The 56,126-nt window shown below is 67.1% G+C and carries 53 protein-coding genes and 1 tRNA gene (1 of these 54 running past the window's edge); 30 read left to right on the plus strand and 24 right to left on the minus strand.

What is annotated here, in order from left to right; all coding sequences use genetic code 11:
• Positions 1 to 272: 272 nt before the first annotated feature.
• Positions 273 to 2,276 carry a dolichyl-phosphate-mannose--protein mannosyltransferase gene (locus W5W_RS0111680; protein ID WP_029574290.1) on the minus strand — a complete coding sequence of 668 codons (2,004 nt, stop codon included), beginning with the start codon at positions 2,274 to 2,276 and terminating at the stop codon, positions 273 to 275.
• Between the two features lie 35 nt (positions 2,277 to 2,311).
• Between W5W_RS0111680 and rsmI the strand changes: the two genes are divergently transcribed.
• Positions 2,312 to 3,232, plus strand: a complete 921-nt coding sequence (gene rsmI, locus W5W_RS0111685; protein ID WP_008731237.1) for a 16S rRNA (cytidine(1402)-2'-O)-methyltransferase — start codon at positions 2,312 to 2,314, stop codon at positions 3,230 to 3,232.
• A 105-nt stretch (positions 3,233 to 3,337) separates the two neighbouring features.
• Positions 3,338 to 3,961 carry an isochorismatase family protein gene (locus W5W_RS0111690; protein ID WP_008731247.1) on the plus strand — a complete coding sequence of 208 codons (624 nt, stop codon included), beginning with the start codon at positions 3,338 to 3,340 and terminating at the stop codon, positions 3,959 to 3,961.
• Positions 3,962 to 3,985: 24 nt separating this feature from the next.
• Here W5W_RS0111690 and W5W_RS16730 read toward each other — a convergent pair whose 3' ends face one another.
• Both W5W_RS16730 and W5W_RS0111700 read right to left on the minus strand, forming a co-directional pair.
• Positions 3,986 to 4,216, minus strand: a complete 231-nt coding sequence (locus tag W5W_RS16730; protein ID WP_238533337.1) for a hypothetical protein — start codon at positions 4,214 to 4,216, stop codon at positions 3,986 to 3,988.
• A gap of 611 nt (positions 4,217 to 4,827) precedes the next feature.
• Entirely contained in the window at positions 4,828 to 5,409 is a 582-nt protein-coding gene (locus W5W_RS0111700; RefSeq protein ID WP_017195517.1) for a hypothetical protein, read from the minus strand.
• A 287-nt stretch (positions 5,410 to 5,696) separates the two neighbouring features.
• Between W5W_RS0111700 and metG the strand changes: the two genes are divergently transcribed.
• From metG to W5W_RS15795, 7 genes are all read left to right on the plus strand, one after another.
• Positions 5,697 to 7,538 (plus strand): methionine--tRNA ligase, encoded by a 1,842-nt coding sequence (gene metG / locus W5W_RS0111705; protein WP_017195518.1) that lies wholly within the window; start codon positions 5,697 to 5,699, stop codon positions 7,536 to 7,538.
• A 73-nt stretch (positions 7,539 to 7,611) separates the two neighbouring features.
• Complete coding sequence (locus W5W_RS0111710; RefSeq protein WP_017195519.1) at positions 7,612 to 8,565, plus strand: TatD family hydrolase; 954 nt, start codon at positions 7,612 to 7,614, stop codon at positions 8,563 to 8,565.
• Between the two features lie 74 nt (positions 8,566 to 8,639).
• On the plus strand, positions 8,640 to 9,623 hold the full coding sequence (locus W5W_RS0111715; protein ID WP_017195520.1) for a G5 domain-containing protein: 984 nt from the start codon (positions 8,640 to 8,642) through the stop codon (positions 9,621 to 9,623).
• Positions 9,624 to 9,765: 142 nt separating this feature from the next.
• Complete coding sequence (gene rsmA / locus W5W_RS0111720) at positions 9,766 to 10,770, plus strand: 16S rRNA (adenine(1518)-N(6)/adenine(1519)-N(6))-dimethyltransferase RsmA (RefSeq protein ID WP_029574291.1); 1,005 nt, start codon at positions 9,766 to 9,768, stop codon at positions 10,768 to 10,770.
• Positions 10,767 to 11,762 (plus strand): 4-(cytidine 5'-diphospho)-2-C-methyl-D-erythritol kinase, encoded by a 996-nt coding sequence (locus tag W5W_RS0111725; RefSeq protein ID WP_017195522.1) that lies wholly within the window; start codon positions 10,767 to 10,769, stop codon positions 11,760 to 11,762. Before rsmA ends, W5W_RS0111725 begins: the two co-directional genes overlap by 4 nt.
• Positions 11,762 to 13,639 (plus strand): ABC-F family ATP-binding cassette domain-containing protein, encoded by a 1,878-nt coding sequence (locus W5W_RS0111730; protein ID WP_029574292.1) that lies wholly within the window; start codon positions 11,762 to 11,764, stop codon positions 13,637 to 13,639. Before W5W_RS0111725 ends, W5W_RS0111730 begins: the two co-directional genes overlap by 1 nt.
• A 519-nt stretch (positions 13,640 to 14,158) precedes the next feature.
• Complete coding sequence (locus tag W5W_RS15795) at positions 14,159 to 14,602, plus strand: protein-tyrosine phosphatase family protein (protein ID WP_081486248.1); 444 nt, start codon at positions 14,159 to 14,161, stop codon at positions 14,600 to 14,602.
• 174 nt (positions 14,603 to 14,776) lie between these two features.
• Here W5W_RS15795 and W5W_RS0111735 read toward each other — a convergent pair whose 3' ends face one another.
• Positions 14,777 to 15,421, minus strand: a complete 645-nt coding sequence (locus W5W_RS0111735; protein WP_008731226.1) for a TetR/AcrR family transcriptional regulator — start codon at positions 15,419 to 15,421, stop codon at positions 14,777 to 14,779.
• A 205-nt stretch (positions 15,422 to 15,626) separates the two neighbouring features.
• Between W5W_RS0111735 and W5W_RS0111740 the strand changes: the two genes are divergently transcribed.
• From W5W_RS0111740 to mfd, 5 genes are all read left to right on the plus strand, one after another.
• Positions 15,627 to 15,698, plus strand: a tRNA-Gln gene (locus W5W_RS0111740).
• A 127-nt stretch (positions 15,699 to 15,825) separates the two neighbouring features.
• Complete coding sequence (locus tag W5W_RS0111745; protein WP_017195524.1) at positions 15,826 to 16,830, plus strand: bifunctional UDP-N-acetylglucosamine diphosphorylase/glucosamine-1-phosphate N-acetyltransferase GlmU; 1,005 nt, start codon at positions 15,826 to 15,828, stop codon at positions 16,828 to 16,830.
• An 83-nt stretch (positions 16,831 to 16,913) separates the two neighbouring features.
• Positions 16,914 to 17,897 carry a ribose-phosphate diphosphokinase gene (locus W5W_RS0111750; RefSeq protein ID WP_008731235.1) on the plus strand — a complete coding sequence of 328 codons (984 nt, stop codon included), beginning with the start codon at positions 16,914 to 16,916 and terminating at the stop codon, positions 17,895 to 17,897.
• 486 nt (positions 17,898 to 18,383) lie between these two features.
• Complete coding sequence (locus W5W_RS0111755) at positions 18,384 to 20,582, plus strand: DUF7926 domain-containing protein (RefSeq protein ID WP_017195525.1); 2,199 nt, start codon at positions 18,384 to 18,386, stop codon at positions 20,580 to 20,582.
• A 132-nt stretch (positions 20,583 to 20,714) separates the two neighbouring features.
• On the plus strand, positions 20,715 to 24,539 hold the full coding sequence (mfd, locus tag W5W_RS0111760) for a transcription-repair coupling factor (protein ID WP_029574293.1): 3,825 nt from the start codon (positions 20,715 to 20,717) through the stop codon (positions 24,537 to 24,539).
• A gap of 338 nt (positions 24,540 to 24,877) precedes the next feature.
• On the opposite strand, the gene W5W_RS0111765 is transcribed toward mfd, so the two are convergent.
• From W5W_RS0111765 to W5W_RS0111775, 3 genes are read right to left on the minus strand one after another with little or no spacing between them, the layout of a single operon-like run.
• Positions 24,878 to 25,258, minus strand: a complete 381-nt coding sequence (locus W5W_RS0111765; RefSeq protein ID WP_017195527.1) for a TfoX/Sxy family protein — start codon at positions 25,256 to 25,258, stop codon at positions 24,878 to 24,880.
• The gene (locus tag W5W_RS0111770) at positions 25,255 to 26,106 is read right to left on the minus strand and encodes an SRPBCC domain-containing protein (protein WP_017195528.1); all 852 of its coding nucleotides are present in this window, start codon (positions 26,104 to 26,106) and stop codon (positions 25,255 to 25,257) included. The genes W5W_RS0111765 and W5W_RS0111770 overlap by 4 nt, the downstream gene beginning before the upstream one ends.
• Positions 26,099 to 26,470, minus strand: coding sequence for an ArsR/SmtB family transcription factor (locus W5W_RS0111775; RefSeq protein WP_017195529.1), 372 nt, complete (start codon positions 26,468 to 26,470; stop codon positions 26,099 to 26,101). The genes W5W_RS0111770 and W5W_RS0111775 overlap by 8 nt, the downstream gene beginning before the upstream one ends.
• Positions 26,471 to 26,706: 236 nt before the next feature.
• Between W5W_RS0111775 and W5W_RS15300 the strand changes: the two genes are divergently transcribed.
• Positions 26,707 to 27,363, plus strand: coding sequence for an LppP/LprE family lipoprotein (locus W5W_RS15300; protein WP_017195530.1), 657 nt, complete (start codon positions 26,707 to 26,709; stop codon positions 27,361 to 27,363).
• Between the two features lie 90 nt (positions 27,364 to 27,453).
• On the opposite strand, the gene W5W_RS0111785 is transcribed toward W5W_RS15300, so the two are convergent.
• The 4 genes from W5W_RS0111785 to W5W_RS0111800 all read right to left on the minus strand — a co-directional run bounded on the left by W5W_RS0111785 (position 27,454) and on the right by W5W_RS0111800 (position 30,192).
• A complete protein-coding gene (locus W5W_RS0111785; protein WP_017195531.1) occupies positions 27,454 to 27,921 on the minus strand; it encodes a hypothetical protein in 468 nt (155 codons plus the stop codon).
• A gap of 85 nt (positions 27,922 to 28,006) precedes the next feature.
• Positions 28,007 to 28,975, minus strand: a complete 969-nt coding sequence (locus tag W5W_RS0111790) for an arsenic resistance protein (RefSeq protein ID WP_017195532.1) — start codon at positions 28,973 to 28,975, stop codon at positions 28,007 to 28,009.
• Positions 28,976 to 29,074: 99 nt separating this feature from the next.
• Complete coding sequence (locus W5W_RS0111795) at positions 29,075 to 29,503, minus strand: hypothetical protein (RefSeq protein WP_008731261.1); 429 nt, start codon at positions 29,501 to 29,503, stop codon at positions 29,075 to 29,077.
• The gene (locus tag W5W_RS0111800; protein ID WP_008731249.1) at positions 29,503 to 30,192 is read right to left on the minus strand and encodes a TetR/AcrR family transcriptional regulator; all 690 of its coding nucleotides are present in this window, start codon (positions 30,190 to 30,192) and stop codon (positions 29,503 to 29,505) included. Before W5W_RS0111800 ends, W5W_RS0111795 begins: the two co-directional genes overlap by 1 nt.
• A 146-nt stretch (positions 30,193 to 30,338) precedes the next feature.
• Between W5W_RS0111800 and W5W_RS16200 the strand changes: the two genes are divergently transcribed.
• Positions 30,339 to 30,551 carry a hypothetical protein gene (locus tag W5W_RS16200; protein ID WP_154650342.1) on the plus strand — a complete coding sequence of 71 codons (213 nt, stop codon included), beginning with the start codon at positions 30,339 to 30,341 and terminating at the stop codon, positions 30,549 to 30,551.
• The gene (locus W5W_RS0111805; protein ID WP_154650343.1) at positions 30,548 to 31,027 is read left to right on the plus strand and encodes a helix-turn-helix transcriptional regulator; all 480 of its coding nucleotides are present in this window, start codon (positions 30,548 to 30,550) and stop codon (positions 31,025 to 31,027) included. The genes W5W_RS16200 and W5W_RS0111805 overlap by 4 nt, the downstream gene beginning before the upstream one ends.
• A 122-nt stretch (positions 31,028 to 31,149) precedes the next feature.
• On the opposite strand, the gene W5W_RS0111810 is transcribed toward W5W_RS0111805, so the two are convergent.
• The 5 genes from W5W_RS0111810 to W5W_RS0111825 all read right to left on the minus strand — a co-directional run bounded on the left by W5W_RS0111810 (position 31,150) and on the right by W5W_RS0111825 (position 34,618).
• Positions 31,150 to 31,851: an ABC transporter ATP-binding protein gene (locus W5W_RS0111810; protein ID WP_017195534.1), complete on the minus strand. Its 702-nt coding sequence runs from the start codon at positions 31,849 to 31,851 to the stop codon at positions 31,150 to 31,152.
• A complete protein-coding gene (locus W5W_RS0111815; RefSeq protein ID WP_193760092.1) occupies positions 31,848 to 32,921 on the minus strand; it encodes a hypothetical protein in 1,074 nt (357 codons plus the stop codon). The genes W5W_RS0111810 and W5W_RS0111815 overlap by 4 nt, the downstream gene beginning before the upstream one ends.
• An 89-nt stretch (positions 32,922 to 33,010) precedes the next feature.
• Entirely contained in the window at positions 33,011 to 33,721 is a 711-nt protein-coding gene (locus W5W_RS16205) for an FtsX-like permease family protein (protein ID WP_154650344.1), read from the minus strand.
• On the minus strand, positions 33,722 to 33,898 hold the full coding sequence (locus W5W_RS16375; protein ID WP_008731254.1) for a hypothetical protein: 177 nt from the start codon (positions 33,896 to 33,898) through the stop codon (positions 33,722 to 33,724).
• A 93-nt stretch (positions 33,899 to 33,991) separates the two neighbouring features.
• A complete protein-coding gene (locus W5W_RS0111825) occupies positions 33,992 to 34,618 on the minus strand; it encodes a transposase family protein (RefSeq protein WP_008731232.1) in 627 nt (208 codons plus the stop codon).
• 317 nt (positions 34,619 to 34,935) lie between these two features.
• Here W5W_RS0111825 and W5W_RS0111830 point away from each other — a divergent pair, with 317 nt between their 5' ends.
• The 9 genes from W5W_RS0111830 to pth all read left to right on the plus strand — a co-directional run bounded on the left by W5W_RS0111830 (position 34,936) and on the right by pth (position 43,118).
• Complete coding sequence (locus W5W_RS0111830) at positions 34,936 to 35,490, plus strand: hypothetical protein (protein ID WP_008731234.1); 555 nt, start codon at positions 34,936 to 34,938, stop codon at positions 35,488 to 35,490.
• Between the two features lie 223 nt (positions 35,491 to 35,713).
• Positions 35,714 to 37,000: a phosphopyruvate hydratase gene (eno, locus tag W5W_RS0111835; protein ID WP_008731259.1), complete on the plus strand. Its 1,287-nt coding sequence runs from the start codon at positions 35,714 to 35,716 to the stop codon at positions 36,998 to 37,000.
• Positions 37,001 to 37,199: 199 nt separating this feature from the next.
• Positions 37,200 to 37,964 (plus strand): FtsB family cell division protein, encoded by a 765-nt coding sequence (locus tag W5W_RS0111840; RefSeq protein ID WP_017195536.1) that lies wholly within the window; start codon positions 37,200 to 37,202, stop codon positions 37,962 to 37,964.
• On the plus strand, positions 37,961 to 38,524 hold the full coding sequence (locus W5W_RS0111845) for a DUF501 domain-containing protein (RefSeq protein ID WP_017195537.1): 564 nt from the start codon (positions 37,961 to 37,963) through the stop codon (positions 38,522 to 38,524). Before W5W_RS0111840 ends, W5W_RS0111845 begins: the two co-directional genes overlap by 4 nt.
• Before the next feature lie 41 nt (positions 38,525 to 38,565).
• Complete coding sequence (locus tag W5W_RS0111850; protein WP_017195538.1) at positions 38,566 to 39,558, plus strand: Ppx/GppA phosphatase family protein; 993 nt, start codon at positions 38,566 to 38,568, stop codon at positions 39,556 to 39,558.
• A 41-nt stretch (positions 39,559 to 39,599) separates the two neighbouring features.
• A complete protein-coding gene (gene aroD, locus W5W_RS0111855; RefSeq protein ID WP_017195539.1) occupies positions 39,600 to 40,466 on the plus strand; it encodes a type I 3-dehydroquinate dehydratase in 867 nt (288 codons plus the stop codon).
• Positions 40,467 to 40,693: 227 nt separating this feature from the next.
• Complete coding sequence (locus W5W_RS16210) at positions 40,694 to 41,431, plus strand: hypothetical protein (protein WP_154650345.1); 738 nt, start codon at positions 40,694 to 40,696, stop codon at positions 41,429 to 41,431.
• A 438-nt stretch (positions 41,432 to 41,869) separates the two neighbouring features.
• Positions 41,870 to 42,478, plus strand: coding sequence for a 50S ribosomal protein L25/general stress protein Ctc (locus W5W_RS0111865; RefSeq protein ID WP_008733548.1), 609 nt, complete (start codon positions 41,870 to 41,872; stop codon positions 42,476 to 42,478).
• 43 nt (positions 42,479 to 42,521) lie between these two features.
• Positions 42,522 to 43,118, plus strand: coding sequence for an aminoacyl-tRNA hydrolase (pth, locus tag W5W_RS0111870; RefSeq protein ID WP_008733565.1), 597 nt, complete (start codon positions 42,522 to 42,524; stop codon positions 43,116 to 43,118).
• 62 nt (positions 43,119 to 43,180) lie between these two features.
• Here pth and W5W_RS0111875 read toward each other — a convergent pair whose 3' ends face one another.
• The 4 genes from W5W_RS0111875 to W5W_RS0111890 form a co-directional block, all read right to left on the minus strand.
• On the minus strand, positions 43,181 to 43,876 hold the full coding sequence (locus W5W_RS0111875) for a response regulator (RefSeq protein WP_008733545.1): 696 nt from the start codon (positions 43,874 to 43,876) through the stop codon (positions 43,181 to 43,183).
• Positions 43,873 to 45,498 carry a sensor histidine kinase gene (locus W5W_RS0111880; protein ID WP_017195542.1) on the minus strand — a complete coding sequence of 542 codons (1,626 nt, stop codon included), beginning with the start codon at positions 45,496 to 45,498 and terminating at the stop codon, positions 43,873 to 43,875. The genes W5W_RS0111875 and W5W_RS0111880 overlap by 4 nt, the downstream gene beginning before the upstream one ends.
• Before the next feature lie 217 nt (positions 45,499 to 45,715).
• Positions 45,716 to 46,594: an ABC-2 transporter permease gene (locus W5W_RS0111885; protein WP_008733574.1), complete on the minus strand. Its 879-nt coding sequence runs from the start codon at positions 46,592 to 46,594 to the stop codon at positions 45,716 to 45,718.
• A 64-nt stretch (positions 46,595 to 46,658) separates the two neighbouring features.
• Positions 46,659 to 47,636 carry an ABC transporter ATP-binding protein gene (locus W5W_RS0111890; protein ID WP_008733560.1) on the minus strand — a complete coding sequence of 326 codons (978 nt, stop codon included), beginning with the start codon at positions 47,634 to 47,636 and terminating at the stop codon, positions 46,659 to 46,661.
• Positions 47,637 to 47,992: 356 nt separating this feature from the next.
• On the opposite strand from W5W_RS0111890, the gene W5W_RS0111895 reads away from it, so the two are divergent.
• Positions 47,993 to 48,979: a Bax inhibitor-1/YccA family protein gene (locus W5W_RS0111895; protein ID WP_017195543.1), complete on the plus strand. Its 987-nt coding sequence runs from the start codon at positions 47,993 to 47,995 to the stop codon at positions 48,977 to 48,979.
• 141 nt (positions 48,980 to 49,120) lie between these two features.
• On the plus strand, positions 49,121 to 49,528 hold the full coding sequence (locus W5W_RS0111900; RefSeq protein ID WP_017195544.1) for an FKBP-type peptidyl-prolyl cis-trans isomerase: 408 nt from the start codon (positions 49,121 to 49,123) through the stop codon (positions 49,526 to 49,528).
• A 264-nt stretch (positions 49,529 to 49,792) separates the two neighbouring features.
• Here W5W_RS0111900 and W5W_RS0111905 read toward each other — a convergent pair whose 3' ends face one another.
• The gene (locus W5W_RS0111905) at positions 49,793 to 50,938 is read right to left on the minus strand and encodes a hypothetical protein (RefSeq protein WP_008733546.1); all 1,146 of its coding nucleotides are present in this window, start codon (positions 50,936 to 50,938) and stop codon (positions 49,793 to 49,795) included.
• A 579-nt stretch (positions 50,939 to 51,517) separates the two neighbouring features.
• On the opposite strand from W5W_RS0111905, the gene W5W_RS0111910 reads away from it, so the two are divergent.
• Positions 51,518 to 52,060 carry a DUF2992 family protein gene (locus W5W_RS0111910; protein WP_017195545.1) on the plus strand — a complete coding sequence of 181 codons (543 nt, stop codon included), beginning with the start codon at positions 51,518 to 51,520 and terminating at the stop codon, positions 52,058 to 52,060.
• A 759-nt stretch (positions 52,061 to 52,819) separates the two neighbouring features.
• Complete coding sequence (gene ilvD / locus W5W_RS0111915) at positions 52,820 to 54,706, plus strand: dihydroxy-acid dehydratase (protein ID WP_008733552.1); 1,887 nt, start codon at positions 52,820 to 52,822, stop codon at positions 54,704 to 54,706.
• Between the two features lie 159 nt (positions 54,707 to 54,865).
• On the opposite strand, the gene W5W_RS0111920 is transcribed toward ilvD, so the two are convergent.
• The 3 genes from W5W_RS0111920 to W5W_RS0111930 form a co-directional block, all read right to left on the minus strand.
• Positions 54,866 to 55,225 (minus strand): hypothetical protein, encoded by a 360-nt coding sequence (locus W5W_RS0111920; protein WP_017195546.1) that lies wholly within the window; start codon positions 55,223 to 55,225, stop codon positions 54,866 to 54,868.
• 207 nt (positions 55,226 to 55,432) lie between these two features.
• Positions 55,433 to 55,792: a hypothetical protein gene (locus W5W_RS0111925; protein ID WP_017195547.1), complete on the minus strand. Its 360-nt coding sequence runs from the start codon at positions 55,790 to 55,792 to the stop codon at positions 55,433 to 55,435.
• Positions 55,793 to 55,977: 185 nt separating this feature from the next.
• On the minus strand, positions 55,978 to 56,126 hold the end of the coding sequence (locus W5W_RS0111930) for a hypothetical protein (protein WP_017195548.1). Its footprint extends 1,264 nt past the window's final position; the window shows 149 of its 1,413 coding nt (coding positions 1,265–1,413); its start codon lies off the right edge, out of view; it ends in the stop codon at positions 55,978 to 55,980.

Consider the following 56,126-nt stretch of genomic DNA (forward strand, 5'->3'; position numbering starts at 1 on the left):
AACCAAAAACCACCCCACCCAGTTCACCCACCCCACCCAGCTCAACCGGCCCACCCGGTTCGGTCGGTTCAACCCTCGAGATCGGTCGAGTTCCGCACTGAAATCGGTCCGACTGCGCATTGAAATCGGTCCGACTGCGCGCTGAGATCGGTTCAGCAATCAGCCCAGCGACCGATTCGGCCCAGCTGTTGTGCCACTTACCTGTAGTCCGTGTAGCCCGCACCCGACGGATCACGTGAATGCTCGCTCGGGTGAGGCCATCGCTCAGACCCTCAGATCCAAGAGGGCAGCAGCATGTGCCAGTGCCAGAACTCGTACGACACCGTCTGACCCGTCCAAAGCGGCCACCACAGCACTGCGAACACCACCGCCGCGATGACGACCACCCCAGTCAGCACGATCCCCTCGCCATGGAGCCGCCAAGCCGGCACCCCCGTCCACTCGGCGGGCAGCCGCAACCGCGATGGACGCGCACCGAACCCCAGGTAGCTTCCCAGAACGCCTCGTGGATGCGGCAGCCCCTCTCCCAGCCGTCCCGACTGCACAAGACGATCCTCATGGATCGCGTCGCGAGATCCCGGAACGGGGGCGAGCATGCCCATCGCCGATCCAAGCGTCAGAACAAGCACCAGAACGACGAACGGTACGAAAGCCACGGTGTAGAACGTGAAGATGGTCCGATTGCCGTACAGGAACCACGGCAGGTAAAGACCCACATAGCCGATGAGCGCCGTCCACACCCGCCAGTCCCGGTTCTGGAACGCCAGAACCACCAACGCGAACACCAAGGCGGCCAGAGCGGACCACCACACGGGAATGTTCCCAACAGAGGTCATGGCCTGGACGCAGTGGCCAGTGGGGCTGTCGCACGTCTGCCCAGCAAGCTCGCTGCCATTGGGCCAGTAGAACGATGTCGGACGAAGCTGGACGAGCCAGCCGATCGGCTTGGACATGTACTGGTGGGTGGTATCGAGATTGACGTGGAAGTTGTATGCCACCAGGTGGTACTCCACCAGGTCGTTGAGAGAATCCGGTAACCAGGAGCGCGGCACCGTGCCATTCGCCGTCCGCTGCGCCAGCGCCCAGCCGTGCTCGTACGCTCCAGGCTGATCCTCCGTCTTGGGATGGAGGAACCATGACCACCAGCCGGCGACGTAGACCGCGAATGCCACCGGCACCAGTCGCAGGAAATCACCGAGTCCCCGCGCGAAGACGCCCTCGAGCAGCCATGCCCTCACTTTCACACGATGCAGCGCCGTCGTATCCCACACGACCACCAGGATCCCGATCGCGGCCAGCAGGTACAGGCCGGACCACTTGATCGAACAGGTCAATCCGGCGGCGACCCCCGTCGCCAGCAGCCACGGGCGCAGATGCCCCTTCGGCGCAAGATGACCGGCGAAGGTGCCGGCCAGGTCCTGGGCGAGTCGCGCACGCGACCACTCCCGGTCTCGTACGAGGCAGTACACCGTCAGGGTCGCGAAGAAGCCGATGAAGACGTCCAGCAGTCCGATCCGGGACTCCGAGAGGTTCACGCCGTCGATCGCCAGCAGGAGCCCGGCGAGGCCCGCGAGCAGAGGCGAGCGCGTGAGCCGCAGAGTCAACCTGGTCAGCAGGATGACGGTGGCCACCCCTGCCAGGGCCGGCATGAACCTCCAGCCGAACGAGGAATCCGCCCCGAACAGCTTCATTCCGATGCCGATGAGCCACTTGCCGAACTCGGGATGCACGACGAAGGAGGGGTCCGTCGTGAGTCCGGAGAAATCACCCTGTGCGAAAAGGCCATCGGAGTCCCGTTTCCATGTGGATTCGTAGCCGTTCTGCCACAGGGCGTAAGCATCCTTGACGTAGTAGATCTCGTCGAACATGAGCGTGTGCGGGTGCCCCAGGCCGATGAAGCGAGTCAGGGCCGCCAGAACCCCCGTCACGATCGTGACGATCCAACCGTTGAGCCGGACAGCCACGGGAAGGGTCCAGTCCTTCGGCTGCAGGCCGAGCCGGGCGCGCAGCTCATCCTCGGAACGCCCACTGAGCCAACTCGACATGTCGGCGGAGCTCGGAGAGCCGTCTTCGCTCTGCGGTTTCGAGCTGTCCGCCTCGTCCACCGCAACCCAATCGGGTGTCTCCTCCTGGCCCGCCTCCCAAGGCTGTTCCTCCTCCCGCTCTGCTGCCGGCTCCTGCGCGGAGGACTCAGGACCGGGGTCGGTGATGGGGCGCGAGTCGCTGGCTGGAGCGCGTGAGGCGCCATCTGGCGAGGGAACACTGCGAGAGGTCACGGCCGTGAGTCTAGGCGGGACGCCATACTGGGGCTATGAATGACGTCATCCCGGCGGTTCAGGCCGCGTCGCAGGTCCCGAGTTCCGCTACTGCGCCGAGCGTTTCCGACACGCCGAGCCGTGGCACCATTACCCTGGCCGCCACCCCGATCGGGAATGTTGGCGACGCCTCCGCGCGTCTGCTGGCCGGGCTCGAGCAGGCCGACGTCGTCGCCGCCGAGGACACCCGGCGCCTCCTCGCACTGGCTCAGCGTCTCGGGGTGCGGGTGGGCGGACGACTTCTCGCCTTCCATGAGCACAATGAGCGTGCCAGGACGGCCGAGCTGCTCGACGAGGCGCGCGCCGGTCGCAGTGTCCTGGTCGTCTCCGACGCCGGTATGCCTTCGGTGTCGGACCCCGGATACCGGCTCGTCGTCGCCGCGGCCGATGAGGGCGTGCCCGTGACAGTCGCGCCGGGGCCCTCCGCCGTGCTGACGGCTCTGGCCGTATCCGGGCTTGCCTGCGACCGCTTCAGCTTCGAAGGGTTCCTCCCACGCAAGACCGGCGAGCAGAGACGGGCCCTCGAGGCCCTGGTCGACGAGCAGCGCACCATGGTCTTCTTCGAGTCGCCGCGTCGTGCTCACCGGACGCTGGCCGCCATGGCGGAGGTCTTCGGCGCCCAGCGCAGGGCCGTCCTGTGCCGGGAGCTGACCAAGACCCACGAGGAGGTGCGGCGGGCGACCCTGGGTGCGCTCGTGGAGGCAACCGCCGCCTCGGTCCTGGGCGAGGTCGTCATCGTCGTTGCCGGAGCGCCTGCGGCTCCCGCCGATCCTCGGGCTGGCGCGCAAGAGGCCCTGGAGCTGGCTGACGGCGGGATGCGCCTCAAGGCGGCGGCCGCCCAGGTGGCCGAGCGCGTCGGCCTGCGCCCCAACCAGGTGTATCGAGCGGCCCTCTCCCTGCGGGACCGTCAGGACTGACCGCTCCCTCATAGCCAGATAGCCCTCTGGATTCCTCCGGATTCCTTTGGATGAGCGCTCCGGGCGGCCTCCAATAGAGCCGGTGGAGTAAGTAGAGTACGTGGCATGACACAGGCTGCTAGAGATCATGCGGAAACTGCCGGTCGCGCCCTGATCATCGTCGATGTCCAACCGACCTTCTGCGAGGGCGGGGCCCTGGCCGTCGCCGGCGGGAATGCGGTCGCCGAGCGCGTGGCCGCCTATGCGACTGCGCACCGGGAGGATTACCGCCTGATCGTCACCACTCAGGACTGGCACATCGAACCCGGTGCTCATTTCTCGGCCGCGCCGGACTACGTCGATACCTGGCCGCCCCACGGCGTCGCCGGTAGCGCGGAGGCCGAGCTCCATCCCGCGCTGGCGGGCCTCGGTCTGGACGCGCAGGTCAAGAAGGGCCAATACGCCGCCGCTTACTCAGGATTCGAGGGCGTCACCGACGACGGTGCAAGCCTCGATCAGGTCCTGGCCGCCGGCGGCATCACGGCGCTCGATGTCGTCGGGCTCGCCGAATCTCACTGTGTCAAGGACACCGCGCTGGATGGCCTGCACCGCGGTTACGCCGTGCGTGTCCTCACCGACCTGACCGAGCCGGTGTCCCCGGCGCAGGGTGAGGCTGCGCGTTCCGAGCTGAGCGCCGCCGGCGTCGAACTGCGCGCCTCTCGGGATGCGTTCCCGCGGCTAGAGCCCTGAGCGAGCCCGTCGGCCTCGAGACGCTCAGGAGCCGTTGTACTCCTGATTCTGAGGTGGCATCGGGCGGTAGACGACCTGTTGCGGGGCCAGGCCGTAGGAGCCCGACGTCGGCGGTTCAGCGGGCTCGGACTGCGGCGTCGGGAAGACGCCGCTGGAGCCGCTGGCCGCGCTCGGGCCGCTCCATGCGGCCGGCGACGCGCTGGCGCGAGGTGAGGGGTCGGCGGGGCTCGGGACAGTGGGCTGAGCCGTGCCCACGTGTGGGACGCTCCGGACCCGAGAGGACCACCGCCGATTGACTACCAGGAGCCAGATGGAGGTTATGGCGATGAGTGGTATTGCGAGGCCGCCTGTGGCGATAGAGCACAGGAGGAGTATGACACTGAGAGTCGATTCGGAGTCCGTGACTGCAGTGTTCAAGGCGATGGCAGCTGTACCACTGCATGAGACGGTGTAGATGCCGGCCTGTGTCGAGCGGAAGCTGAGTACTTGAGGAGGGGAGTCTGCGCTCGAACGTCTGCTCGACATAATATCTAGGGCATTGCCCGACGGATCCGTCACCTCGCAACTCAGGTTGGTGTCATCGGAATAGAAGCCGTACTGGTTATCCTCAAGAAGGGTGAAACTCTGAGCGCTGCCGTCCTCGGCGATCGACACGGCATTATCGGGCAACACGGTTGGGTGTACGAAGAAAGCGGCAACGAATAGCACGATGGCGAGCAGCAGCATGGTCACGCCTACGCGAAACAGGTTGTACGGAACCCGTCTGGCCCGTCGTCGAGCCACCATCGGAGACAGCGGCGCCGGCGGGGTCGGTGGCATCCCGTTCATGTTCTCAGGCCCCTGCACCTGAGGTTGGTTCCAGGCTGTCATGGCTGCACGGCTCCCGCCCGACCGGCGACGACCTGCGCCTGGCGCGCCTTCTTATTGCTCGAGCCGCGCACGAAGAACCAGATGAGCCCGGCGATCAGCAACGATAGCCCGGCAGCCCCGATGAATACGCTGATGATGGTGCCGACGATGGTCATCGCGAAGGAACCCGGGCTGATGTCGTCGCCGATGTAGACATCGACATCGTGGCCGCCATTGAGAGGGCCGGCGGCGCCGAAGGAGGTGCAGGTGATCGTGTAATCGCCTGAAGCGGCTGTGGTGAATTTGCCGAATAGCCGCTTGTCGTTCACGGTCATATCTATGGAGGGGGGCCCGACGGCGACATCGTGGCCGTCGGGCCCGACCACAGTGCAGTTCGTCGAGGTGCTGTCGTTGTACAGCCCGTAGGCGGAGTCTGCCGACAGCCTCTTGGTTGTGGTGCCGGTTCCGTCGATCGGGGATAAGGAGGAGGAGACGGCGATGAGTCGGGCCACCGAGATGATCACGACGGCCAATGCGACCAGGCAGAGCGCGAGGCCGAGGAGAATCAGAATGGTCGGAGCCTTACGGCTCTTGACCATGGGCGGAGTAAGATGGAATGGCGGCCCGAAGGCCGGTCCGGGCGTGCCGCGCGAGAACCCGGGACCGTCACCGCTGGGCGCCGTAGTGCTCAGAGCTGTCGCTGTTGAAAATCCGGGGCCCGCGCCCTCCGAGTGTGACAACCCGGCCGAATAGTGCGATTCGGAAGGCGGTGTGTCGGGCATGCTGATCTCCTCACACGGAAGGGCGGCGAGCGCGGCGACCTGAACCCCTCCACCATACGGTGCTTGGGCCTGTTGGGCACGGAAGAGCGGATAGGCTTACCGCCATGAGTCACATCCTGTCTGCGGTCGCCTGGCCCTACGCCAACGGCCCCCGCCACATCGGTCATGTCGCCGGCTTCGGTGTCCCCTCCGACGTTTTCTCGCGCTACATGCGCATGGCCGGCCACGATGTCCTCATGGTCTCGGGCACCGACGAGCACGGCACCCCCATCCTCGTGGCCGCGGACGAGGAGGGCGTGACCGCCCGCGAGCTCGCCGATCGCAACAACCGCCTCATCGTCGAGGACCTGGTGGCGCTCGGCCTGTCCTACGATCTGTTCACCCGTACGACTGCCGGCAATCACTACCGCGTCGTGCAGGACATGTTCCGCACCGTGCGCGACAACGGGTACATGGTCCAGGAGGTCACCCGCTCCGCGATCAGCCCCTCGACCGGCCGTACTCTTCCCGACCGCTACATCGAGGGCACCTGCCCCATCTGCGGGACTCCCGGAGCCCGCGGCGACCAGTGCGATACCTGCGGCAACCAGCTCGATCCCACCGACCTGATCAATCCTCGCTCGCGCATCAACGGCGAGACCCCGGAGTTCATCGAATCCACCCACTGGTTCCTCGATCTACCCGCCCTCGCCGGGGCGCTCGGCGCCTGGCTCGATGAGCGCGAGGCCTCCGGCACCTGGCGGCCCAACGTCATCCGCTTCTCCCAGAACATCCTGGGGGAGATCCGCCCCCGGGCCATGACGCGCGACATCGACTGGGGCATCCCCGTCCCCGGCTGGGAGGACCAGCCCACCAAGCGCCTCTACGTCTGGTTCGACGCCGTCATCGGCTATCTGTCGGCCTCCATCGAGTGGGCCCGGCGCACCGGCGACCCCGAGGCCTGGCGGGCCTGGTGGAACGATCCACAGGCCTTGTCCTACTACTTCATGGGCAAGGACAACATCGTCTTCCACTCCCAGATCTGGCCCGCCGAGCTGCTGGGCTACGACGGCCGGGGCGACAAGGGCGGCAGCCCCGGCGAGCTCGGCACTCTGAACCTGCCCACCGAGGTGGTCTCGAGCGAGTTCCTGACCATGGAGGGCAAGAAGTTCTCCTCCTCCCACGGCATCGTCATCTACGTGCGCGACTTCCTGGAGCGCTACCAGGCCGACGCCCTGCGCTATTTCATCTGCGCCGCCGGCCCCGAGACCGCCGATGCGGACTTCACCTGGGCCGAGTTCGTGCGCCGCACCAACGGTGAGCTCGTGGCGGGGTGGGGCAATCTCGTCAACCGCACCGCCACCATGATTCACAAGCGCTTCGGGCAGATCCCTGAGCCCGGTCCGCTCGAGGCGATCGACTCCGCGCTGCTGGACTCGATCGAGGCGGGCTTCGCCGACGTGGGCGGCCTCATCGCCCGACACCGCCAGAAGGCCGCGCTGGCCGAGGCCATGCGGCTGGTGGGGGAGGCCAACAAGTACATCGCCGACACCGAGCCCTTCAAGCTCAAGGCTCCCGAGCAGCAGGAGCGCTTGGCGACGGTCCTGCACACTCTCGCCCAGGCGGTGGCCGACTTGAATCTCATGCTCTCGCCCTTCCTGCCGCACGCCGCCAACGACGTGGACCTGGCCATGGGCGGTCAGGGCGCCATCGCCCCGATGCCCGAGATCCGCGAAGCCGCCGAACTCGATCCGGAAGTCCTGCCCGAGGCATTCGCCGGACGCACCGGCTACCCGATCATCGCCGGGGACTACAGCACCGCCCCTACCTGGGGCCGTCACGAGGTCGTCATCGGCACGCCGGTAGCCAAGCCCCGGCCCGTCTTCATCAAGCTCGACGAGGCGATCGTGGACCAGGAGCTCGCGCGCTACGCGGATCGCCTTCCCGACGACGTCACCGGCGCCTGAGTCGTACGCTCCGCCCGTGCGAGCCGATGGGCGGAGCGTCATGTCGTGTGAGTTGTGAGTTGAGGAGACGCGCATGAGCCGTAAGCGCCGCGATCGTTCCTGGCCGCCCGTCGATGCCGTTGTGCCGCTGGCCGCGCCGGTCATTGACAATCACACCCATCTTCCCGTGCCCGGGCTGCCTGTCGAGGGCCCTGGGTCCGAGGCGCCGCTCGACAGCGCCGAGCTGGTCGCCCGGGCCGCTGCCGCAGGGATATCCGGTGTCATCACCTCCGCGTGCGAGACCCCGGGCTGGGAGGGCAGCATCGAGCTGGCTCGCTCACTGCCCGGGGTGCGCGTGGCCCTGGCGGTCCATCCCAACGAGGCCGTGCTGCACGCCGGGGTGCGCGAGGTCGGTCCGGACGGACTCGACCCGGACATCCGTCCGCACCACGCCGAGCCCCTTGATGAGGCCATGGCCCGGCTCGAGCACCTGGTGCGCGCCAATCGTGACGTCGTCGTCGCCGTGGGCGAGACCGGACTCGACTTCTTCCGCACCGGGCCGCGCGGCGCCGCCGCCCAGCGGGAGGCATTCCGCGCCCACATCGCACTGGCCAAGGAGGCGGGGCTGCCGCTCCAGATCCATGACCGCGACGCGCATGAAGACTGCGTGCGGACGCTGCTCGCCGACGGCGCCCCCGAGCGCACCATCTTCCACTGCTTCAGCGGCGGTCCCGAGCTCGCTCGGGCCTGCGTTGAGCAGGGCTGGTACGCCTCGGTCGCCGCGCCTGTGACGTATCCCTCCAGCGGGATGCTCCGGGAGGCCCTGTCCCTCGTGCCCGATGAGCTGCTGCTGGTGGAGACCGATGCCCCCTACCTGCCGCCAAAGACCTGGCGCGGTCGCCCCAATGCCTCCTACCTCATGGGAGAAACGGTGCGTTTCCTCGCGGACCAGCGGGGGCTGGATGAGGCGGCGATGTGTGCGGTCCTGACTCATAACATCCGCGAGGCGTATGGCATGTTCGACGAGCCGGGTGTAATAGGGATGTGATCTTCCCGTGTTGCCGGGACCGGTGATCGTCGGCTAGCGTTCTGGACAGTCATCAACCTTTTAGGAGTTCAACCGTGGGTCGACACTCGCAGACCAGTTCGTGGAGCACGACGCTCGTCGAGCTCGGAGCTCTGGCCTCCAAGAGCCTGCCCGGCTCCAACAGCACCGGTACGCGCGGCCGTCGTCGCGCTCAGGGCGCGGCCAAGACTTCCGTGGCCCCGATGATGTACCGGGCCGGTGGCGTTGCCGCCGCTCTGTCCATCGCGGTCTCTGGTGGCGCGTACGCCGCCACTCAGGTCAACGACGGGGGCGGCAAGTCCCTCAATGAGACCGAGGTCCGCCTGGCCGCCATCGGCAGCCCCAATGGCTCGGTGAACAGCCAGACATCGGGGCTGACGATCGAGGGCCAGTCCGATTCGGTCTACACCGTCACCGAGGAGAGCACCGAGGAGCACGGTCGGGTCGAGAAGGAGACCGACTCCCTGCCCGAGGGCGAGACCAAGGTCGAGACCGAGGGCGTTGACGGCCTGGTGCGCACCACCTACGAGGTCACCTCGAAGGACGGCACCGAGGTCTCGCGGACCCCTCTGTCCAGCTCCGTGGTCACCGAGAAGGTTGACGAGGTCGTTCTCGTCGGTACCGGCTCGGGCACGCAGAAGCCCGCCGGGGAGGCCGGAGGCGGCGGTGGCGGTGGCGGTGGCGGCGGCGAGGCTGCTCCGGCCCCGGCTCCCAGCCCCGCAGGCGATGGCACCACGCCCGATGGCGCTCAGGCCATTGCCCGCTCGATGATGGGATCCTACGGCTGGGGGGACGGCGAGTTCTCCTGCCTCCAGAGCCTGTGGAACCGCGAGTCCGGCTGGAACTACCAGGCCGAGAACGCCTCTTCTGGTGCCTATGGCATTCCCCAGGCGCTGCCCGGCTCCAAGATGAGCTCGGTGGCGGACGACTGGGCAACCAACCCCAGCACGCAGATCACTTGGGGCATGCAGTACATCCAGGGACGCTACGGCACGCCGTGCAGCGCCTGGGCGCACTCCGAGTCCGTCGGCTGGTACTGACAATCGGCACCGCGCCTCGTTGGTCCTGGATGATGAGGGCCAACGGGCGCGGATGTGCAGAATCCTCGCGATCCTCGCGCGGAATGCGCACTTGATCTAGGCTCCCGCGCGCTTTGGAGCGCTGCCCATTATCCTGGACCTCATGTCTCAAACCTCTGGCGCCGTCCGCGACGCTACGACCGTGAACGGTCTGGGGGATTCTGTTTCGCCCTTCCCGGGTGGTTCGTCTGGTGCCGCTGCCGGTGCCGGCCTGCTCGGTCCTGTTGACATACAGGATTTGGCCGGGGCGCTCGGCATTCGCCCGACCAAGACTCTCGGGCAGAACTTCGTTCATGACGCCGGTACTCTGCGTCGCATTGTGCGCCGGGCCGGTGTGCTCCCCGGTGAGACTATTCTGGAGATCGGTCCCGGTCTCGGCTCCCTGACTCTGGCGCTGCTGGAAGCGGGCGCTCGTGTGATCGCCGTCGAGATCGATCCGCAGTTGGCGCGCGCCTTGCCCGTCACCGTGGCCCGGCGCATGCCAGAGGCCGCCGATGGTCTGCGCGTTGTATGCGCCGACGCCTTGAGCATTGACGGTCCCGACGCGCTGGGCCCGACGAACGCTGATGCCGCTCCCATCCGACTGGTCGCCAATCTCCCCTACAACGTCGCCGTGCCGGTGCTCCTGACCCTGCTCGCCGCTGTGCCGAGCCTGGAGACGGCCACCGTGATGGTTCAGGCCGAGGTCGCCGACCGCCTCGCAGCACCCCCCGGTTCGCGGACGTATGGCGTCCCCAGCGTCAAGGTCGCCTGGTACGCGGCCGCTCGTCGCACCATCACCGTCGGTCGCACTGTTTTCTGGCCTGTGCCCAACGTCGACTCCGCCCTGGTGGAGCTCGTCCGCCGTGAGCCCCCTGCTGCCTCGGTGAGTCGCGATCAGGTCTTCGCCGTCGTCGATGCCGCCTTCGCTCAGCGCCGCAAGACCCTGCGTCGGGCGCTCGCGCCCCTGGCCGGTGGACCGGACAGGGCCGAGGCAGCCATCCTCGCTGCCGGAATCGACCCGTCCGAGCGCGGCGAGAAGCTCGACGTCGCGGCTTTCGCATCTTTGGCCGAGGCCCTTGCTGCGGTCGACTCTCCGACGAACCCTGACGCTCAGGAGATCCGATGAACCACCTGCGAGCCGTCCCGGGCGCCGATGACACGGCGTCGTGCCCCACGCGCGCCTATGGCTCGGCAACCACTGTTCGTGTCGAGGCTCCGGGGAAGATCAACCTCTTCCTGTCTGCCGGCGCCCCCGGCGCGGACGGCTACCACCCTCTGACCACGGTCTTCCAGGCCGTGCGGCTCATCGAGACCGTCACCGCCCGGAGCCAGTCCCACGCAGCCCATGGCAGTATCACACTGAGTCTGGAGAAGAACGCCGCCGGCGTCCCCGCCGACTCCTCCAATCTCGCTGTGCGTGCTGCGCGCCTCCTGGCCGATGTGACCGGCGTCACCGATGGCGTCGACTTGACGATCCGCAAGCGCATCCCCGTAGCCGGGGGCATGGCCGGAGGCTCTGCGGATGCCGCGGCGACGTTGACGGCCTGCAATGTCTTGTGGGGCACTGAGCTGGGCCCTGACGAGCTGCGGGATCTGGCGGCCCAGCTCGGTGCCGACGTCCCCTTCCCCCTCATGGGGGCCACCGCGGTCGGCCATGGGCGCGGCGACCAGCTCACCCCGTTGATGACCCGCGGCAGGTATCTGTGGGTCCTGGCCTTCGCCGCCCATGGGGGATTGTCCACGCCGACCGTTTTCCGGCGCTTCGACGAGCTTGTTGAGACTCGCGCCAGTCTGGCCGGTGCCGCACCCGCGGAGGTCCCCGAGCGGATGACCTCTGCGCTGCGGACCATGGATGCCCGCGGACTGGCCGCAACCCTGCACAACGACCTCCAGGAGGCCGCCGTGTCTCTGCGCCCGGAGCTCGCCGAGGTGATGGCAATCGCCGAGAGTGCCGGGGCGCTGCGCGCCATCGTCTCCGGTTCCGGTCCGACCGTGGCGGCCCTCGTGCCCGATGCGAGAGTCGCTACCCATGTGGCCCGGGCATTGGCCGCATCCGGTCTGGTGCGCGACACGGCGAGAGTCGATGGCCCTGTGGCCGGGGTCCGGATGGTGGGGTGATGGCGCACCTGCTCGGAGCGGAGTCCATCCGCATGTCAGTGGGTTCCCGCCTTCTGCTCGACGACGTCACTCTCGGTATCGCGGATGGGGATCGTGTGGGGGTCCTGGGCCCCAACGGTGCGGGCAAGTCGACTCTCCTGGCGGCCCTCGCGGGCTCGCGCGAGGTCGACGGCGGTCGAGTCACCCGTTCGGGAGACACTCGTGTGGCCATGCTCGTCCAGTCCGATGACTTCGCACCCGACGACACCGTGCGCACCGCCGTGCACGGGCGCACTCCCGAGTACGAATGGGCCTCACGCGCCTCGGTGAGGGATATCCACGCCGGACTGCTGGCCGACCTGGACCTTGACGCTCGTGTCGCGGCGCTGTCCGGCGGCCAGCGCCGACGGGTGGCCTTGGCCGCGGCCCTGACCGCGCAAGCCGATATCGTGATCCTTGACGAGCCCACCAACCATCTCGACGTCGAGGGCGTGGACTGGCTCGCCCGTCACTTGAACGCGCGCTTCGCAGGCCGGCGCGCCGCCTCTGGAGCCCTGATCACGGTCACTCACGATCGATGGTTCCTCGACGCCATCTGCACCAATGTGTGGGAGGTCGTCCCCGGCGTGGATCCGGGCGGCGGACGGCCGCAGATCGCCGGGAGGGTCGAGACCTACGACGGCGGGTACGCCGCCTACGTGCTGGCCCGCGCCGAGCGGGCCAGACAGGCGGCGGTCGCCGCCGCCAAGCGCGAGAATCTGCTGCGCAAGGAACTCGCCTGGTTGCGGCGCGGGGCGCCTGCGCGCACCTCCAAGCCGCGTTTCCGCACTGACGCCGCAGAGGCTCTCATCGCCGACGTGCCCCCGCCGCGCGACACCGTTGAACTCGTAGCCATGGCGACGGCGCGCTTGGGCAAGAGGGTCGTCGATCTGGAGGACGTCACGGTCGGTTATCCCGGTCCCGACGGCGGGCGGAACACCGAGGTGCTCCGTCGCGTGACCTGGCGTCTGGCGCCGGGCGAGCGCGTCGGCATCGTCGGCGTCAACGGTGCCGGCAAGACCACCCTGCTGCGGCTGCTCGAGGGCGTGCTCGTCCCCGCTCAGGGGCGCGTTGCGCGAGGCAAGACCGCGGTCGTGGCCGCCCTGTCCCAGTCCACCCACGAGCTGGACGCCATCGCGGACAAGCGTGTGGTCGAGGCGGTGTCCATGGTGGGTGAGCGCGTGAACGTGGGCGGCAAGGATCTCACCGCGGCTCAGCTCGTGGAGCGCCTGGGCTTCACCCGTCAGCGCGCCTGGACGCGGGTGGGGGAGATCAGCGGAGGGGAGCGTCGACGCCTTCAACTGCTGCGCCTGCTCATGACCGAGCCCAATGTGCTGCTTCTGGATGAGCCCACGAACGATCTGGACACGGACACCCTGGCCGCCGTCGAGGACATTCTCGACTCCTTCCCCGGGACCTTGGTCGTTGTCTCCCATGACCGTTATCTGCTGGAACGGGTCACTGACCATCAGGTTGCTCTCCTGGGCGATGGGGCTGTGCGCGATCTGCCGGGCGGTGTGGAGGAGTATCTGCGGCTGCGGCGTGAGGCTGTTGCAGGGCGGGGCGCAGCATCGGGCTCGAGCGGGTCGGCGGCGGTTGAGGCCGATGCTGGGACCGGCGGAGGTGAAGAAGGGCTGAGCGGGGCCGAGCGCCGGGCCGTGCAGAAGGAGGTCGCCGCGATCGAGCGGCGCCTGGAGAAGATCGGCGACCAGATGGCCGCTCTGCAGGAGCGCATGGCGTCTCATGACCAGAGCGACTATGAGGGCCTGCGGGAGCTCAGCGACACGGCTCGGGTGCTGCAGTCCGAGTCCGACTCGCTCGAGGAGCGCTGGCTGGAGCTCTCCGATCGGCTCGAGTAGCGCTCCTGCCGGCCCCTGCGTCGAGGTCGACTTTTTCGCACGAGACCGACGGCGGCACCGTCGGTCTCGTGCGAAAAAGTCGACCTCGACGCGGTGGTGTGGGTGGGCGCATCCGGGCGGGACCAATTCCCGGATTCCCGACTTTAGGCCTGGAACCCTGAAACTGAAGCACTGCAACATTGCAACACTGCACGCCCTATCGCAGCGCAGCGACGAAGAATGCAGTGCGAACTCCGGGGGGGGTGCGGGCCGGAATGTCCAAAACGGAGGGGATCAACGCTCCAGCCGATCCGGCATCCCACAGGAAATGGCGCGATGACCTGCATCGTCAGAATCGGCGCAGCCGCTCCGGGGATAGATCTCCTCCGTTTTGGACACTTCGTCGCTTCAGGCCCCACTCAACCAACCCGCCTTGACCTGCGGGAACGCGAACACCAAGCACCACCATGAATAAACCTCTGATCTGAGGTACTTTTATGCTCAGGTGGTTGCGCGTGCAGACGGTTGAGGAGGGCAACATTGAGTTCTGAAGCTCGCTGGGATGGCAGCGAGAGCGGTGTGGTGGAGTTCCCGTCGGGTGCGCGTGTTCGCGGACATCCTTTGCGGAACTTCAAGGAAATGGAGATCTTTCCTGATCTTGCGGTGGTTATGTCGGGGTCGCCGCCGCGTCTCGATATTCCTTCGGATGTTCGTTGGATACAGTGGCCGGATTTTTGGCTGCCTGTTCATAAGGATGAAGCGTGGTCCGTCCTGCAGGAGGCCCGCAGTAAGGCCTTGTTCTCGCGGGTCGATGTGTCGTGCAGTGGAGGTGTTGGGCGCACTGGGACGGCTTTGGCCTGTATCGCGGTACTGGAAGGAGTTCCATCTTCGGATGCCGTCCAGTTTGTTCGCGACCGGTTTAATCGCCGCGCTGTCGAGACCGCTTGGCAGCGACGCTACGTCAGGCGTTTTCCCAAATCATAAGGTGTCGTATTTTCTTCGACACCATGATCTGGGTAGAGATGATGTGAACTGCTCTCACTCGCGAGCCTGTCACGATCGAGGTAGACATTCTCGAACGAAGGCGACGGTGTCACCGTCGGTCTCGTGCGAAAAAGTCGACCTCGACGCGGTGGGGCGGGTGCGGGCTTCGAGCGCTCAGCCGTCCGTCTCCGTCTCGCCCTGCTCGGTGCGCAGCGTCGGCTCGGGCTCCATGGCCCGCAGGCCGTTCCAGGCGAGATTGACCATATGAGCCGCCACCTTCTCCTTGCTCATGGTCCGGTTCTCCAGCCACCACTGCGAGGGCATGGCCACGATCCCCACCAGCATCTGGGCGTACAGCGGTGCGAGGCGCGGGTCGATGCCGTGGTCGGAGAATTGGGCGGCCAGAAGGCCCGAGACCTGGATGGCGACGTCGGCCAGAAGCGTGGAGTAGGTGCCCGAGGCCCGGTCGTTGCCGCTGGACAGGATGCGGAAGCCGTCGGGGGAGTCCTCGATGTAGGTCAGCAGCGCCAGCGCTGTGCGCGCCACGGTGATCGACGCGGAGGACGACGAGCCCAGCTCCCGTGTGATCGTCGTCGAGATGGTGGTGAGTTCGCGGTCCACGATGACGGCGTACAGGCCCTCCTTGCCGCCGAAGTGCTCGTACACCACGGGCTTGGACACCTTCGCCCGGGAGGCGATCTCCTCAATGCTCGTCCCGTCGAAGCCCTTGGTGGCGAACAGGCCGCGTGACACCTCGATGAGCTGCTCGCGCCGCTCGCCCGCGCTCATGCGGGTGCGTTTGCTCCCCTTACTGGCCATAGGAGAATCATGCCGCGATTCAGCGCTCTCAGTGGTCTCATCGCGATGCGCTGCGCCCGCGTGAGGAGACCCACTGACCGGCGGTGTCGGGGTGCTGTGAGGCTCTGGGGTCAAGAGGCGGGGCCGCCGTCGGCGAGTTCTCGCGGACGGCGCAACCATGAGACACTTGCGCCCGTCCGCGGGGCGGTGCGCCCTGCCGCGGCGGTCCGCCCTGGTGTAGTGGCAGCACGCAGGCCTTTGGAGCCTTGAGGCCCGGGTTCGAATCCTGGGGGCGGAACCGGAAGGAATGACGGCGCCACGACGACACGCGCCATCATCTCCTGCCGCGGGCGACGTAGGATGGCGCCGTGCGCTCGTCGTATCGCGTCGAATGCACTCCGCGATCACCAGCGAGAAGAGGATTCGTGGCTTCCACCGCACCCGCCGCCGTCATCGTCATGGCCGCCGGCAAGGGCACCCGCATGCGCTCGGCCATTCCCAAAGTGCTTCACACCATCGGGGGCCGCAGTCTTCTGAATCATGCCGTCACCGCTGCCCGCGGCCTGCACCCCGATCATCTCGTGGTCGTCGTGCGCCACGAGCGCGACGCCGTTGTCGCACACCTGGCCGAGGTCGCGCCCGACGCCGTTCCCGCGGACCAGGACGAGGTCCCGGGTACCGGCCGCGCCGTCGCCTGCGGCCTGGCCTCTCTGCCGGAGGATCTTTCCGGCCCGGTCGTGGTGACCAGTGGGGATGTGCCGCTGCTGGACACCGGCACTCTGGAGGCTCTGCTCGCCCAGCACGTCCGGCGCGGGGACGCCGTTACCCTGCTGACCACCGTCCTGGACGACCCCACCGGGTACGGCCGCATCGTGCGGGAGGGCAACGGCGCTGACGGCGCCGTGTCGGCCATTGTCGAGCAGCGCGATGCGACTCCCGAGCAGCGCGCCATCACGGAGATCAATGCCGGCGTCTACGTCTTCGACGCCGCCCACCTGCGTCGGGCTCTGACCACGCTGGGCACGGACAATGACCAGGGTGAGGTTTATCTCACCGATGTTGTGGCCCGCGCCTACGCCGAGGGCCTGTCCACCTCTGCCCTGGTGGCTACCGATCACTGGCTCGTCGAGGGCTGCAATGACCGCTCTCAGCTCGCCGAGCTCGGCGCTGAGCTGAACCGCCGCACGCTGGCGCGCTGGATGGAGGCCGGAGTCGGCGTGGTCGATCCTGCCGGCACCTGGGTGGACGTGTCCGTCGAGCTCGCTCGGGACGTGACCCTCGAGCCCGGTGTCCTCCTGCGCGGCGCCACCCGCATCGGCGAGGGCTCCCGCGTGGGCGCCTACGCCATCCTGACGGACGTCGAGATCCCTGACGGCGCGGTCGTCGCGCCCTTCAGCCAGCTCGACGGCGATGCTCCCGCAGGCCCCTGAGAACCCTGACAGCCCCAACAGAGCACGGCGACCACCGCGCGCACCACCGACGGCCCTACCGGCCGGCAGAGAGGAACCATGTCATGACGGGCATTATCACCAGTGGTGAGAAGCGACTGATCATTGTCTCGGGCAGGGCTCACCCCCAGCTCGCCCAGGATGTCGCCACCGAGCTCGGCACTCAGGTGCTCTCATCGACCGCCTACGACTTCTCCAACGGGGAGACCTACGTCCGCTTCAACGAGTCGGTGCGCGGCTGCGACGTCTTCGTCGTGCAGTCCCACGGCGATCGCGTCAACGACTGGCTCATGGAGCAGTTCATCATGGTCGATGCTCTCAAGCGGGCCTCCGCCAAGCGCATCACCGTGGTCGCGCCCTTCTACCCCTACGCCCGCCAGGACAAGAAGCACCTGGGGCGCGAGCCCATCTCCGCCCGACTCGTGGCCGACCTGTACAAGACGTCGGGCGCGGATCGCATCATGAGCATCGACCTGCACTCTTCCCAGGAGCAGGGTTTCTTCGACGGCCCCTGGGACCACCTGTGGGCCCAGCCGGTGCTGGTGGACTACATCCGACGTCGCATCGACACTTCCAATGCGGCCGTCGTCTCCCCGGACGCCGGCCGCATTCGCGTCGCCGAGCGCTGGGCCAACGCCCTGGGCGGCACGCCGCTCGCCTTCGTCCACAAGACGCGTGACATCACCCGTCCCAACGAGTCAGTGGCCAACCGCGTCGTCGGTGCCGTTGAGGGGCGCTCCTGCGTGCTGGTCGATGACATGATCGACACCGGAGGCACGATCGCCAAGGCCGTGCAGGTGGTGCTGGATGCGGGCGCGAAGGACGTGATCGTTGCCGCCACTCACGGCGTGCTCTCGGGTCCGGCCGTGGACCGCCTGTCGACCTGCGGGGCCCGCGAGGTCGTCGTCACCGACACCCTTCCGATCCCCGAATCCAAGCGCTTCGAGAACCTGACCGTGCTGCCGATCGCGCCACTGCTGGCCCGTGCCATCAAGGCGGTCTTCGACGACGGCTCGGTGACCCGGCTGTTCGACTCCGAAGGAGTCTGAGTCCCCCTCCTCGGTGCCCCCTGGGTCTCCTCGGTCCGCTCGTCCCCTCAGCCCCATCGGTCTGTGAGTTCTGCGCGAGCCCGTGCATTCTGCGCAGGCTCGCCGGCTGTGCGCTGCCCGCGCTCCGGGGTCAATCGATGACGTCAGCGGGCGGCAGACCGCGGCCCTCGGCGCTGCCCGGTTTCCGGGGGCAATCGTTGGCCCTCGGCGCCGGCCCAAGCGACATGCGATGTTTCTCCGCGCCCGGCCCTGCGGCGACCTTGTGCCTTTCATCGTCTTTCTGTTTTCTGCAGGGAAGTCTTTCGGTGCTTGAGTAGTGTTCGACGCCACATGCTTTTTCTGAGGTTCTCCGGCGTGGGATAACCATTCCGTGTTGCATTTCGGTTACGTATTGCAGTTTAGTTACATGGGATTGCAGTTCAATTACGCATCACGGTAGCGTGGAGACACCCCAATTCATCTCCCTTACAAGCAGAAGGGCATCCCATGCACTCTGTTGCTGACCGCTTGGAGGTGTCATTCAGTCGACGCCTGCTCGTGGCTGCCTGCCTCGGCCTCGCCCTGGTTCTATCTGCGGTGGTCCCCTCCACCGCTGCCAGGGCCGCCGACGGCGACGACAGCGCTGACAAAACCGCCACTCAGCCGTCCGCGATCTCCGACGTCGCGCTGGTCAAGTCCAGCCGCACCGGTGAGGACTCCGGCGGCGCGCTGACGGTTCAGGACATCGCCAAGCTCACCTACTCCTGGGATGCCGGCAGTGAGGCGCACGCCGGCAGCGCGACCACGATCGACCTCGGCGCCGACTTCACGAACCTGGAGTTCCCAGCATCCTCGCCCATGTCCGCAATCCATGACGGCAAGGTCGAAGAGGTCGGAACTTGCGTCCTGGCGGAGAAGACCATCACCTGCACCTTCAATGAGAAGCTCGACGAGCTGCGCAATGCCGGCTTCAGCGACGTCAAGGGCAGGGGAGAGGCCCTGCTCCTCGCCGCGCACCAGACGGCCGAGGCGACCACCACCATGGGGGTCAACGAAGCCGCCATCACCGTGAACCTGCCGGGCGAGGGAGGCATCAAGGGCGCCGGAGAATCCGCTTACACTCCCTGGCAGTTCTCCAAGGACGGCAGTGAGATCGGCTCCTCCTCGACGGACATCGCCTGGAAGCTCGACTTCGGGTCGGACTATGTCAAGGAGCGTCTGGCCGGCGGAGATGCGGCGATCGCCGCGGACGGCAGCACTCGAGACACCCTCACCTTCACCGATACCCTCGGCGACGGCATGAGCTTCGACTCCGACCCGTCCCAGTGGAGCCTCTACGCCCGCAACTCGGCGGCCGATCCCGCCTCCGAGGGCGCCGCTATCGCCACCGGATCATCGGCCTCGGGCGCAGAGCAGACAGGCTCGAGCTCCAGCTCCACGGGCTCGAGCGACACCGCTGCGGACCCGAGCAGCAGTGCCAGTGGCTTCGATCTCACCGTGAGCACTCGCGGTCAGGTCGCCACCGTCAAGGTCACCGGCCCCTTCGCCCCGAGCACCAACTACGAGATCGTCTACAGGACGGGATTCACCTCCCAGACCGGCAAGGCGATCATGGGGGCCCGGTACGCCAACAAGGCATCTCTCAACGGTTCCGGCAAAGAAGTCGCCAGCGAGCGCAGCTATGTCGAGCCCTTCAAGGTCACCATCGGAATGGCCCCCGGCTACGGCGGTTTCGAGATCGTCAAGTCCCTGGCCGGTTCGGCCCTCGATGCCGTTCCCGCCGGCACCTCCTTCGACGTCAGGGTCGGGTACAAGCTCCCCGCCGCTGCCAGCACCTATTCCGGCTGGACGGCTCCCGGAACTGTCAATGATGATGGCGTGAGCGGGTCGGCCGTCATGCGGGCGGAGATCGGCAAGAAGAGCATCTTCCCCGGTATCTTCCCCAAAGGCACGGTCATCACGCTCAGCGAGGATCTGACCAGTGCCTCCCCGGCTCCCGAGAACTACAGCTGGAGCTCACCGACCTACTCCGTGGGCGGCGCTGAGACCTCGAGTCTGACCGTCGGCTCCCAGGCCATCACATCCGTGTCCCTGACGAACCGTGCGTCCACGGTGCCCCTGGGCACCTTCCAGGTCAAACAGACGGCCTCGGGCGCGGATGTCGCGGCCAACAAGGAGTTCGGCTTCATCTACGACTGCTCCGACGGCCAGTTCGGCGCCGTGACCGTCAAGGGGGACGATGTCTCCGTCGCCCCCGACAAGACCTTCGAGGAGGGCACGACCTGCACGGTGAGCGAGGATGAAGAGATGGCCGCCATCGACGGCTACGACCTGGTGACTCCGGAGCCGCAGTCGGTGACGATCTCGACCGGGGCTACCGCAACGGTTGCATTCGTCAACACCTATGTGGCGGCGGGGACGCTTCCGAAGTCGGAGCCGTCGGACTCGGCTGCTACATCGCAGGAGAGTGCGGAGTCCCCCGCGCAGGCTGCCCCGGCTCCGGATGATCCGGGAGCGATTCAGCCGACTTCGGACGGGACCGCCCCGAAGAGCTCGTTGGCCAGCACCGGTGCCACAGTGCTCGTTCCCATGATCGTGGTGATCGTGGCACTGGTCGCCGGAGCGGTCCTGCTGATGCGCCGCCGAGGCCTCAAGGACGACGATGCGGACGGCGTCGATGATGCGGACGGCGGGACCGGAGACTGAATCCTCCCTGTCCAAACAGACATTTTCGGATGAGATCGACGGTGCCACCGTCGATCTCATCCGAAAATGTCTACCTCGACGTGGGGGCGGGCACGGCTCATCATCAGGCGTCGCCCCTCTAGACTGCTCGCCGTGCGCCTGACCGCTCTTCTGCCCCCACTGCTCGCCGACCCGACGATCGACGACCTCGTCGAAGCGGCCGGCAGCCGCTCCCGCACCGACCGCACTGTTGTCGTCGCACCGGGTGCCCGCCCCGCCGTTCTGGCAGCCATGTCATTGGGGGCGTCCGGTATCGCCCGCGCCACGGGTGCCGCCGTCCCTCATTCCTCCGATCCCGTGGACAGCGCCCCCACAAGCAGGGGCGAGGGCACTCCACTGCTCGTCGTCACCGCCACCGGCAGGGAGGCGGAGCAGACCGCCGCCGCCCTGTCCTGCTACCTCCCAGCCACCGACGTCGCCGTGTTCCCCGCCTGGGAGACCCTGCCGCACGAACGCCTCTCCCCGCGTGCCGACACCGTCGCCACGCGCCTGGCGGTCCTGCGCCGGCTGGCCCACCCCGAGGACGGCTGGGACGCCGGCGACCGCCCCACTGGAGCTGTGCCTTCCGGAGTGCCGGACGCTGCGTCTTTCGGAGCGCCGGACGCTGTGCCTTCCGGGGCGCCGAACCCTCAGCGGGGCCCCATCCGCGTGCTCGTCGTCCCCGTGCGCGCCCTCCTGGCGCCCGTTGTGGACGGGCTCGGCGAGCTCGAGCCCGTTCACCTCGCCAAAGGCCTGGAGGTCGGCCTCGAAGCCACCGCCGAGCGTCTGGCCGCAGCCGCCTACACGCGCGTCGACATGGTCGAGAACCGTGGTGAATTCGCGGTCCGCGGCGGCATCCTCGACGTCTTCCCACCCACTCTCGCCCGCCCCGTACGCGTCGATTTCTTCGGCGACGAGATCGAATCCGTCTCCACCTTCGCCGTCGCCGACCAGCGCACCATCGAGGAGATCGACGCCGTCACCGCCACCGCCTGCCGCGAGATCGTTCTGACCGACGCCGTGCGCGAGCGCGCCCGCAAACTCGTCGACGTCATCCCCGGCGCCGCGGACATGCTGGGCAAGATCGCCGAGGGCATCAACTGCGAGGGCATGGAGTCCCTGGCCCCAGTGCTGGTCGAGCGCATGGTCCCGCTGCTCGACCTGGTCGGAGACCGCCTCGTCGTGGGCCTGGAGCCCGAGCGCCTGCGCAAGCGCGCCGAAGATCTGGTGGCCACCACCGCCGAGTTCCTCGCCGCCGCCTGGACCTCTGCCGCCTCCGGCGGCACCGCCCCCATCGACCTGTCCGCCGCCGCCTTCGCCCACCTCGCCGAGGCCCGCGCCCTGGCACTGTCGACGAACCGGGGCTGGTGGTCCCTGTCCTCCCTCGCCTCCTCGCCCGACATCGTCGAGTTGCCGCTGCGCGATCCCAAGGGCTACCGCGGCCGCCTGGAGGAGGCCGTCAAGGACCTGGGCGCCCTGGCGCGCGAGGACTGGAGCGTCGTCGTGGCCACCGACGGGCCCGGCCCCGGGCGCCGCATGGCCCAGCTGCTCGCCGACGGCGGCGTCCCTGCGCGCATCGTCACTCAGCTCGACGAACCCGCCGACCTGGGCCGAACCGCTTCAGACGAGGCCGTCAGCGGCGACGGCGTCGTCCGAGTCACTCAGGCCAGTGCGGGGCACGGCTTCATTGCCGAGGGACTGCGCCTGGCACTCATCGCCGAATCCGACCTGACCGGTCGGGCCGGAGCGGGGCCGCGGGAGCGCAAGGCCGTCCCAGCCCGCCGCTCCCGCAAGAGCGTCGATCCGCTCTCCCTGCACCCCGGCGATCTTGTCGTTCACGCCCAGCACGGGGTCGGGCGCTTCGTCGAGCTCATGCGCCGCGGAGTCGGATCGGCCAAGAGCGCGGCCAACTCAGCAACCCGTGAATACGTCGTCATCGAGTACGCCCCCTCCAAGCGGGGCCAGCCCGGAGACCGACTCCTGGTGCCCACCGACTCCCTGGACCAGGTCTCCAAGTACGTCGGCGGAGACGCCCCCGCCCTGAACAAGATGGGCGGAGCCGACTGGGCGCGGACCAAGTCCAAGGCCCGCAAGGCCGTGCGCGAGATCGCCGGTGAGCTCGTGCGCCTCTACGCCGCCCGCTCGGCCACCACCGGGCACGCCTTCGGACCCGACACCCCCTGGCAGGCCGAGCTCGAGGAAGCCTTTCCCTACACCGAGACCCCCGACCAACTGGCCACCATCGACGACGTCAAGCACGACATGGAGGCCGCCCAGCCCATGGACCGCCTCATCTGCGGCGACGTCGGCTACGGCAAGACCGAGATCGCCGTGCGCGCCGCCTTCAAGGCCGTGATCGAGGGCAAGCAGGTGGCCGTACTCGTGCCCACCACCCTGCTGGTGACCCAGCACGCCGAGACCTTCACCGAGCGCTACGCCGGCTTCCCCGTGCGCGTCGCCCAGCTCTCCCGCTTCCAATCCGATGCCGAATCCGCCGACGTGCTGAAGGGGCTGGCCGACGGCACCATTGATGTCGTGGTGGGAACCCACCGCCTCATCACCGGTCAGATCCGCTTCAAGGATCTGGGCCTGGTCGTCATCGATGAGGAGCAGCGCTTCGGGGTGGAGCACAAGGAGACCCTCAAGGCGCTGCGCACCGACGTCGACGTTCTCGCCATGTCCGCCACCCCCATCCCGCGCACCCTGGAGATGGCGGTCACCGGCCTGCGGGAGATGTCCACCCTGGCCACCCCGCCCGAGGACCGTCACCCCATCCTCACCTACGTCGGCGCCTACGAGACCAAGCAGGTCGGCGCCGCCATCCGCCGCGAGCTGTTGCGCGACGGCCAGGTCTTCTTCGTCCACAACCGGGTGGAGGACATCGAATCGACCGCCGCCCGCCTGGCCGAGCTCGTGCCCGAGGCGAGGGTCGCCACCGCCCATGGCCAGATGAGCGAGTCGCGTCTGGAGAGGGTCATCGACGACTTCTGGCACAAGGAGATCGACGTCCTGGTGTGCACCACCATCGTCGAGACCGGCTTGGACGTGTCCAACGCCAACACCCTCATCGTGGACCGGGCCGACCGCATGGGGTTGTCCCAGCTCCACCAGCTGCGCGGGCGCGTCGGGCGCGGGCGGGAGCGCGCCTACGCCTACTTCCTCTACCCCGCCGACAGGCCGCTGACCGAGACCTCATTGGTGCGACTGCGCACCATCGCCTCCAACACCGACCTGGGTGCCGGCATGCAGGTGGCCATGAAGGACCTCGAGATCCGCGGCGCCGGGAATCTGCTGGGCGGTGAGCAGTCCGGGCACATCGCCGGGGTCGGCTTCGACCTGTACGTGCGCATGGTCTCCGAGGCCGTGGCCGCCTACAAGAAGTCCCTCAAGATCGGTGGGAGTGCGGGTCCCGAGACCGATGCCGAGGCGGGGATCGACGAGGACCTGCGCATTGAGCTGCCCGTGGACGCCACCATTCCCGAGGATTATGTCGCCCATGAGCGGCTGCGTTTGGAGGCTTACACCAAGTTCGCGGCCGCCCGCAGCGAGTCGGAGGTGGCTGATGTGCTTGAGGAGCTCGCCGACCGGTACGGACCCGTTCCCGAGCCCACCCGGCGTTTAGCCTCTTTGGCCAGGCTGCGTGCGCTCGCGGCCCACCTGGGGGTGCGCGAGATCGTCGCCCAGGGCAAGTCCATTCGCTTCGCCCCGGTCAGCCTGCCCGAGTCGGCGCGCATGAAGGTCACTCGCCTCTACCCCGGAACCGTCCTGAAGCCCGCCACTCGGACGATCGTCGTCCCTGCGCCGGGTACTGCCCGCATGGGCGGAGGGCCCATTGAGGGGGAGGACCTGCTGCGCTGGGTCGAGGTGCTCCTGCACGCCGTGATCGCTGGGGACAAGGACTACGAGGTTGAGGCCACCAAGTACCGACGGCGGCGGTGAGGGCGAAGGCGGCGGGCCTGTAGTGCCAAGCTCCGGGCCGCAATACACGATCTTCGCCTGTATGTCGCGATCGTCGATGGGGCGTAGCGCCGAGGTGTCCAAAACGGAGGAGATCACCTTGCCATCAGCATCGGCATCCGCCTAAAACCAGCACTTTCGGCTCTCCCTCGTCGGGGCTGCCGCGTTGATCTCCTCCGTTTTGGACACTTCACCCGGAGGGAGCGGAGTCCCCGCTTTGTGCCGGCCCAGAATTCTTTGGTGTTGTTCTCCAATATGCGTTCGAAGAAGGAGAACAGCTGCGGCGGAAAACCGAGGAAACCGGGGGATTCTGGGGATCGTCATGATTGTGGTTGGGTCCGGGCCCGGTTGAGGGCGAGGCAGGCGTCCAGCCAGAATTGCAGCCGGTCATCGTCGGCGATGGAGCCCGCCGCCACATGGAGCCAGCCGGGTCCCATCTCGCGCCCCGGGCCCATCTCGGCCGGGGAGGCGCCCGGCTGCTGCGACATTTCCGCGTCGGCGGCGGGGTCGATATGCGCCAGGAGATCTCCGCCTTTGAGAGCGCAGCACAACATCTTGCCGCGCACCATGATGGCCCGCGCGCCGAACATGGTGACCTCGCGCGAGATCGGCTCGTCGTGAAGCAGCTTCCGCAGTCGGACGAGGAGAGCCTCCTGCCCCCGTTTGCCCCGTTCTCTCGCTGCGCTCTTAGGGCCGCTCATGATGCCTCGGGCGGGGCGAAGGAGAGGCGATCGAAGATCAGGACGCTATCGGTGATGAGGCCGTTCTCCACGGTGAAGCACTCGGCCGCGGGGGCGGTGCTGGTCACGGCGGTCTGCGGGTAGTAGAACAGTGCGACGCGCTCGCCCTCGGCGAAGGAGGCGATATCGACCAATCCGGTCAATGCCGGGGCGAAGCCGCCGATGAACTCTCGATACTGGTCCTTACCGGTCAGATTGATCCCGGGGGCGCGGCAGGTGATGTCGTCGGCCACCAGATCCATGGCGGAGTCGATATCGCCGCTGGTCCAGGCCCGGTGGTAACGCTGGATGACGGTTGTCGGATTGGCCATTGATTCGGTCATGATGCTCCTCGGTGTTGGTGATGCCGGTGCCGGTGCGGGCTCGGGGGCACTGCGCGGGAGCCAGGAGTCCGGGCCGGGACGCCCGCCCTCGGCCGCTTCGTGGAGCCGGGGGATGAAGTGCTCCCAGCCCTCTGCGTGTCCGGGGACCTTGCTATCGGGCAAGTCCGAATGGGTGAGCTCGACACGAGTGCCGCCCTCGATCTCGATGAGTCGGAATTCGACGGTGGATGCGCCCGGCGGCAGGTCGTCGCTTCCCGCGAATCCCCACGAGACGACGACGCGCGAGTACGGCTCGACGTGCAGGTACTGTCCCCGGACCGGGTATCCGGAGATATCCACGGCGAACCGGCCGCCCTGCCTGGGATCCAGCTCGGCGAATTGCCCCATCCAGGCGGTCATGCCCTCCTCGGTGGTCAAGAAGGTGAAGACGACGCGCGGTGGTGCGGCAATATCAATGGAATGGGAGAACTGCGAGAGCTCAGTCATGCCGTGCGTCCTTTATCCCCCGGGCCTCCTGCGCCTTCTGAGATTCCGGGTGGGCCTCCGCGGCCGCCTTGAGGGCGGACAGTCTGGTGGGCCAGAAGTCGTCGAGATAGGCGCGCACCGCTGTCAGGGCGTCGGTGTTGATGACGTACAGGTGACGGTTCGCGTCGTGAGTGCTGGTGGCCAGTCCCGCTCGGCGCAGCACTCGGAGGTGGTGCGAGGCGGCCTGCTGCGACATGCCGAGTTCATCCGCCACCGCCCCGACCTGGTGGGGCTCGTTTCGGATGACCTGCATGATGGCTCGACGATTCCGGTCGGCCAGTGCGCGCAGGGCCAGGTCGAGGTCGATCGCGGGTTCAGCAGCCATCTCGGTCCTTCATGATCGCCACCGTATACAAAGGTATATTTGTATACAAGGGGTGTCGGCTGCCGTTTCGCCTCACCCGGTGGCGCCCGACCGCCGGCTGCCCGCGGGTGAGGCGGAAGTGGCATCAACCCGGCGCTTTCGAAGAGGGCCTGGGTTAGACTTTCGTACTGGTGAGGTGGCTCGCAGCATGGTCGCGCTGCCGCATGATGGAGGCCGTCAAGGCTTTAAGGACGCTCATGAAGTTGCATCCCGCTCTATGCCGTACGCCGGCCCTTGTCGTCGGCGCTCTTCTCGTTCTCCCGGTTCTGCTAACCGGGTGCAAGGGCTCGTCCAGCTCCCAGCCGGCCGAGACCGGGGGCGGCCCCGCGGCTCAGACCTCCGACGCCCAGGGGGCGGCGAGCAGCCAGGCCTCGCCGGAGCCCGGTGGGAAGGTGGCGACGGAGGCGTCTGAGGAGGCTACGCCGACGCCGAGCCCGACTCCGGAGTGCGCCGACAAGTCGGGGGCTGACGCCCTCGGCACCTGGGCGTCCCAGGTGCCGACCTACAATGGTTGGGCCTGGGATACCACGGAGGCGGACGTTTCCACCTATGACTCCTGCGCATCCCTGTCCTGGATCGTTCTGCCGATCGAAGGCGGCACGGCCTCGTCTCCCTACCAGATCATGTTGTTCCATTATGGTGAGTACATAGGGGTCACCAGCGACCAGATGATCGGATTCTTCCCAGAGGTGGAACGTCTTGATGACGAGACCATCCAGGTCACCTATAAGTGGCCGCGCGATGGGGAGAGCACCGCTGGAGCATCGGGGCGGTCAGTATCCGTCTTCACCTGGGATGCGATCACCCGTGCAGTGGTGCATTCCGGCGAATGGCCACCCACCATCGACGAGTAGGCAGACGAGTAGAAATTTAGGGACGAGAACAGGTTGCTGGGGCTGGGCTGCTGCGGGCGGGCCTGACGCCCATGTCTACCTCCATCGTTTCTAGGAACGGAGTCGCCATTGGGCGACAGCGGCCCCGGCGTCGAAGGCCGCTGTCGAGAGGATCACCGCGGTTCCAAGGGTGCTCTGCGGACGCCGCAGGGCGATGCCGCAGGTGAGGACCCACCCCAGATTGATGAGTGCTGCCCGCTCGAGGTCCGCATTGCGGATCGGCTTCCTGCGCGCCGAGCGGAGCAGCAGTGCGCTCGTGCCTCCCAGCGCGGCCGCCAATGGTGCTCGAGCGCACCTGATGTGCAGCGGTGAGCCGGGCCCGATCGCCACCGTTCCAATGGCTGCTGCGGCGCAGGCGATCCCATCGATGGCGAGGGCGGTGCGGGCATGGCGCTGCTCGGCGGATTCGTGCTCCGGCGCCGGTTCGTTGCCCGCTTGATCCGTTGGGCGTCTGAGGGGTTCAGCCCGGTGGGGTGAGTGGGGTGAATCGTCGGTGTCGTTCCTGCTGTGATCGGTCATGCGGACAGGCTACGTGCCGCACGTGCGGGGGTGCGTGAGGAAGCCGGAACCCTGGTGCGACGCCCGTCCTCCGTGCCGAGCCACGTTATGGGCGTCGGATCAGCCGGGGCAGCAGCCGCACGTAGACCACCATGACGATGAGCTCCACGAGTGTCTGGGTGACGACGACGATCGGCGCCAGGGCGTCCGGCAGCGCGAGAGCCAGGGGGAGAACCACCAGAGAGTTGCGGGTGGTTCCCGAGAAGGCCAGGGCCAGGCGGGCGCTCCTGTCCTGATGCGCCAGCAGCCCGACGACATTGCCGGTCAGCGGCATGATTGCGGCGAAGATGAGGAATATCGGAATGACGCGCACGAGGAGGCCCAGATGGGAGGCGACCGCGGCGATCTGGGAGGCGGTCACCACCATCAGGGTGGCCATCATGAGCGGAACCATGAGCGCCGTCGTCCCGCTCTGGACTCGGGCGGCCGGGCGGTAGCGGGCTGAGGCCCATTGGGTGAGGGCGGACAGCCCCAGTGGCAGGGCGATCATGACGATGAAGGCCAGTGCGAATGGGCGTCGGCTGATGGAGGCGAGCCCCTGGCCTGCGAGGGCCGCCAGCCAGATCGGCAGGAGAAGGGTCTGAGTGAGCATGAGTACGGGGGAGGCCGCCAGGATTCGCTCCCAGGCGCCGCCTGCAAGCCGGGTGAACACCATGACGTAGTCCACGCAGGGCGCCAGAAGGACGAGTAGGAGTCCCATAAGAAGGGCGGGGGAGTCGCTGACCAGGCGGGACAGGGGCGCCACCACCAATGGCGCCAGGACGAAGTTGACGATCAGGAGCGCCACCACGAAACGCGCGTCGGTGACGGCGGTGCGCAGACGAGTCAGCGGAACTCCAAGGAAGGTCGCGTACAGCAGCGCAACCAGGATCGGATTGATGGCGGGTTCTAGAGCTCCCGCGGCGTCCGGCAGGATCAGGCCCGTTGCCGTGCCGAGTGCCAGGGCGGCGAGGTAGAGAGGCACCTGGTAGCGCTCCATCCATGCGACCGCGCGCGTCGCCCCGGGCTCACTCATGGCCGAACCGTACCGTCATTGGCCGTATGCCGTCTCCAGGCCCGGAGCACCGCGGCGTCACCTCAAGCGTACGGCGACCGTCGTCCGAGAGCCTTGTCATCAGCCGGTTGCGGGGCTCCGGACGTTTCGTGCCTTAGTGAGCAGGGGAATGAGCAGGAGCGCCATGACGATGGTGCTCAAGCGGTTCTTCAGCAGGTCCTCGCCCGGTGATGCGGTGGGCAAGCCGTAACCGAGGACGGTGACGAGGACCAGGAAGCCGAGCATCGCCCAGGTGGAGACGACGGCGGTGCGCCTGTGCAGCACGCCGGCTCCGCAGGCGATCTCGAAGAACCCCAGCACGATGGTGAGCCGGCCGATGTTCGGCATGACGAAGGCGCGCCACAGCTCACTCAGCCAGGTCAGCAGTGCGGTGTCGGCGAAGGCCGCATAGCTGTCCGGCATTAGCCTGCCGAAGATGAAGTGGGAGATGCCCCCACCGATGAAGGCCAGGGCGTACAGCGCTCGGATCGCCTTCCGGTACAGCCGCATCATGCCTCCTTCAGGTGCGTGTGCCGGAAGTGTCGGATATGGCCGGACAGGAGCGCGTCGGCTCGCTGCTCGTCGCGCTCTGCGAGTCCGATGAGCAGGTGGATCGGCCCGAAGAAGGCCAGAGCGACCTGTTCGGGATCCAGTCCCTCGCGGAAGTCGCCGGTGGCGATCAGGGAGCGGAAGAGTTCGGTCTGGAAGGACAGGGGACGGGTGATGAAGTAGTCGTGGTAGCGCGTCGCGGCATCGGCCTCACGGTACTGCTCGACGGTCAGGAGGCGGCGCAGGAGTGCGAACTGCGGGTCGTGGAGGACGACGTCGAGCATGCCGCGGGCGATCGCCAGTAGCGACTCCTCACCCACGCCCTGGTAGGTGCTGGCGGCGTCGGCGCCCGCGGTGATGGTGGTGCCGACCCGGGCGGCCACCGATCCCAGATGCGCGTCGGCCCGCTCGATGAGCGCGTCGAGGAGAGCCTGCTTGGAGGCGAAGTGCTTGTACACCGAGCTCTCCCGGATACCGACCGCTCTGGCCAGGTCCCGGATCGACGTGCCGCCGAATCCCTTGCTGGAGAACTGCTCAAGGGCGGCATCCAGTAGAGCCTCGCGGGTGTTCCGGGAGGTGCGGCGCTTCGACGAGGGTGTGCGGGGCGGAGATTCCGGATCTTCATCGGCTAACGATCGTTCGCTTCCCATGATGGCAGGGTAGGCGCTTGGGGTTCGCCCCACAATGGTGCTGCGGTGCGGCTGCCCGGAGCTTTCTGCGCGCGGCGTCATCCGAATGGACGACGCTAGGGAAAAACGGTTGTGCTTTCCCCACGAGGGGCGCACGATGGGCATATATGCGGTCGCATCATCGAGAAGGCCTGTCCCTGGAGTCTTCTGCAGTGCTCAGTCTGGGGATCGTGGACTATGACCCGCTCGCGCTGTACGCCTTGCGGGACCTGGTGCGACGATCCTCGGAGCGAATTCGTCTGCTGTGGTCGGTGCGCAGTCGTCGTGCGGCTCTGCGCCGCCTTGCCGCCTTGCCGCCGTGGAGCCGGTGCCCGATGTGATCCTGATTGATTCCGAGCTGTCTGATGACTCGGGCCGAGAGGTGCCGTTGACGCGGGAGGCGTCTCAGGCCGGGGCCGCGGTCGTGGCGATGTCCGCCTCCGGCGTTGAGGGCGGTGGGGCCGTGCGTTCCGATGCTGACGGTTCGCACGGTTCTCGAGCCGTCGTGCCCAAGGAGACGCTGCTGCTCGGGGGAGGGGCGATCTGGCGGGTACTGCGGCGCGTGGCCACGCCGGAGATCGACGATGTTGACGATGTTGATGGGGCCGCCGTTCCGCCAATGGTAAGGCCTCTCAGTGATAAGGAGCGTCGGGTCATTGAGCTGTATGCGCTGGGGTTGACGACCCAATCGGTGGCTTACCGCATGTCCGTGGCGGAGAGCACCGTGAAGACCTATGCGCGTCGCGCATACAAGAAGCTCGGGGTCGGCTCGCGCGCGGAGGCGGTGGCGGTGCTCGCCCGCCAGAGCGCGCTGTAATCGCTTGCGCCGCTGGGCTTGTGTTGCTGCGTCGAGGTTTGCGAACCCGACGAGATAGACATTTTCGAATGAGGTAGACGGTGGCACCGTCTACCTCATTCGAAAATGTCTATCTCGTCGGGCTAGGAAGCGTTGGGTGCGCCCTCAGACCCCATCAGGCTCCCGTCGGTCATGGTGAGCACGCGGTCGCACGCGTTCGCGACGCGGGGGTCGTGCGTGGCGACGACCAGGCAGCCGCCGGCCTGACGCGCCTGTGAGAGAAGCAATGAGGTGATGTCGTGGGCGGTTTCCGAGTCCAGGGAGGCGGTCGGCTCGTCGGCGAGTATGCAGCGCGGGTGGTTGATCAGCGCCCGCGCTACGGCAACCCGTTGACGCTCCCCTCCGGACATCTGTGACGGCTTCTGATTACCGGCCCACTCGATTCCGACAGCGGACAGTGCCCTTCTCGCTCGCTCTTTTCTGTCCTTCCTCTTGACGCGCGGACGGGCGTACTCCAGGGGAAGCGAGACATTCGCCAGTGCGGTCAGCTGGTCGACGACGGCGTAGTCCTGAGGGATCATGCCGATCAGGCGGTTCCGGGCACGCGCCCTGGGCGTGCGCCCCGCCGGTGCGCGTTCGGAGTTGATGAGCAGAGTACCGTTGTCCGGCAAGATCGTCAGCCCGAGAACGCCGAGCAGAGTGGATTTCCCGCAGCCGGACGGCCCCATGACCGCGACCGACTCGCCCTCATCCACCGATAGCGATGCGGAGCGCAGTGCGTGCACGGTGTTCTTGCCGCGATGGTAATCGACGCTGATGTCGTGCAGTTCTAAGGCATGTGTCATGGGGCTTCTTTCTGTGGATGAGCTTCTATTCCGTTCGCTCGTCTATTTTGTGCTTTCCTTTTTTGTCTGCCGCCGGTGCCAGTGGTGGAGAAGCTTCTGGATATCCTGCGCGTTGTCTGCGTCAGAAGCACAACATAGATCACTATCAGCGCTGCCTCGGCTGCTGCTGCGGCGGTTGTGATCGGCGGCCCTGCCAGGGAGAAGAAGAGGACTGCGCATGTGGGCAGCACGAGCATGGTGGAGGCGAGGAAGACAGCGACCCGCAGGCATATATCGGCAGTGGTGGCGCCGTACTGGTGGCGGAGGAGCAGCTCCGCTCTTTCTTGGCGGAGAGTTGAGCTGATAGAGGCGCTGTACGCGAACAGGATGAGTGTTGTCAGGGCCAGCAGACTGAGACCGTACAGTCCGGCTCTGATCATAATGTCCCTGTAGCGCTCCGGTTGGTCGGCGGCGATGCGGTGTGGGACGAGCGTGAGTCCTTCATTGTTCGCATCGCGCGCGAACTGCGCGACTTCTTCATCCGTGGGGGCGAATAGAACCGTTCTAGTTAATGCTTCTTCCTGCTCTACATCGTCTAGATGATCGAGGCTATCTGGAGGGAGGTTGATGAGAACCGTGGTTCCCAGGTCGATTCCGTTCATATTCGGGTCGAAGAGCTTTGTCGTCGAGGGCATGCGTGCTACAACGGGGACTGTCTGGTCGCCGATGGAGAGCGAACCGTCGAACTCGTTCTTGATGTTCTCACCGGCCATGGCGCACGGTGCCGGCGAGCACAATTCGACTCCAGAGACGGCCTCCTGCGCAGAGTCTCCGATGAGGATAACTGTGTGGTTGCCTCCGGCGAAGGAGTGGTTTCCGAGCTCGACATTATTGATGACTGTAGTGTATGCAGTGCCGGCGTTGATTCTTTTCCCGATATTCTCCATGATCTCGGTACTTGGATCTATTTTTAGGGGGCGCGTGCGGTAATAGGCTGAGAATGTGACGGCGTCACGCTGGCGAAGGTGATATGCGCCGATCATGACCGATGTCTCCGTTATGATGTGTGACAGCACCACGGTGAGCGTCATGCACGCTGCGGTGATCATAAAAGCAACACCTGCAGCGCTCCAACGGTGGCGCCACGCGGTCCGGATCCCTCCCGAAACTTCTGTGCGGATCATGAGGAAGCCCGTTTGAGATGGGATGATAGAATGAGCGCGAAGGTCGCTTGTCGGATTACCCACATGACTATTCCGCCTATGAGCGCTCCGAGTGTTAAAATAGTGAATTCCCGGCTTCCGGGGGCACTCGTGGCGATGAGCGATGTGGTCATCAGTGCGACTCCTGAACCGATTGCGGTTCCGGCGAGGACGGGGACTAGTTCTCGGCGAGCTCGATCACGAATAATTTTTAGCTTGGTCGCGCCGACCAAGACGCGCAGTCGGATCTCCTCGCTCTGCTCTGGCAGCCTCAGAACAACAGTTCCCATGACACAGACGATGCTCAGTAGTATGAACAGTGTTGAGGTCGCGACTGGGGCGTCGTAAATCAACGAGATCAGCAGCGGTTCTTGCTGCTTGGTGCTTTGCGGGCGTAAGCCCTGCGCCTCCATCAGCTCGACGATGCGTGCTAATGTGTCAGGATCTGTTGTCCCCAGATGCAATTCTCCCGTATCGAAGGGGGCTGCGCCAAGCACCTCGACAAACTGGAGATTGCTGTTCGACGGCGTTAACCCAGGAACTTCGATACTGCCGAGCACGTCGAGCCCCTGTGGCGCTAATGGAGCCTGTCCGGAAGATATCCACGTCTTGTCCGAATAAGAACCTTTAATGGTGTACACGCCAGGCTCTGGATCGGCAGTACTACTGGCGGCATTGAGGGGCTTCATTCATCCGATCCTATGGTTGGGGTCGAAAACCACGAGATCGGGAGAACTATCGCCATTCGAGACCTTGATCATGCTAATGTCATTCTCGGAGAGGAATGCGCGCAAGTCGCGTGCTGCTTGCGCCTTTTGCTCCGCGGTGGCGGATCGGGTGCCATTCATCATAGTGATCGTGGTCATTGGTCCGCTCATCCCGTAGGTGATTTCCGACCTATTATCTGTCCACCACATGAATGCGATCGCGAGGAAAGCTACAAGTACCCCGAAGGTTATTCAGGGGTTGGTGTAGGCGTAGAGGGCTAGGGTGGCTGTGATAGTTTCTTTGAAGGTGTGCAGGGGGCGCCTGTAGTCGTGGGCCAGGATCTTCCAGGATTTGATGTGCGCGATGGTTCTCTCCACGACATACCGGATTTCATTTAGGGATTTGTTGGCCTGCTTCTGGGCCTTGGTGAGCTCACTGTTGGGAGGTTTCTTGTAGGGGGTGAGAACCCCGGTTCCGATGTAGCCTTTATCGGCGATGCAGCAGGAGGGGTCGATCTCCTCCAAGAGACCGGAGGTGGTGATGGCCTTGGTGTCGTGGGTGGCCCCCGGTAGCGGGTCTGAGGCCCACCGCAGGCGCCCGGCGGGGCTGACCAGCACTTGCAGGCTCAGGCCGGTGCGCTTGTGCTTGCCCGACCACAGGTCCGTCCGATCCTTCCAGCTCCAGCACGGCAGGAGCGTACCGTCGATGATGTGCACGCCCCCATGGGGGACCTCCTCGACGGTCGCCAGCACAGGCCCCAAGACCCTGGCGATGATCCGGGTGACCACCGAGATCGCCCGCGAGATCGTCGGCTGTGACACCCCCATGATCTCGGCGATCGCCTCCTGGGAGGTGTTGGTGCGCAAACGAGCCGTCACCCATTCAACACACCGAACCCCTAAACCCCCATACACGCCCCTGAATAACCTTCCCCGTAGGGAACGGCCAAGAGTCCGCCTGTTGAATGATCGGAGCTGAAGTTTAAGGCCGGCGATCGCGTCGAGATCGGTCAGGATCGGCCAGGTCTGGGCGACGGGCGCCCGTACGCTGGATGGGGCTGGGCGTGGACCACCAGACGCGTCGTCATAAACGTGCGCCGTCGGGCTACCATGAGGGGGGCGGATCGCCGGCGCCGCCTGGAACCCGGGCCGATCCGCACGACAGTCCGTAGACAGCCCATGACAGGGAGCCCGCCGTGACCCATACCGTTTCGCGTGCCGCACGCCTTCTTGCCGCACTCGCCGCTGCGGCTCTGACCGGGGGAGTGCTCGCGGGGTGCTCCGCCCATCCCGGGCAGGCCTATGTCGGGACCTATACGGGCAGCGACGGGAAGCCCCACTCGGTCTCCGTCTCGGAGAAGGACGTCCAGACCGCATCCGCCGAGCTCTCCGACCTGCCGGGAATGGACACGAGTACGGTCCAGGAGAACCTGCTTTCGCTTCAACTCTTCGAAGAAACCGCCAAGAAGTACGGCGTCGTCGTCAGCGATGACGACGCCCGGGCGGCCCTCGCGGACTCCAACAGCTCTGGCGATTACTCCCAGGCGAGCATTGATGTGGCGCGCTCCGTACTCATCTCCCGGGCCCTGAGCTCGCTGGACGACGATCGCCGGGCTGCGTTCGCCTCGGAGGTCGGCGCCATACAGGCCTCGCTGGTGGGGGATGCCTCCCCGCGCTACACCTTCACCCAGAAGGGTTGGCGCGTGCCCAGCTCCGACGAGCTCGCTCCGGGCGACTCGCGTCAGTCCTGATGCTCCTCTGCTTTTTCGCCGCCGTCCCGGTCGCACCGCCTGTCTGCGCCGTCGTCGCGGGCCCGATGCTCGCCGGGCGTGAACAGCCCGGTAAATCCGATCAATTCCGATCAAGTCCGACAAATTAGGGGACCTACGCCCTCGTGGTGGCGGACAGCGGCCGGTAGGCTGACCCCGCATCCGGATCACCTCGATCGATCGATCACAGAACAAGGAGCACCAAGTGGCCCTCATCGAGACAGTTAAAGCCCGCGAGATCCTCGACTCCCGTGGCAACCCGACCCTCGAGGTCGAGATCCTCCTGGAGGACGGTGCCTCGGCCCGCGCCGCCGTCCCCTCCGGCGCCTCCACCGGTGCCTTCGAGGCCGTCGAGCTGCGCGATGGCGACAAGGGCCGCTACCTGGGCAAGGGCGTCGAGAAGGCGGTCGCCAACGTCAACGACGTCATCGCCCCCAAGATCATCGGTTTCGACGCCGCCGACCAGCGCGGCCTTGACCGCCTCATGCTCGAGCTCGACGGCACTCCCAACAAGGGCAAGCTCGGCGCCAACGCCATCCTCGGCGTCTCCCTGGCCGCCGCTCAGGCTTCCGCCGAGTCCGCCGGCCTGGACCTCTTCCAGTACGTCGGCGGCCCGGGCGCCCATGTCCTGCCCGTGCCGATGATGAACATCCTCAATGGCGGCTCCCACGCGGACTCCAACGTCGATATCCAGGAGTTCATGATCGCCCCCATCGGCGCCCCCACCTTCCGCGAGGCCCTGCGCATGGGCGCCGAGGTCTACCACGCCCTCAAGGCCGTGGTGAAGGAGCGCGGCCTGTCCACCGGTCTGGGCGACGAGGGCGGCTTCGCCCCCAACCTCGACTCCAACCGCGAGGCCCTCGAGCTCATCGTCGAGGCCATTGAGAAGGCCGGCTACAAGCCCGGCAAGGATGTCGCCCTGGCCATGGACGTCGCCTCCTCCGAGTTCTTCGACGAGAAGACCAAGACCTACAACTTCGAGGGCGAGGCCCGCGACAACGCCTTCATGGTGGACTACTACGAGAAGCTCGTGAAGGACTTCCCGATCGTCTCCATCGAGGACCCGCTCTCCGAGGACGAGTGGGACGACTGGAAGGCCCTGACCGACAAGATCGGCGACAAGGTCCAGATCGTCGGCGACGACTTCTTCGTCACCAACCCCGAGCGCCTCGCCAAGGGCATCGAGCTCGGCGCAGCCAACGCCCTGCTGGTCAAGGTCAACCAGATCGGCTCCCTGACCGAGACCCTCGAGGCCGTGGAGATGGCCCACCGCGCCGGCTACAAGTCCATGACCTCCCACCGCTCCGGTGAGACCGAGGACGTCACCATCGCCGACCTGGCCGTGGCCACCAACTCCGGCCAGATCAAGACCGGTGCCCCCGCCCGCGGCGAGCGCATCAACAAGTACAACCAGCTCCTGCGCATTGAGGACGCCCTGGGCGAGGACGCCGTCTACGCCGGCGCCAGCGCCTTCCCGCGTTTCAAGGCCTGAGCTTCGCTCGGGGCGGGTACGGCGCAGAGCCACAGCCTGAGCTCATCTCGTTGGGGTGCAGCGGATTTCTCCGCTGCACCCCAACGTGCTTTCCGGAGGCGCGAATGCTCTTCGGTTCTTGAGTGAGGTACGCCGAGGGCGAGCGACCCGCCGACGACGGCGCTCGGTCATTCCCGGGGGCGGGTGCAGGATCAGTCCCATGACGCCGCGCCGACCTGCACCTGCCCGCCCGGGAGCCCGACCCGGTGCGCGCCGAACCACGCGCACGACGTCCAGGCCGGCCCCGGAGCCGCAGGCATCATCCCCGGATACCGCCGCTGCGAGCCCGGATCCGGCCCCCGACCGCGAGCCCCCCGAGCGGGCCGTCCTGCGCCTGGGCGGCACCGACGGCCTGGCCGTGCCCGCCCGCGCGATCATCCTGGTCCTCGTCCTCCTCCTCGCCTTTGTCGTGACCTTCCCCTCGCTGAGAGGGTATTTGTCCCAGCAGGCCCGGTACGACGCCGTTCTCAGCGATATCGCTCGGGCGCGGGACACGTCCGCCTCTCTGGAGCAGGAGCGCGCCCAATGGCAGGACGACAACTACGTCAAGTCTCAGGCTCGTGAGCGCTTGGCCTACGTCATGCCGGGGGAGACGACCTACGTCGTCGTCGGGGCGAATCGGTTCGAGAACGGCTCCGGCTCTGGGACCGCCGGCGGAGAGTCGAATGAGCATCGCCCCTGGTACGACGTCGTGCGGGAATCGGCGCGAGTCGCCGGTGGGACCGAGGAGGCGCCGACACCGTCTGCGTCTGCTGATCCTGCGGAGCCGGGCGGAACCACCCCGACGCCGTCCGCTCCCGCACCTGCCGCCACTGCGCCCGGAACCGCTGCTCCCTCCGGCGCTTCCGCCACTCCTTCCGGTGCTCCCACCCCTGGTTCGACTCCCTCGTCAGCACCGTCAGAATCGGCAGGAGCCACCCCATGACCGTGCCCCGGACTTCCGATACGGCTACTACTCCAGCCACTCCAGCCACTCCAGCCACCGCGGCGGCGTCCTCGGTCTCCTCCTCCGACGTGGACGCCCTGCGCGAGCAGCTCGGCCGCGTGCCCAGGGGAGTGGTCGGCATCGCGGCGCGCTGCGTGTGCGGACGCCCCGCCGTCGTACGTACCGCGCCGCGCCTGCCCGACGGCTCACCTTTCCCCACGACCTACTACCTCACGCATCCCGCAGCCGTGAAGGGCTGCTCCACTCTCGAGGCGGAGCACCTCATGGAGGAGTTCAATGCGCGGCTGGCCGCCGATGAAGCGCTTGCCGACGCTTATGCGGCCGCCCACGAGGACTACCTGGCCCGTCGCGCCGAGCTCGGCCGACCCGAGGAGATCGAGGGGGTCTCGGCCGGGGGCATGCCCACCCGGGTCAAGTGTCTTCACGCCCTGGTGGGGCACGCGCTGGCGGCAGGTCGCGGGGTCAACCCGATCGGGGATCTCACACTCGCCGTCCTCATCGAGCGCGGTTTGTGGGATCCTGCTCGGTGCTTGTGCTGAGATCGCGCTGAGCGCCCGAACCGACCCAGGAGAACCCGACCATGACACGCGTCGCCGCCGTCGACTGCGGCACCAATACGATTCGCCTGCTCATTGCCGACCTGATCCGGGACGGAGCCGGGCGCGCCCATCTGGAGCCGCTGCGTCGTCGCAATGAGATCGTCCGTCTTGGGCAGGGAGTGGACCGCACCGGCATGCTCGACCCCGCCGCCCTGGAGCGGACGCTCGCCGTCGTGAAGGACTATGCCGCCGATTGCGCCGATCTCGGCGTGGAGCCTGGGGAGGGGAATCGCCGTTTCGTGGCCACCTCCGCCACCCGCGACGCCCGCAACCGCGAGGACTTCGTGGAGGGCGTCCGGCGCCTGCTCGGCGTGGCCCCCGAGGTGGTCTCCGGCCAGGAGGAGGCCCGACTGTCCTTCACCGGCTCACTCCTGGGGGCCGATGAGTCGGGGTCGGCGGGTGGCGTGGCGCCGCGGCTCGTCGTCGATCTCGGGGGAGGCTCCACCGAGCTGGTTCTGGGTGTGGACGCCCCGGCTGCTGCGATCAGTCTCGATATCGGCAGCGTGCGCCTGACCGAGCGCTACCTCGCCGACGGCGTCACTCCCGCTGCTGAGGAGGCCGCCCGCATCGAGGTGCGCGAGCTGCTGGATCGCGCTGCTCGGACTGTCGATCTGGCCGCCACCGGCCGCCTCGTGGGGCTGGCCGGCACGATTACCACCGTGACGGCTCACGCCCTGGGGCTGGCGGAGTTCGACCCCGAGGCCATTGATGGCGCCGAGCTCAGTGTTGAGGATGCCTTGGCCTCCTGCGATGCGATCGTCCACTCAACCGCGGCCGAGCGCGAGTCCTGGGGCTATCTGCGGCCGGGGCGCCGTGACGTCATCGCGGCCGGGGCGCTCGTGTGGAGCGAGGTAATCGCCCGCGTCGTGGCCGAGACGACTGTGGCGGGGCGCCCGTTGGGGGTCGTCGTGACCAGCCTCCACGACATCCTCGACGGTATCGCCCTGTCCCTGGCCCGGGGGAGTGGCCGATGAGCGGGGCGGACGGTCCGGAGGGATGTGACGGTGGCGCCGGTATGGGCGGCACCGAAGGTGGGGCCGACGGCGCGGTCCCGGCGCTCGTCTGGGGGCGTTGCCGCATTGCCGGGGGAGCGCCCGCTGTGGCCGTCTCCCTGACCGGGCCGACGGCGGATCACGTTCGGCGGCAGGCGCGGCGGGCTGCTCGGGCGGGTGCTGATGTCCTGGAGCTGCGCGTCGATCTGCTGGAAGAAGTGCGGCGAGCGCTGGGGGAGACGCCCCGCCCGAAGGCGAGTTCCCTGCGTGCTGTTGCCGATTGCGTGGTGGAGGCCTTGACCCTGGTCGAGGCTGCTGCCCCGGGGGCGCCAGTGCTGCTCACCTGCCGTACGGCCGCGGAGGGCGGTCGGGCCGTGCTGGACGATGCCGGCTACGCCGGCGTGATGCGCCTCCTGCTTGATGAGTTGGCCGCATGGGAGCCGCGGCGGCGTCCGGCCGCTGTTGATATCGAGGTCCAACGGGGGTGCCTGCTCGAGGTTGCCGCGCGGGCCCGCGATCTCGGCGTTGATGCGGTGGGGTCCTTCCACGACTTCGAGGGCACCCCTCCCGACGATGACTTGGAGAAGGTCCTGAACCGGATGGTGCAGCAGGGGGCCGACCTGGCCAAGATCGCCGTCTGGCCGGCGAGTGCTGAGGATGTGGCCCGCCTGCTGGGCGTGACGGCGCGGGCTGCCGCGAATCTGCCGGTGCCGGTGGCCGCCATGTCCATGGGGGCGCTCGGGGCGATCAGCCGTGTCGCGGCGGTTTTCGGCTCGGCGCTCACCTTCGCTGTCGTGCCTGACGAGGAAGGGCGTCTTGGGGCCTCCGCTCCCGGGCAGCTGCCCATCGACGAGGTGCGCCGCTGCTTGTCCCTTCTTGGTGGCCGGTAGCGAAGAGGCAATTTTAATGCCCCAATGAGGTGGCCTATTCAGTGTCCTTGAGTTCGAGAAAGGGTGAGGTTTGTTGTGGCCTTGCAGTTTGCAATCCGCAATTTAGTATAAAGGGTTGTATTCTGATGGTCGCGGAGATGGGGGAGATGCTGCGACTAAGTTCAAGTAGGATGTGCATCATTTTTTGGAGTTGAGAGTTTGTGTTCAAGGAATGCGTACGAATACCCATGATTGTGGGTGTGCTATGGGGGCTGGTTCTGTCGGTGTCGGGCTGTGGGGTGGTGGAGCGTCAGCGGGAGGCTCGGGCGTCGGCGTCGGCGTCGGCTGCGACTGCGGCGGCATCGGCCACGGCGGCTGTTGCCGACAATATTCCGGTGTGCGAGCTCACTGAGGCCGCCGATCTGGAGTCCATGACCGGAGGGCAGATCCGCAACTTTTCTTACGTTCACAGCCCTCCTCCTGGGGGTGATAACGGCTCTTCCGCTGTAGGTGCTAGCGGAGAAACAAAGTCGAGTTTCGCCTGCTATGTTAGATATGTCGAAAATGGTCCGTTGCGCGATATTGAGGTAAGGTATGGATTCAATCCAGGGGTGTCGACGAGCTTCTTGACATTGGAAGACGCTAAGGCTGAGAAGAGTGCTCAGCCGGTTGTCCTGGATGGTTTTGAGGGTGAAGGTGTTATTGTTCGTCGCGATGAGATTAATTCGTGTCTCATGTGGCGCTTCCCCAATGACTATTATTTAACTGTTGCCATTAATAGCGATCAACCGGGCACTCAGGATGATAACGATAAGAAGGAGGATTACACCGGTTTGGCGACGGAGATCGCTCAGCTGGTGGGTGCTCGTGTGCTCGAGGTGGCGGCCGGTCCAGAACAGAAGCTGACTTTCTATCCGGAAGGGTCCGAGCCTCCGGATACCGATGTCGCTCCGCCCCTCACCCCCTGGCCGTCCCCAGCCGGATAGGGGGTTACGAGCTCGGCCTTCCCGAGATGAACGCGGTGAACCGATTTCAATGCGGAGCTGGACCGATCTCGGTGCGGAGTACGACCGATCTCGAGCCGGAACTGGACCGATCTCGGTGCGGAATACGACCGATCTCGCGAGAATCGCTTGCGGGAGCAGCGGAACATCACAGAGGGCGAACCACAGAGAGCGAACGGAAGCGGGGCGCTTCGTGGGGAGCTTCACCGGGGGCGCGCCTACCGGAATCGCACGCTCATGCCGTATTCTCGCCTGCGTTGCCCCGGCGAGGGACGCGCTGACCGCGCGCATCCGTGATCGACGTGGTGGTGCCGGACGGTGCTGCGCGTTGTCGCGCCACGCCGGGCCACCAGATCGCGGGGCTCCGCCCCCACTACGACCGCCGCGGGGCGCCGCCCCGCCATGACTGAGGAGAGCCTCATGGCCAACAACGCCATCACCCTCAAGGGCACCGCCCGTACCGTCCTCGGCAAGGGAGCCTCGCGCCGGGCCCGCCGCGCCGGCCAGGTCCCCGCCGTCGTCTACGGCCACGGCACCGACCCGCGGCACGTCCTCCTCGACGAGCACGACACCCGCCTCGCCCTGCGCAACAACGACAACGCGCTCATCGAACTCGACATCGACGGCGAGCGCCTTCTCGCCCTGACCAAGGAGGTCCAGCGCCACCCCATCCGCCCCGGTGTGCAGCACGTCGACTTCCTCCTGGTCGACCGCAACGAGCGCGTCGAGGTCGAGATCCCCGTGACCGTCGTCGGCGACGCCGCGCCCAGCACGATCCACATCATCGAGCTGCCCCACGTCGTCGTCTCCGCCTCGGCGGTCTCGATCCCCGAGTCCATCGAGGTCGACATCACCGGCGTCGAGGCCGGAACCGCCATCCGCGTCGCGGACCTGACCCTGCCCAAGGGCGTCGAGGCCATCACCGACGCCGAGATCGACGTCGTCAACGTGGCCGCCGAGGCCGCCGTCGCCGACAAGGCGCCCGAGCCCGACGCCGACGGCGAGGCCGCCGAGGCTTCCGCCGAGTGACATCGCGGAACGACCTCCGAGCTCGTCTCCTGAAGGAGCACCCATGAGCGAGGCCTGGCTCGTCGTCGGGCTGGGCAACCTCGGGACCCGGTACGCCCGCAACCGCCACAACGTCGGCCATATGGTCATCGACGTCCTGGCCGGGCGCGCCGGGTCCCGGCTCTCCAAGCACAGGACCCGTGCGCGAGTGGCAGAGGTGCGCCTGGGCATGCTCCCCGGAGGCGCTCCCGGCCCTCGAGCCATCCTCGCCGAGTCGGCCGGCTACATGAACGTCTCGGGCGGACCGGTCAAGGCGCTCGTCCGGTTCTACGGCGTCGATCCGGCCACCCGGCTGCTCGTCATCCACGACGAACTCGACCTGCCCGCCCATGAGCTGCGCCTCAAGCGCGGGGGCGGCGAGGGCGGGCACAACGGCCTGCGCTCGATCAGCCAGGCCCTCGGCGCCAAGAACTATGCGCGCCTGCGCGTGGGGATCGGGCGGCCGCCGGGCCGGCAGGACCCCGCCGACTTCGTCCTGTCCGACGTCCCCGCCCGGGAGCGGGACGAGCTCGCGGTCACGCTCGAGCGGGCGGCCGATGTCGTCGAGGAGGTCGTCACCCGCGGTTTCGAGGACGCCCAGCAGCGCTTGCACTCCGCCTGAGACCGGCTCGGTCACGGGGCTCGGCGGGGTGACGGGCCCGGCGGCTGCGGCGGGAGGAGTCCTCAGGCTCCCATGAGTCCCGTCTCGTAGGCGACGACGACGGCCTGGACGCGGTCGCGCACATCCAGTTTGGCCAGGATATTGCCCACATGCGTTTTGACGGTCGTGGCCGAGACCACCAGGCGCTCGGCGATCTCGGAATTGCTCATACCCTGCGCCATGAGCACGAGGATCTCTTTCTCCCGTGGCGTGAGCGAGGCGATCCGGGGATCCTCGTCGGTCTGCCGGCTGCTGCTATCAGGCAGGTGAGAGGCGAACATCTCCAGCATGCGTCGTGTCACGCGGGGGGAGACGACGGCCTCGCCGCTGGCCACCGTGCGGATGGCCTCCGCCAGTTCCGCCGGCCGAGTGTCCTTGAGCAGGAATCCGCTGGCTCCGGCGTGCAGCCCCGCGAAGGCGTACTCGTCCAGGTCGAAGGTCGTCAGGATCAGGATCTTCGTGGCGGGGCATTGAGCGGTGATGGCCGCCGTCGCATCAATGCCGTTCATACCGGGCATGCGCACATCCATGAGGATGACGTCGGGGCGCAGCGCACGCGCCTGGGCCAGGGCGGAGGCGCCGTCGGAGGCCTCGCCGATGACCTCAATGCCGTCCTCGGCGTCGAGAACCATGCGGAAGCCCATGCGCATGAGCGCCTGGTCGTCGGCCAGCACCACCGTGACCGGCGCATCCCCGGATCGTTCGGTGGAGGAGTTCACAGCGGAAGCTGCCACGGAGAGGTCCCTTCGTCGTCTTCATCCCAGCGCAGGACAGCGCGCACGCGCCATCCCGTGGCGGTCGGGCCCGCCTGGACAGAGCCACCATAGACGGCCGCGCGCTCCCGCATGCCGATCAGCCCCTTGCCCGATCCGTGCATGGGCCTGGACCCCGGAGCGGCGTCGTTGTCGACGGTGAGTACGGCGGTTCCTACGTGGCGGTCCACAGTCACCCTCACCGCGCGGGTGGTGGGCGCATAGCGCAGAACGTTGGTCAGCGCCTCCTGGGTGATGCGGAACATCGCCAGTTGCAGGCCCTTGTCCTCGGGCAGGCGGCTGCCCTTCCAGGTGTAGGTCACGGGGACTCCGGCCGCTTTGAATCGGGAGACGAGGGTCGCCAGGTCCGCTTGCTCAGGCGCGGGCGCCATGGGGGTGTCGCCCTGGGAGGTGTCCGTGCCCGCGTCAGTGGCCTCCCTGCGCAGGTCGGCGATCTTCTCGCTGGGTTCGACGGGGGCGACGGTGCCCGGCGGCGCGAACTCGGGTACGGGCAGGTCGCGGACAACCGGTGCCGAGCCGGTGCTCGTCGGCGCACTGCCGCGGTGACGGGGCGCATCGGCATCGGCAATCGCGTCGTCGGCGTCCCCGTCGATGCTCTGGCCAATATGCTGCTCCGCGTCTTTGAGCGCGAGTACCGATTGGGGAGGCGAGTCCGACTGGGCCGGCTGGGGCGGCTGGGCCGACTGGGCTGAAGCTGCCGACAGGGCTGCTGGTGCTGAAGACGTCTCGGGGCCGTCGCGCAGCACGCCCACGAGCCGGCGCGTGTCGGCCAGGGCGGAGCGTCCGGTCTCCGCGAGCATGGCGAGCGCATCCTTGGCCATCGCCGGGTTGCGGTCGATGGCGGCGGTAGCCCCGTCGGCCATGGTGATCATGACGGCCAGGGAATGGGCGACGACGTCGTGCATCTCGCGGGCGATACGGCTGCGCTCGTTGGCCGCGGAGAGAAGCGCCTCCTGCTCCCGGGCCAGCGCCAGGCGCACGGAGCGCATCCGCATCTCCTGCAGCTGAACCTCCTGGATCCTCAGGAGCATGCCGATCAGGGCGCCGATGATGCAGATGAGGCAGGAGACGAGGTAGACGAGTCCCGTCTCCGTGACGGATAGGCCCTCCAGCCAGATGCTGGTGATCGTGGAGGGCGCCGCGGAGGCGAAGGCCGCCGCCCAGACCCAGGAGGGGCGGCGGCGCATGGCGAGCGCTGCCAGGCACATGGGTATTGCGATCACGTTATAGGCGGGCAGAGAGTTCACGATGATCGTGAAGGTTTGCGGGTCGAAGTGGTAGATGTGATAAATGGCGATGTCATGCGCCGTTGGGATGAGGACGACAGCTGCCCACGCGACAACCGGATACGTGCGTCGCACGCACAGTGCCGCCGTACACAGGGCTATCGCCGTGATGGTGATGGGCAACCAGGAGGCGATGGGGGTGTTCGCGGTCAGCACGGGACCGAGCCCCAGGAGCACATTGAGGATGAGTACGACGGCAGCCAGGATGGAGTCGGCCATGACCCGGTGACTGCTCTGCCAGCGCATGAGGCGCATCGCCGTGGGCGGCATGCTCATCAGCACTGCTCCGTTCCGGCTCCTGGGCGGGTTGTCTGCGTGGTCCACGGAGCCATTGTGTCCATCGCGTCCTTGTCGGTGGTGGATGTGGTGCGATCGGGTGCGCCGACGGCGCCCGGGGCGGTGTGCTCATCGGGCGCCGTCGGCGGTGGTCAGGGGCGTGCCGGGGCTTGCCGGGGGCTGTAGTTGCTCCGGTGGCCGGGCGCCGCCGCCGTGCCGGCGCTCAGGCGTCGCGCTTGGCGAAGACGAACCAGCCGATGAGTAGCGGGACGACGGCCCAGGCGGCGAAGACCAAGACGGCTTGGCTGTGCTCGAGGAAGTATTGGCCGGCTTCTGAACTCCCCCATCCCAGCGGCGTGAGCTGGAAGGGGTCGGATACGGCGGTGCTGACTGTGTTAGGCAGGACGCCCATGATCTTTGCGGCCCAGTCCCACTGCTGGGCCATGATCTGCAGGGGCAGGTTGATGACGAACAGGAGCACGGTGACAACGGTGATGGAACCGGCGGTGGAGCGCAGGAGAAAGCCGAGTCCCAGGGTCATCAGGGCGATTCCGGCGTAGGCCAGACCCGTGCCCCAGATGAAGCCGAGGTAGTGGGAGTCCGTCAGGGATCCCGCGTGCTCGCCCAGGAAGGGGGCGGAGATGGCCCAGGACAGGAAGATGGACAGGCTCCCCAGGAGGAAGGCGACCACGGAGGTCACGAGTGCCTTGGCCCATAGCAGGCGGCCGCGGTGGGGGACGGCGGCCAGGGAGGAGCGGATCTGTCCCGAGGAGTACTCGCCGGTGATCACCAGCGCGGCCAGGACCGCCACCACGATCTGCCCGAAGGTGGCGCCGAGGGTGATGTTGTAACGGGCCATGTCCTCGTAGCCCTCGATCCGTCCGAATCCGATGGTCGCGCCCGCGCTGAAGAGCACTGTGATGGCGACGGTGAGGAAAGAGGTGACCCAGGTCGAGCGCAGGGAGCAGATCTTGATCCACTCCGACCTGATGGCGTGAAGAATGGTCTGGCGCCCCTGGATGCGGCGGCGGGAGGAGCGGGAGGCGCTCCTGGCGGTCCGAGAGGCCGCCGGGTGTGGACTGGCAGGTGCTGCTGTGGTCATGATGAGGCCTTTTCGTGAGCGTGTGTGCGGAGTCTGGAGGTGTCGGTCAGCGGGCGGGGCGGTGTCAGGCCATCCGGTGTCCGGGTGCGCCCGGAGTCGGGCTCTGGGCGGGCTGTCCGGCGGAGTCGGCATGTGAGGCGCCGTCGGTGCGGTACTCCACGGAGTTGCTGGTCAGGGTCATGTAGGCGTCTTCAAGGCTGGCGCGAATGGTGGTGAGCTCATGCAGGACGATGCCGGCCGAGGCGGCGGCCTCGCCGATGGTGGCGGCGTTGGCGGCGGTGGTCTCCAGGACGCCGGGGGCCACGGCCGTGGTGGTCAGCTTGTGGTGGGCCAGCAGTTCGGCGAGCTGAGTCGCCTGGGGGGAGGCCACGCGGACCTTGTCGGTGGTGGCCGAGGCGATGACGCTGTCGACCGGGCCCTGAGTGAGGATTCGGCCCCGCCCGATCACCAGGAGATGGTCGGCGGTCTGGGACATCTCGCTCATGAGGTGGGAGGAGATGAAGACGGTGCGGCCCTCGTCGGCCAGACGGCGGCAGGTCTGGCGCACCCAGATGACGCCCTCGGGGTCCAGGCCGTTGACGGGCTCGTCGAACAGGAGGGTCTGCGGGTCTCCCAGGAGGGCCGCTGCCATGCCCAGGCGCTGGCCCATTCCCAGGGAGAAGCCCTTGACGCGCTTCTTGGCCACGTCCGTCAATCCGGTGATCTCCAGGACCTCGTCCACCCGCTTGACCGGGATGCCGTTGGAGACGGCCAGCTGCCGGAGGTGGGCGCGGGCCGAGCGCGAGCCGTGCAGACCCTTGGCATCCAGCAGGGCGCCGACCTCGCACAGAGGCGCCGTCAGCTTCCGGTAGGGGCGGCCATTGACCTTGACCGATCCCGTCGTCGGCTTGTCCAGCCCCATGATCATGCGCATGGTGGTGGACTTCCCGGCGCCGTTGGGGCCGAGGAAGCCGGTGACGGTGCCGGGCTCGACGGTGAAGGAAATGTGGTCGACGGCGACCTTGTCGCCGTACTGTTTGGTCAGGTTGACGGCCTCAATCATGGGGAATCACTCTTCCTTAGGGCCTGAGTACGTTCGCTGAGGGGCAGTGCCCCGGAGTGATTCCAGGTTAGGAGCGAGCCGGATGCCGCTCATCGGCCCGGGTGACGAACCGTTACGGGTGGTGGGCTCCTTCTGAAGGATGAGGCGGCTCGTCATATCGGCCGTGCCAGTTCCGATCCCGAGCTGCAGGCCAGGCCGGCCTGCCGACGACGGTGAAGATTGTTCTCGTGATCCCTGCGGCTCCTCGGAATCTCGGGCACGATATGAGTGTTATGAGTCATGAATGCTGTACCGGTGTCGGAAGGCCCCGGTGCCGGCCGACATCCACCTTCGTCACCGTCTGAGAGGACACCGCCTTGAGCAATCCATTCTTCTCTCGCAGCGCGGCCTTCAACGGCCGCGGCTCCGTCGCCGCACCTCCACAGTCGATGACGCCCAACGGCTACCCGACAATGCCCGGGTACCAGCCCGGCCAACCCAGCCAGGCCGGCTACGGCCAGCCCAGCCAGCCCGGCTACGGTATCGGCACCAGTACCGCTTACGGCGCGGGCTACGGCCAGGGCTATGGCCGGCCCGCTCAGGTCTCTGCCGAGCAGGTCGCCGATCTGGAGAGCCAGTACGGCGCGCCGAGCGCCACCAATGTCGACCGCGGACGCATGACGTATGACGACGTCATCGTGCGCACCGCCGGCATGTTCGCCATCATCCTCGGCGTGGGAGCCGTGGTCTGGCGGCTCGCCACCAACCCGGCCACGATGGGCTACGGCTACCTCGCCATGCTCGTCGGCTGTATCGGTGCCCTCGTCCTGGGGCTCGTCAACTCCTTCAAGCGGGAGCCCAGCCCCGTCCTCATCATGGCCTACGCGGTCTTCGAGGGCGCCATGCTCGGGGCGTTCTCCGGGGTCATGGAGTTCGTGTACCCCGGCATCGTGATGCAGGCGATGATCGCCACCGCGGCGACCTTCATCGTCATGCTGTGCGCCTACAAGTTCGCCGGCTTTCGCGTCTCGGGCAGGGTGGCGCGCATTTTCGTGATCGCCATGTGCGGCTACCTGCTGTTCAGCGTGGTCAACTTCGGCCTCATGATCACGGGTGTCTCAACCGATCCGTGGGGTCTGCGCGGTGTGGAGGTCTTCGGGATTCCCCTGGGACTGATCGTCGGCCTCCTGGCCGTGGTCATGGCGTCCGTCAGCCTCGCCATGGACTTCGAGGCCATCCAGCGGGGCGTTGAGCGGGGTCTGCCGACGAAGTACGCCTGGTCGGGCGCCTTCGGGCTCGTGCTGACCATCGTGTGGCTCTACGTCGAGTTCCTCCGCATCCTGGCCATCCTGCGCGACAACTGACACTGACGCAGAAACAGGCGCAGAGCTGAACTGAGCTGAGCCGTCGCGGGCCGTCGCGGGTCCCGGGCGGCTCAGCTCAGTTCGCGCTGGGCCGAGGGCCGCGGCGCCGACAGCCGGACCGCCTCACGTAGGCTCCGAGGCATGATCAACACCAACATGCCCTCCGTCGAGGGCGCCAAGGGCACCAAGCCCGCGCTCACCTTCCCCGGGACCGACGCCCCCGAGGGGCTTCAGGTCCAGGTCCTCGACGCCGGCGACGGCAAGGTGGTCGAGGCCGGCGACACCATCGTCGCCCACTACTTGGGTCAGGTCTGGAACGGCGACGTCTTCGACAACTCCTACGATCGCGGCCAGCCGCTCGACTTCCAGGTCGGCGTCGGCATGGTCATCCGCGGCTGGGACGACGCTCTTGTCGGCCAGCGCGTCGGCTCCCGTCTGCTGCTGTCCATCCCCTCCGAGCTCGGCTACGGCGACCGCGGCGTTCCGCAGGCCGGCATCAGGGGCGGGGACACTCTCGTCTTCGTCACCGAGATCCTCGGCGTCATCTGAGGTCTGATCGCGCAATCGCCTGAGTCGCCTCGTGCCGCTGCACAGCGGCGTCGAGGAGAGTCGCCGGAGAGGGCCGCGCCCTCACCGCCTCCCTCATGGGAGCAGCGGTGAGGGCGCGGCTCAGTTCATCGGCCGTTGCGGCGCCTGCTCCTTCGCCCATGATGCTGACGGCGCAGGTGCCGCCGGACGGAGCAGGGGCGCTCCAGGGGTGAAGCCGGTGTGAGGCGCCGCATGCGGAATCGGCTGCTGCAGGGCTCTTGCGGCTCAGGCGCGGCGCGCTCGCCTGAGTGCTGCGGTGCCCGCCACGGCCAGGAGCGAGGCAACGCCGAGAACACCCATGGTCCCGACACCGGTCTTGGCCAGGCCGCCGGGCGCGCCCGCCTTGGGGGTGCTCCGGCCGGGGTCGCCCATGGAGGAGGCGCTCGGGTCGGTGCCCTGCCCGGGGTCCGACGACGAGGTCGGCGCGGTGGTGCTGGTGGTCGACGACGATGCGGATGACGACGCCGACGGCGAGACTGAAGGCGACGCCGACGGCTCAGCCGTGGCGCTGGGCGAGGCTGTGGCGCTGGGCGATGCCGGCGGCGCCGGGGTCGGGTCGGCGGCGGCCATGGTGGTGATGCGGAAGGACGGGGCGGTCACCGGCACGCCGTCCACGACGATCTCCGGGGTGTGGGTGGCCTCCTCGCCATTGCCCGCAGGAGCCTGACGGGTCACCGGTACCGAAGCCGTCCAAGTCCCATTCTCCACCGTGCCGGTCACGGCCTCCCCGTCAACCGTGACCGTGGGAGGCGTGGCCGGCGCATCGGGGGCGGCTGGGGCGGGCGGCGTCTGCGAGTCCAGCGTCCAGGCCGCCAGGACCTCCCCGCCGAAATTGCCGCGGCGGAAGGCGGTCAGGGTCGTGCCGCCGTCGGGAATCGTGCAGGTCACGGTTGTCTCCTCGCCGGGATTCAGCTTCTGCTCCTCGGGAGAACAGGTCCCGCCGTCCAGCTCCGTGCCGGTGGCATCGGTGATGTGGAAGCGCATGTCAGCGGGATTCGCGAACAGGCCCTCGTTGTTCTTCACGGTCAGGGAGGCCCGGCGCGGTGAATCGGGGGAGGCCTGCGAGGGGACGGCGACCTGGTAGTTCCGGGTGACGGTGCTGCCCGGTTCCACATCCAGGGCATCGGCCGGGGAGTCCGTCAGCGTGGCCGTTGCGTCGCCCCAGACGGCGTCAGGGGCGGGTTGGACGTCCGTGTAGGAGGCTGAGACGGTGCCGAAGTGGCCGGTGCCCATGCACATGAAGCCGCTTCCGGCGCACGTGAGGATCGGCTGATCCGCGGCGGCAGTGGGGGCCAGCAGGGCGCTCCCGGCAACAAGGGCGACTGCGCCGGCCGCAGTGAGGTGGCGAATGAGGGGACGGCGGTGTCTCATGAATGGGATCCTCTCGGAAGGCGGGAGAAGGGCTAGGTGAGGCCACCCTAACCATGATGTGGGCCGGGCGAATCTTAGGTCGATGGGATGCCTCACGGCGGCGAGGGGGGCGGTGGATCGGCCCGAATCGGGGTTTCCGGGTCAGGGCTCACCGGCTCCTGAATCAGTGGTCCCTGGCCAAGGTGGCGGTTCCATGCCAGAGCGCTGTCCTGCCGGATGTGCCAGATGAGGAGTCCCCTGCGCGCGACCGGAAGAGCCCTCCATCGCGATCGCCCCCACGCTGGGGCCAACGAGTCCCCTGCGCGCGACCGGAAGAGCCGCGTCCTGCGGGCGAGGTATCCAAGGTATCGAGGTAGTCTGGTCGCGGCGCAACTGCGCCACACCCGGTTGCACGAATTGCACGGTCCGGAGGAAGTCCGGATGACGCCGCTGGGACCGTGAGCGGCCCCGAGTCCGCAAGGGCGAGCGATAACAGCGATAACCAGGCGTTCGTCACCCACGGCATGAGGGTTCATCGCCGCTGCCGTTGGGACTCCAGCTGCCGCCGGGTGCGATTACTCGCACCCGAAGGAGTTCTCAGTGCCCTCGTCATCCTCGTCGTCCCGGCTTCCAAGCGCTCCGCCCCTGCCGACTGTCTCGGCCCGGTTCACCATCTTCTTCGATGGGCAGTTCTGGGTCGGTGTCCTCGAGCACAGCAGTGGGGCCGACGGCGGCGGCACCGCTGGAGGGGCTGCTGATGGGGGCGCGGTACGCGCCGTTCGCGCCTCCAAGCACGTGTTCGGTGCGGAGCCCAGCGATATGGAGGTGCATGCCTTCCTCCTCGCCCATGGCGGCGACCTCATCGACAGTGTCGAGGGCTCGACGCCAGTGACTGCCGCCGGCCGCGCCGGCGGTGCCGGACCCGTTGGCCCTGCGGTCAATCCCAAGCGCGCCGCCCGTCAGGCGGCCAAGGAGGCGGCCCGTTCCCGCCCTTCCACTGCAGCCCAAGCGGCGCTCGCGGCCTCCCGCCAGGAGCAGTCGGCCCGGGCGAAGCAGGAACGGGGACGGCGCCGCCGCCGGCAGGCGGATGAGGCCTGGGCCCGGCGCCGAGAACGGGCCAAGCGCCGCCATCGTGGGCGTTGATCGGGGCGAACCGTATACCGGGGATGGGCGGTCAGCCCTGGCGAGTCCCGTATGTGATGCCGGTTTCCTGCGGTGTTTGGTTGTTGTGTTGGGGCGTGGACCGTGGCGCGGGTGGGCGTTGTGGGTCCCAGATTCTTGGCCACCACTCACCGGGAGCGCCCCCGCGATGCCCGCTGGAGCAAGGATGTGTCCAAAACGGAGGGGATCAACGCTCCAGCCGACCCGGCATCCCACAGGAAATGGCGCGATGACCTGCATCGTCAGAATCGGCGCAGCCGCTCCGGGGATAGATCCCCTCCGTTTTGGACATCCTGGCCGAAATTTCTCTCGCCCGGGCTTGATGGCAGTGGCGCAAGGCGGACGTTGCGCAATTGCCGCTCATCCCATGCGCAGGCGCGCCGGTTCCGCGGCGCACGTGCGGGATACCACGGTGCTGTGCCTCACTATTGGCCTCACTATTGCTGTGGAGTCCTTTTCTTCCGTATCTGCCGCATCTGCCGCCCTGATACCGCCTCGCCATCCCCGCCTCTGTGCTCCGGAGCCTTTAACGACAGGTGCTGGCGGCCCGGCCGTCCCCGGCGGGCGCACCGGATGGTTGCCCCCTCGGCCCCTGCCACGGGTGTGTGGGCGGATCGCGGCGCGTCGCAGCCCGGCGCCGCAGACTACGCTTGGGCCGACACGGCGTCGTGAAGCGTCGGCCTCCTCTGCGGTCGGCTCCTGCGACGCTGTTCCCCGTCAGCACGTCCGCAAAGGATCGCCATGCCGCAGTACCGCAGCGCCACCTCCACCACCGGCCGCAATATGGCCGGCGCCCGCGCCCTGTGGCGCGCCACTGGCGTCAAGGACTCCGATTTCGGCAAACCGATCATTGCGATCGCCAATTCTTTCACCCAGTTCGTGCCCGGGCACGTGGGCCTGCGCGACGTCGGCCGCCTCGTGGCCACGCAGATCGAGGCCGCCGGCGGCATTGCCAAGGAGTTCAACACCATCGCCGTGGACGACGGCATCGCCATGGGCCACGACGGCATGCTCTACTCCCTGCCCAGCCGGGACCTGATCGCCGACTCCGTGGAGTACATGGTCTCCGCGCACTGCGCCGACGCTCTGGTGTGCATCTCCAACTGCGACAAGATCACCCCGGGCATGCTCATGGCCTCCATGCGCCTGAACATCCCCACCATCTTCGTCTCCGGCGGGCCGATGGAGTCGGGCAAGATGGTCGCCGCCGACGGCGCCACCCGCAAGCTCGACCTCATCGACGCCATGATGGACGCCGCCGACCCCACCGTGGCCGACGAGACCATCAGTGCCATCGAGCGCCTGGCCTGCCCGACCTGCGGCTCCTGCTCCGGCATGTTCACCGCGAACTCCATGAACTGCCTCACCGAGGCTCTCGGGCTGGCGCTGCCGATGAACGGCTCCCTGCTGGCCACGCACGCGGACCGCGGCGAGCTGTTCCAGGAGGTGGGACGACAGATCGTCGAGATCACCAGGGCCTACTACGAGCAGGAGGACGCCACTGTCCTGCCGCGCTCCATCGCCACCAAGGCGGCCTTCGAGAACGCCATGAGCCTGGACATCGCCATGGGCGGGTCCACCAACACCGTCCTTCACCTGCTGGCCGCGGCCCAGGAGGCGAAGGTCGACTTCACCATGGCGGACATCGATCGTCTCTCCCGCAAGGTGCCACATCTGGCCAAGGTGGCGCCCTCGACGAACCTTTACCACATTGAGGACGTCCATCGCGCCGGCGGGATCATGGGGCTTCTCGGCGAACTCGACCGCTGCGGCCTGCTGGACACCACGACGTCCACCGTGCTGCGGGGCACGCTGGCCGATTCCCTGGCCGCCTACGACATCGCGCGCCCCGGCGCCGACGGCGTGCCCGGCTCGGAGATCTCCGAGGCGGTTCGCACCCGCTACCTCGCCGCCCCCGCGGGCGTGCGCACCACCACCATGTTCGGCCAGGCCTCGCGCTGGGACTCCCTGGACACCGATCGTGAGGCGGGCTGCATACGCGACATGGCGCACGCCTACTCCGCCGACGGAGGACTGGCGGTGCTGTTCGGCAACATCGCGGAGAAGGGCTGCATCGTCAAGACCGCGGGCGTGGACGCCTCGATCCTGACCTTCGCGGGTCCCGCCGTCGTCTTCGAGTCTCAGGACACCGCTGTCGAGGGTATCCTCAGCAAGAAGGTCAAGTCCGGCGACGTCGTCATCATCAACCACGAGGGTCCGCGCGGCGGTCCGGGCATGCAGGAGATGCTGTATCCGACCACGTACATCAAGTCCATGCACCTGGGCAAGGAGTGCGCGCTGCTGACCGACGGCCGCTTCTCCGGGGGCACCTCGGGGCTGTCCATCGGCCACGTCTCCCCGGAGGCGGCCGCCGGCGGGCTCATCGGTCTGGTGCGCGACGGCGACCGCATCGAGATCGACATCCCGCAGCGCCGTATCGAGCTCATGGTCGATGACGACGAGATCGCCCGCCGCCGTGCAGAGGAGGAGGCCCGCGGGAGCGACGCGTGGTCGCCGCACGCTCCGCGCCCCCGCAGGATCAGTGCTGCGCTGCGCGCCTACGCCATGCTGGCCACGAGTGCCGACGTCGGCGCGGTGCGCGACCTGTCCAAGTTGCCGCGGTACTGACGGCGTTCGTCCATCGCGGAGGTTGAGAGCCGAGGATGAGAGCCGGCGAGCCCGACGAGCGCTGAGAAATGGCGTCGTCGTGCAGAATTCTTATTCGCCTTTGGGCGTAGCGCTGATTTTAAACCTCCAGTATGGACAACAGAGGCACCGGTCCTGGTTTTAGCGGGGGGAGTGTCGGATGATGAGCCAGCCGCGACCCAGGGGGCGCTCGAGAAGGAGGACGGTGTCATCGAAGTCCCATTCCCAGGGGTTGGTAATGCTGTTGGCGTCGACGTCCTCTAGGTCCTTATTCTCCGGCCGTACTGTCGGGTAACGTTCAATGATTTCGCCATTTAAACCGATGTGTGTGGTGACGTAGGTGCGGATGTTGGTGTCGGTGGCGGTGAAGGCGATGATGTAACCCCAGCCGCCGGGGTATGAGGCGGCGAAGTTGGTGGCGGGGCTGACGGAGGTGACCTCGGCGTCCTGGGGCAGCTCGCGGCCTTTGCCGATGGCGAGGATATCGTCGAGGTGATCCATATCGGCCGGGTAGGGCGCGTCCGGCTGGACACTGGCAGTGCCGGTCGCCTGAGCAGTCTGAGATGTACGGGCAGCGGTAGATGAGCTGCCTGGGTCCGGCAGACCGCACCCAGCAGCAGTGGCAGCAGCCAGTATGAGAGCTGTGCTGGTTGCTGTGCGCCGTGCGAGTGCGTGCCTGCTGCTTATCATGGGCTGGTTCTAGTGGTTTTAGCGAGTGGAGCCGCGGATGATGAGCCAGCCGCGGCCCAGGGGGCGTTCGAGGAGAAGTATGGCGTCCCCGAAGTTGGTGTTCCAGGGGTTGGTGATGCTGTTGAGGTCGACGTCCTCTAGGTCCTTATTCTCCGGCCGTACTGTCGGGTAACGTTCAATGATTTCGCCATTTAAACCGATGTGTGTGGTGACGTAGGTGCGGATGTTGGTGTCGGTGGCGGTGAAGGCGATGATGTAGCCCCAGCCGTTTGGGACTCGTGTGGCGAAGTTGGTGGCGGGGCTGACGGAGGTGATTTCGGCGTCTTGGGGCAGTGTGTGGCCGTCGCCGCTGGCGAGGATATCGTCCAGGTGGTCCATGTCGGCCGGGTAGGGTGCGTCCGGCTGGACGCTGGCGGTGCCGGTCGCCTGAGCAGTCTGAGATGTACGGGCAGCGGTAGATGAGTTGTCGGGGCGTGGCAGACCGCACCCCGTTATAGCAGTCAGGGTCAGGACTGCGCTGACCGCACCAGCTGCCGTACGCCACATGAATTCGTGTCTTGTTCTCATGGTGGGCCCTCTCCGTGCTGGACCGAGGACTCGCCCACCAGGTCGTATTCCTGGGCGAGGCCGGCCTGGTGCAGCTCCTGGAGCTGCTTGTCCGTTATTGGCACGCCGACGATGTCTGTGGATTTGGTTCCGTCCCAGTTGTAGC

Source organism: Actinomyces massiliensis 4401292 (assembly GCF_000269805.1).
GTDB classification, from domain to species: Bacteria; Actinomycetota; Actinomycetes; order Actinomycetales; family Actinomycetaceae; genus Actinomyces; species Actinomyces massiliensis.

What these genes read in the sequence shown, in the direction of transcription:
- W5W_RS0111925 (WP_017195547.1), bottom strand. Translation starts at nt 55,792, where the DNA reads ATGGACCACCTGGACGATATCCTCGCCAGCGGCGACGGCCACACACTG.
- W5W_RS0111905 (WP_008733546.1), bottom strand. Translation starts at nt 50,938, where the DNA reads ATGAGACACCGCCGTCCCCTCATTCGCCACCTCACTGCGGCCGGCGCA.
- W5W_RS0111840 (WP_017195536.1), top strand. Translation starts at nt 37,200, where the DNA reads ATGACGCCGCGCCGACCTGCACCTGCCCGCCCGGGAGCCCGACCCGGT.
- ilvD (WP_008733552.1), top strand. Translation starts at nt 52,820, where the DNA reads ATGCCGCAGTACCGCAGCGCCACCTCCACCACCGGCCGCAATATGGCC.
- W5W_RS0111725 (WP_017195522.1), top strand. Translation starts at nt 10,767, where the DNA reads ATGAACCACCTGCGAGCCGTCCCGGGCGCCGATGACACGGCGTCGTGC.
- aroD (WP_017195539.1), top strand. Translation starts at nt 39,600, where the DNA reads ATGGGCGGCACCGAAGGTGGGGCCGACGGCGCGGTCCCGGCGCTCGTC.
- W5W_RS0111865 (WP_008733548.1), top strand. Translation starts at nt 41,870, where the DNA reads ATGGCCAACAACGCCATCACCCTCAAGGGCACCGCCCGTACCGTCCTC.
- W5W_RS0111790 (WP_017195532.1), bottom strand. Translation starts at nt 28,975, where the DNA reads ATGAGTGAGCCCGGGGCGACGCGCGCGGTCGCATGGATGGAGCGCTAC.
- W5W_RS0111750 (WP_008731235.1), top strand. Translation starts at nt 16,914, where the DNA reads ATGACGGGCATTATCACCAGTGGTGAGAAGCGACTGATCATTGTCTCG.
- metG (WP_017195518.1), top strand. Translation starts at nt 5,697, where the DNA reads ATGAGTCACATCCTGTCTGCGGTCGCCTGGCCCTACGCCAACGGCCCC.
- W5W_RS16210 (WP_154650345.1), top strand. Translation starts at nt 40,694, where the DNA reads ATGATTGTGGGTGTGCTATGGGGGCTGGTTCTGTCGGTGTCGGGCTGT.
- W5W_RS0111795 (WP_008731261.1), bottom strand. Translation starts at nt 29,503, where the DNA reads ATGCGGCTGTACCGGAAGGCGATCCGAGCGCTGTACGCCCTGGCCTTC.
- W5W_RS0111765 (WP_017195527.1), bottom strand. Translation starts at nt 25,258, where the DNA reads ATGAGCGGCCCTAAGAGCGCAGCGAGAGAACGGGGCAAACGGGGGCAG.
- W5W_RS0111710 (WP_017195519.1), top strand. Translation starts at nt 7,612, where the DNA reads ATGAGCCGTAAGCGCCGCGATCGTTCCTGGCCGCCCGTCGATGCCGTT.
- W5W_RS0111735 (WP_008731226.1), bottom strand. Translation starts at nt 15,421, where the DNA reads ATGGCCAGTAAGGGGAGCAAACGCACCCGCATGAGCGCGGGCGAGCGG.
- W5W_RS0111810 (WP_017195534.1), bottom strand. Translation starts at nt 31,851, where the DNA reads ATGACACATGCCTTAGAACTGCACGACATCAGCGTCGATTACCATCGC.
- W5W_RS0111690 (WP_008731247.1), top strand. Translation starts at nt 3,338, where the DNA reads ATGACACAGGCTGCTAGAGATCATGCGGAAACTGCCGGTCGCGCCCTG.
- W5W_RS0111920 (WP_017195546.1), bottom strand. Translation starts at nt 55,225, where the DNA reads ATGGATCACCTCGACGATATCCTCGCCATCGGCAAAGGCCGCGAGCTG.
- W5W_RS0111815 (WP_193760092.1), bottom strand. Translation starts at nt 32,921, where the DNA reads ATGACGCTCACCGTGGTGCTGTCACACATCATAACGGAGACATCGGTC.
- W5W_RS0111850 (WP_017195538.1), top strand. Translation starts at nt 38,566, where the DNA reads ATGACACGCGTCGCCGCCGTCGACTGCGGCACCAATACGATTCGCCTG.
- W5W_RS0111775 (WP_017195529.1), bottom strand. Translation starts at nt 26,470, where the DNA reads ATGGCTGCTGAACCCGCGATCGACCTCGACCTGGCCCTGCGCGCACTG.
- W5W_RS0111700 (WP_017195517.1), bottom strand. Translation starts at nt 5,409, where the DNA reads ATGGTCAAGAGCCGTAAGGCTCCGACCATTCTGATTCTCCTCGGCCTC.
- rsmA (WP_029574291.1), top strand. Translation starts at nt 9,766, where the DNA reads ATGTCTCAAACCTCTGGCGCCGTCCGCGACGCTACGACCGTGAACGGT.
- rsmI (WP_008731237.1), top strand. Translation starts at nt 2,312, where the DNA reads ATGAATGACGTCATCCCGGCGGTTCAGGCCGCGTCGCAGGTCCCGAGT.
- W5W_RS0111785 (WP_017195531.1), bottom strand. Translation starts at nt 27,921, where the DNA reads ATGACCGATCACAGCAGGAACGACACCGACGATTCACCCCACTCACCC.
- W5W_RS15300 (WP_017195530.1), top strand. Translation starts at nt 26,707, where the DNA reads ATGAAGTTGCATCCCGCTCTATGCCGTACGCCGGCCCTTGTCGTCGGC.
- W5W_RS0111770 (WP_017195528.1), bottom strand. Translation starts at nt 26,106, where the DNA reads ATGACTGAGCTCTCGCAGTTCTCCCATTCCATTGATATTGCCGCACCA.
- W5W_RS16375 (WP_008731254.1), bottom strand. Translation starts at nt 33,898, where the DNA reads ATGACCACGATCACTATGATGAATGGCACCCGATCCGCCACCGCGGAG.
- W5W_RS0111890 (WP_008733560.1), bottom strand. Translation starts at nt 47,636, where the DNA reads ATGATTGAGGCCGTCAACCTGACCAAACAGTACGGCGACAAGGTCGCC.
- W5W_RS16205 (WP_154650344.1), bottom strand. Translation starts at nt 33,721, where the DNA reads ATGAAGCCCCTCAATGCCGCCAGTAGTACTGCCGATCCAGAGCCTGGC.
- W5W_RS0111755 (WP_017195525.1), top strand. Translation starts at nt 18,384, where the DNA reads ATGCACTCTGTTGCTGACCGCTTGGAGGTGTCATTCAGTCGACGCCTG.
- W5W_RS0111885 (WP_008733574.1), bottom strand. Translation starts at nt 46,594, where the DNA reads ATGACCACAGCAGCACCTGCCAGTCCACACCCGGCGGCCTCTCGGACC.
- W5W_RS16200 (WP_154650342.1), top strand. Translation starts at nt 30,339, where the DNA reads ATGCGGTCGCATCATCGAGAAGGCCTGTCCCTGGAGTCTTCTGCAGTG.
- pth (WP_008733565.1), top strand. Translation starts at nt 42,522, where the DNA reads ATGAGCGAGGCCTGGCTCGTCGTCGGGCTGGGCAACCTCGGGACCCGG.
- W5W_RS0111900 (WP_017195544.1), top strand. Translation starts at nt 49,121, where the DNA reads ATGATCAACACCAACATGCCCTCCGTCGAGGGCGCCAAGGGCACCAAG.
- W5W_RS0111800 (WP_008731249.1), bottom strand. Translation starts at nt 30,192, where the DNA reads ATGGGAAGCGAACGATCGTTAGCCGATGAAGATCCGGAATCTCCGCCC.
- W5W_RS0111845 (WP_017195537.1), top strand. Translation starts at nt 37,961, where the DNA reads ATGACCGTGCCCCGGACTTCCGATACGGCTACTACTCCAGCCACTCCA.
- W5W_RS0111730 (WP_029574292.1), top strand. Translation starts at nt 11,762, where the DNA reads ATGGCGCACCTGCTCGGAGCGGAGTCCATCCGCATGTCAGTGGGTTCC.